Source organism: Microbacterium sp. gxy059 (genome assembly GCF_050958665.1).
GTDB lineage: Bacteria > Actinomycetota > Actinomycetes > Actinomycetales > Microbacteriaceae > Microbacterium.
Genome location: NZ_JAMXWT010000020.1, coordinates 1 through 57,097 on the forward strand (window position 1 = coordinate 1; position 57,097 = coordinate 57,097).

A 57,097-nucleotide genomic window follows, 5' to 3' on the forward strand; every position below is an offset into this window, starting at 1 on the left:
CCGCACGGCCCCGGGGCTCCTTCAGATCGTCGGCCACCCCAGAGGTCCCGCGATCGCGTTGTACGCCTGGTACACGCCCAGGACCACGAACAGCACCGCCGTCAGCCCCAGCGCGGCGTTCGTGTACCAGCGGTTGCGGTACGCGCGCGGCACGCGGTCCGTGTTCAGCAGCGGCAGCAGCGTCACCGCGAGGAACGGCATGAACAGGGCGCCGAGGAACCCGTACAGCAGCACGAGGAAGATCGGCTGGTCGAGGATGAGCAGCAGCATCGGCGGGAACGTGAGCCACAGCAGGTAGGTCTTGCACCACTTCCCGCCCGCTCGCGCGTCGGGATGCGCGGATCCCTTCCCCGTCACGTTCCCCATGAAGTCGGCGAACATGAGGGAGACCCCGTTCCACACGCCGAGCACCGACGAGAGCCCCGCGGCCCAGAAGCCGACGAGGAACCACACCCCGATGAAGTCGCCGTATCGGTCGCGCAGGACCACGTCGAGGTCGAGGAGGCCCTGATCGCCCGACGAGAGCGCGACGCCCGCGGCGCGCACGACCTCCGCTCCGACGATGAGCATCGCGATGACGAACACGCCGGTGACGACGTAGGCCATGGTGTTGTCGATCCGCATGACCCGCAGGAAGGCCGGCTTGTCCCATCCCTTCTCCCTCAGCCAGTATCCGTAGGCGGCGAGCGTGATGGTGCCTCCGACGCCGCCCGCGAGCGCGAGCGTCGTGAACCAGCCGCCTTCCGGCACGAGCGGGACGAGGCCCGCCAGCGTGTCGAGGAGGTTCGGCGCGGCGATGACGGCGAGCAGGACGATCGTGACGAACATCAGGCCCACGAGCACCGCGGTGATCTTCTCGAACACCGCGTAGCGGTTGAACCAGACCAGCAGGAATCCGAGGATGCCGGTGACGACGCCCCAGAACCAGACCCGGCCGAGCAGGGGGTTTCCGTCGAAGAGCGCGGCGAGCGGCAGCGCGGTCGAGCTCATTGCGGACGCCGCGTACACGAACCCCCAGATGACGATGTAGGGCCCGAAGTACCAGGCGGGCCAGCGCCCGAGCGTGCGCCATCCCTCGAAGATCGTCCTGCCGGTGACGACCGTGTACCGTCCGGCGCCCTCGACCAGGACGATCTTGAGGAGCACTCCCAGCACGACGGCCCAGAGCAGCATGTACCCGTAGTTCGACCCGGCGACGAGCGTCGCGACCATGTCGGCGGAGCCGACGCCGGTCGCGGCGACGACGAGACCCGGCCCGACGACCTTCCACTTCGGCGCGGCTTCTGCAGGTGCGGCCATGGACAACCTCCTTGTTGCGGCCTGACGACGGGATCCGGCCTCGTGGGCCGGATCCCCGTGACGAGGTCACACGCTAGCGCCTGCGTGTGACGAGGATGTGTCGGCGCGACCGGAGGGCGGCCGTTACGTCGCCGGAGGGGCGTCCCGCAGCGCGAACCTCACCCGGTCGCCCGGCCGCAGCTGCGCGGCGCGCGACAGGTCGTCTGCGACGACGACCGCGATGACCGGATACCCGCCCGTCACCGGGTGGTCGGGGCCGAACAGCACCGGCTCCCCCGACGGAGGCACCTGCAGGGATCCCCGGACGACGCCCTCGCTCGGCAGCTCGCCCTCCCGGCGGCGCAGCGGGCGGGCGGCCGGATCGTCGGCGTCGGGCAGGAGACGGGCGCCGACCCGGTCGGTCTGCGGCCCGACCACCCACGAGGCCGAGGTCAGCTGCGCCAGCTCCTCCGGTCCGAACCAGTCGTCCCGGGGCCCGGGCACGATCCGGAGGGGCGCCCGGACGGGCACCTCGGGCTCGGGCGCGGGAGCGCCGACCGCATCGAGGCGTCGGCCGTCGCCGGCGGGGAGCACGTCCCCCGTCCGGAGCGGGGCCGGCCCCACCCCGCCGAGCGTGTCGGTGCTGCGGCTGCCGAGGACCGGCGGCACGTCGATGCCTCCGCGCACCGCGAGCACGACCCGGAGGCCGTGCACGGGCGCGCCGATGCGGACCGTCTCCGCGTCGCGGAGGGCGAACGGAGCGCCGAACGGCTCGTCCCGCGTTCCTCCGTCCGCGATCTCCACCTCGACCGCGCACGGCGCGCCGCAGACCGCGACGACGCGATCTCCCCGCGCCCGGACGGCGAGCCCGCCGAGCAGGCTCTCGATCACCGCGGCGCCCGCGGGGTTGCCGACGAGGCTGTTCGCCTCGCGCGCCGCGCGGGGATCCGCGGCGCCCGAGGCGCTCGCGCCGAGATCGGCGAGCCCCGGCCGGCCCTGATCCTGCAGGAGCGCCTGCGGTCCGGTCTCGCGCACCTCGAGACCCGACGACGGGTCGAGCGGCGCGGCGAGGGGAGCCGGAGCGGCGGAGACGAGCTCGCGCACGGCGCGGAACCGCACGACGTCGCCGGGCCGCACGAGGGCGGGCTCCTCCCGCGCGACGTCCCACATGCGCGCGGACGTGCGCCCGATGATCCGCCACCCTCCCGGCGACGAGCGCGGGTAGACCGCCGAGAAGCCCCCAGCGAGCGCGACGGACCCCTCGGGAACGGAGGTGCGCGGCGCATCCCGCCTCGGCACGGCGAGGGTCGCGTCCCCCCCGGCGAGGTACATGAAGCCGGGGGCGAACCCGCCGAACGCGGCGTGCCACTCGCTCTCCGTGTGGGCGCGCACGACGCTGTCGGGCCCGAGCCCCGTGAGCCGCCCGACCTCGCCGAGGTCGTCGCCGTCGTAGACGACGTCGACGACGACCGAGCGGGGATCGGCCCCCGCCCCCCGCTCTCCGGGATCGAGGGACGCGAGCGCGGACCGCCCCCGAGCGGCGTGCCACGGAGTCGCGAAGGACACGAGGACCGTGCGGGCCGCGGCCACGACGTCCCTCTGGCCGGGCAGGGGCCGCGCGCGGAGCGCCGCGTGCAGGCGGCGGACCGCGTCGAGGGAGGGCTCCTCCGCGAGGAGCGCGCGGTCGCCGGCGGCGCGGACCGCCCTCACGCGAACGCCTCGATCCGCACGCCCCTCTCGACGAGCGCCCCGCGCACGGCTCCGGCCATCGCCACCGCGCCGGGGGTGTCGCCGTGCAGGCAGACGCTCTCCGCCCGGATCCGCAGCGGCGTGCCGTCGATCGCGTCGATGACGCCCTCGTCGCCGAACCGCGCCATGCGCCGCGCGACCTCGTCGACGTCGTGCAGCACGGCGCCCGGCTCGCGACGCGGCGCGAGGGTGCCGTCCGGCATGTACGCCCTGTCGGCGAACGCCTCGGCGACCGGGCGGATCCCGGCCCGCTCCGCGAGATCGAGGGCGAGGGATCCGGGGAGGGCCAGGAGCGCGAGGCCGGGATCGACGGCGCGGATCGCGTCGACGACGGCGCGCGCGTGCCCCTCGTGGCGGACGATGGCGCCGTACAGGGCGCCGTGGGGCTTGACGTAGCGCACCGCGCCGCCCGCGGCGCGCGCCAGCGCCGCGAGCGCGCCGATCTGGTAGACGATGTCGTCGGCGAGCTCGGCCGGCGCGCAGTCGAGGAAGCGCCGCCCGAACCCCGCGAGGTCCCGGTATCCGACGTGCGCGCCGATCGCGGCCCCCGCGGCCAGGGCGCTCCGACAGGTCGCCGCGATGCCGGAGGGGTCGCCGGCATGGAAGCCGCAGGCGATGTTCGCGCTCGAGACGTGGGCGAGCATCGCCTCGTCGGCGCCCATCGGCCACGGGCCGAACGACTCGCCGAGGTCGCTGTTCAGATCGATCGTCGCCACGCTCCCGACCCTATCGGCGCTCAGACGACGCGCGCCCCGTGCACCGGGCCGTGCACCCGCATCGCGCGGAGGCCCTCGTCGCGCAGCGCGCGCGAGAGCCGCTTCGCCTGCTCCGCGTCCGCCGCGAGGAACGCGACGGTGGGGCCGGAGCCCGACACGAGCCCGGCCACGGCGCCCCGCGCGATCCCGCGGTCGAGGAGCGCGCGCAGATCGGGGCGCAGGGACAGCGCCGCCTCCTGCAGGTCGTTGCGCAGCGTCTCCGCCAGCGCCTCCGGGTCGCCCGCGCGCAGCGCCTGCAGCACGGTCGCCTCGACCGCCGGCGCGGAGGCGCCCGCGCCCTCCTCCTCGCGGAGGCGATCGAGCTCGCGGTACACGTCCGGCGTGGACAGGCCGAACGGGCTCTCGACCAGCACCCAGTCGAACCGGCCGCGCGCGAGCGCCGGGTTGAGCCGATCGCCCCGTCCCGTGCCGATCGCCGTGCCTCCCATCAGCGCGAAGGGCACGTCGGCGCCGAGGCGCGCGCCGAGCTCCTGCAGCTCCCTCGCCGCGAGCCCCGTGCCCCAGAGCGCGTCGCACGCGACGAGAGCCGCGGCGGCGTCGGCGGATCCTCCGCCCATGCCGCCCGCGACGGGGACCGCCTTGCGCACGTCGAGGTGGGCGCCGAGGCGCGTTCCCGTCTCCTCGGCGAGCAGCCGCGCGGCGCGCAGGGCCAGGTTGCTCTCGTCCTCGGGGACGCCGGCGATGTCGACGTCGCCCGTGACGGAGATCGTGAGCTCGTCGGACGCGGTCGCGACGACGTCCTCGTAGAGCGACACCGCCTGGAACGCCGTCGCGAGCTCGTGGTAGCCGTCGTCGTGCCGCCCTCCGACCGCGAGGAACACGTTGATCTTCCCCGGCGCGCGCACCCGCACGCCGCCGAAGTCCTGGATCAGCGTCACCCGCGGTCTCCGAGCGTCACGACGCGAACGCCGAGGCTGTGCCGCCGGGGAGGCGCTCGGAGAGGGCGTCGATCGCCGCGAGCTCCTCGTCGGAGAACGCGGGCCCCTCGACGGCGGCGAGGTTCTCGTCGATCTGCTCGGGACGGGAGGCGCCGATGAGGGCCGAGGCGACCACCGGATCGCGCAGCACCCACGCGAGGGCGAGCTGCGCGAGCGTCTGGCCGCGCTCCCCTGCCACCTGGTCGAGGCCGCGGAGCACCGCGAGCGCCTCGTCGGTCAGGCTCCCGGCCGGCAGGGAGCGGCGCTGCTGCGCGCGCTCGGCCGTCCCGTCGCCGAGGTACTTCGCCGTGAGCAGCCCCTGCGCGAGCGGCGTGAACGCGATGGCGCCGAGCCCCTCGCCGCGCAGCACGTCGGTCAGCCCGTCCTCGATCCACCGGTCGAGGATCGAGTAGCGCGGCTGGTGGATCACGAGCGGGGTGCCGAGCGATCGGGCGATCGCCGTCGCCTCCGCCGTGCGGGTCGCCGAGTACGACGAGATGCCGACGTAGAGGGCCTTGCCCTGCCGCACGAGCGTGTCGAGGGCGCCGATCGTCTCCTCGAGGGGCGTGACGGGATCCTCGCGGTGCGAGTAGAAGAGGTCGACGTAGTCGAGGCCCATCCGCCCGAGCGACTGCTCGGCGCTGGCCAGCACGTACTTGCGCGAGCCCCACTCGCCGTGCGGTCCCGGCCACATGTCGTAGCCGGCCTTCGACGAGATGATGAGCTCGTCGCGGTACGGGGCGAGATCCTCCGCGAAGATCCGTCCGAAGTTCTTCTCGGCCGAGCCGTACGGCGGGCCGTAGTTGTTCGCGAGGTCGAAGTGGGTGATGCCCCGGTCGAACGCGTGCCGCAGGAGCGCCCGCTGATCGTCCAGCGGGATGTTGTCTCCGAAGTTCCACCACAGCCCGAGCGACACGGGCGGCAGGAACAGCCCGCTGGAGCCGACCCGACGGTATCCCCTGGCATCGTATCGGTCGGCCGCCGCCTGGTACGGGCGGTGCAGATCGCGGATCTCGGTGGCGGTGCGGAAGCGGGCGTCGTCGGTCACGACGCCAGACTATCCGCCCGCGCCGGCCGGGGGGGCCGCTCAGACCTTCGCGTCCTGCCGCGGGATGACGACCTGCTTGACGATGAGCAGGATCGACGCCGTCACGGGGATCGCGACGAGCGCGCCGAGCAGCCCGAGCAGCGTGCCGCCGACGAGCGCGCCGATGACGACGAGCGTGCCGGGGACCGAGATCGTGCGGTTCATGATGCGCGGCGTCAGCAGATATGCCTCGAGCTGCATGTAGACGAGGTAGATCACGGCGAAGAGGATCGCCGAGACGGGGCTCGTGAACAGCGCGAGCGCCGTTCCGATCGCCCAGAACAGCACGGATCCGATGAGCGGGATGAGCGTGATGCAGAAGGCCGTGACCGCCATGAGCTGCGGGAACGGCAGCCCGAGGGCGAGGTGCACGACGAACACGACCACGGCGTTGATGAAGGCCAGGACGACCATGCCGCCGAGGTACCCGCCCACCGAGGCCGTGATCTGCTCCGTGATGTCGGTGATCGTCGCCCGGCTGCGGGCCGGGGCGAGGCGCGTGAGGGCGGTCTTGGTCGTCGGCAGCGAGGCGAGGAAGTACAGGCTCAGCACGATCACGATCACCAGGCCCGAGATGCCCGTCGCGATCGTCGACCCCACCTGGAGCATGCCCCCGCCGATCGCGGCGATGTTCTGCGGGTTCGCGAGGAAGGCCTGAGCGTCCTCCAGGATGTGGCCCACCTGGTCGCCGAACGACTCCTCGAGCCACGCGAACAGGTCGGAGCGCTGGAAGTCCTCCACGAGGCGGGGGATGTCGCGCACGAACTGGGAGATCTGCTCCACGACGGTCGGGATGATGAGCAGCAGCACGCCGGCGAGCGCGACGAGGAAGCCGACGCACACGATGACGATGCCCCACGCCCGCGAGAGGCCCCGCCTGCCGAGCCAGCGCACGACCGGGTCGAGCCCGAGCGCGATGAACAGCGCGAAGGCCACGTACACGAGCACCGTGGAGAGGTTCGTGATCGCGATGCCGAGGGCGATCGCGACGAGGCCGCCGAGGGTGAGGAGGAACCCCGCCCGGAACGGCTGCCGGAGGAGCGCCCCGACCGGGCGCGCTCGCTCGCCGGGGGCGTCGGCGGCAGGGGGTGCGGAGGGCGTCGTGTTCGCCATGCTCACACCCTAGGCCGAGGGGTCGGCGCCGGGGGACGCCGCGACCCGCGCGATGCGGAGGAAGTCGTCGATCGTCAGCTGCTCGCCGCGCACGGTCGGCGCGACGCCCGCGGCCTCGAGGACGGCGCTCGCCGCGGTCGCGGATCCCCCGAGCGCGCTCGAGAGGGCCTGGCGCAGCATCTTGCGGCGCTGCTGGAAGGCGAGGTCCACGAGGCGGAAGGTGCGCACGCGCTCCTCCTCCGTGCCGAGCGCGTGCGGGGAGCGCGAGAAGCCGACGAGCACGCTGTCGACGCCGGGGACCGGCCAGAACACCTGCCGGGAGACGGTGCCCGCGAGGCGCCAGGATCCGTACCAGGCGGCCTTCGCGCTCGGCGCGCCGTAGATCTTGCTGCCCGGCGCCGCGGCGAGGCGCTCCCCCACCTCGGCCTGCACCATGACGACCCCGCGGTCGAGCGAGGGGAACGTCTGCATGAAGTGCAGCAGCACGGGCACCGAGACGTTGTAGGGCAGGTTCGCGACGAGCACCCGGGGGGCTCCGGGGAGCTCCTCGATCGTCATCGCGTCGTGCTCGACGACCTCGAGGGCGCCGTCCGGCACGCCGCGCTCCGCGGCCGTCCGCGCGAGGCGCGACGCGAGCCGCGGGTCGATCTCGACCGCGGTGACGCGCGCGCCCGTCTCGAGGATCGCGAGGGTCAGCGATCCGAGGCCGGGCCCGATCTCGACGACGCTCTCGCCGTCCTCGACGCGCGCGGCGCTGACGATCTTGCGGACGGTGTTCGCGTCGACGACGAAGTTCTGGCCGAGCCTCTTCGTCGGCGTCACGTCGAGCTCGGCGGCGAGCCGGCGGATGTCGGCGGCGCCGAGCAGCTGGACGGTCATCGGTGTGTCATCCCCTCGTGGAGCGGTGCGATCATGCGCCGAAGTCGCCGTACACCTCGCGCGTGCTGCGGGCGATCGTCGCGCACAGCTCGTCGAGGTCGGCGCCGAGCTCGCGCGCGATGAAGCGCACGGTGAGGGGCACGAGATAGGGCGCGTTCGGCCGTCCGCGCAGCGGGGTCGGGGTGAGGAAGGGCGCGTCGGTCTCGACGAGGATCCTCTCGACCGGCGTCACCGCGAGCGCGTCGCGGAGGTTCTGGGCGCTCCGGAAGGTCACGTTGCCCGCGAACGACAGCCAGCACCCCTTCTCGGTCGCCTCGCGCGCCATCTCGGCGTCGCCGGAGAAGCAGTGGAAGACCGTGCGCTCGGGCGCTCCTGCGCGATCGAGCGCGCCGAGCACCTCCCTGTGCGCGTCGCGGTCGTGGATCTGCATGGCGACGCCGTGCTTCTTCGCGAGCGCGATGTGGGCCTCGAACGAGGCGATCTGGGCGGGCCTGCCCTCCTCTCCCGTGCGGAAGAAGTCGAGCCCCGTCTCGCCGATCGCGCGCACGCGCGGATGCGCGGCGAGCTCGTCGACGACGGCGATCGCCTCGTCGAGCTGGCCGCGCTCCGCGTAGATCGGCGCGTCGTTCGGGTGGATCGCGACGGCCGCGAGCACGCGTGGATCCGCCTCCGCCGCCTCGACGGCCCACCGCGACGACGGGATGTCGCCCGACGACTGCACGACGCCCGCGATGCCCACGGCCTCCGCGCGGTCGAGCTGCTCCGCGAGCGAGAGCGTCTCCTCGCCGTCGGCGATGTCGAGGTGGCAGTGGTTGTCGTAGACGGGCACCTGGAGCGGCTCGGGAGCCGGCGGGTAGGAGAGGTTCTTCCTGCCGTCCTTCGAGCGCTCGGTCACGTATGTCTTCGGCTGCGCGCCGCCCTCGCCCGTCATCTCCGCTCCGGTCACTCGTCCTCGATGCGGGGGAACAGGGGGGCGAGCTTGGACGCCGTCGCGCCGGCCGGGAGCTGGCCCCAGCGCCCCGCGTCGCGCACGTCCTGCGCCGTCAGCGCGCCGAGCGCCTCCTCCGCGCCGAGCGCCGTCCAGAGCTTCCGGGTGGACTCGGGCATCACGGGCGAGAGCAGCACGGCGAGCGCCCGCAGCCCCTCGAGGCACGTGTACAGCACGGTCGCGAGACGCTCGCGCTGCGCGTCGTCCTTGGCGAGCACCCATGGCTCGCTCTCGGTGATGTATCCGTTGAGCGCGTCGACGATCGTCCAGATCGCGTGGATCGCCTCGTCGGTGCGGAACCGCTCGATGGCCGCGTCGGCGTTCGCGGCCGCGTCGGCGACGATCCTCTGCACGGCGAGGTCGGCGTCCGCGTACTCGCCCGGCTCCGGAGCGGATCCGTCGAAGTACTTCGCGGTCATCGCGATCGAGCGCGACGCGAGGTTGCCGAACCCGTTCGCGAGCTCCGCGTGATAGCGGGCGAGCATGTCCTCCCACGAGAACGAGCCGTCCTGCCCGAAGGCGATCGCCGAGAGGAAGTAGAAGCGGTACGCGTCGCTGCCGAAGGTCTTCACGAGGGTCTCGGGCGCGATGCCCGTGGCCTTCGACTTCGACATCTTCTCGCCGCCCACGAGCAGCCAGCCGTGCGCGAACACGCCGCGCGGCACCTCGAGGCCCGCCGCCATGAGCATGGCCGGCCAGATCACGGCGTGGAAGCGCAGGATGTCCTTGCCGACCACGTGGTGGCCCGGCCAGCGGCGCTCGAAGCTCGCCTCGTCGGATCCGTATCCGATCGCCGTCGCGTAGTTGAGCAGCGCGTCGACCCACACGTAGATGACGTGCGACGGATCCCACGGCACGGGGATTCCCCAGTCGAACGCCGACCGGGAGATCGAGAGGTCCTTGAGCCCCTGCTGCACGAAGGCGACGACCTCGTTGCGCGCCGACTCGGGCTGCACGAAGTCGGGGCGCTCGCGGTAGAGCTCCAGGAGCTGGTCGGCGAACGCGCTGAGGCGGAAGAAGTAGTTCTTCTCGTGCAGCAGCTCGAGGGGCTTCGAGTGGATCGCGCAGACCTTGAGCCCCTCGAAGGCGCCCGTGCCGTCGACGATCTCGCTCTCGGGCTTGAACTCCTCGCAGCCCACGCAGTAGAGCGCCTCGTACTCGCCGGCGTAGATGTGGCCGCGCTCGTAGATGGCCTGGATGAACGCCTGGACGCCCTTCTCGTGGCGCTCCTGCGTCGTGCGGATGAAGTCGTCGTTGGCGACGTCGAGGGTCTTCAGCAGCGGGAACCACGCCTCGCCGACGAGCCGGTCGACCCACTCCTGCGGGCTCACGCCGTTCGCGGCCGCCGCGCGCATCATCTTCTGGCCGTGCTCGTCGGTGCCCGTCAGCATCCAGGTGTCGTCGCCGGCCTGGCGGTGCCAGCGCGCGAGCGTGTCAACCGCCACCGTCGTGTACCCGTGGCCGATGTGGGGCACATCGCTCGGGTAGTAGATGGGCGTGGTGATGAAGAACGAACCGCCGGAAGTCACCCGACAAGTCTAGAGGCCCCTCCCCCGCGGATCGCACAGGAAGAGGGGCGCCTCACCGCAGGAAGTCCTTCAGGATCGGCCCGGCGTCCTCGGCGCCCGAGGTCGCGTCCTCGACGAAGACGGCGACGGCGAGATCCCCCTGGGTCGCGATCATCCAGCCGTGCCGCGCGAGGCGTCCGTCGTCGTCCGCCTCGCCGTGTTCCGCCGTGCCGGTCTTCGCGCCGACGGCGGGGTCGACATCATCGAGGAAGGTCGCGGACCCGTCCGTCACGACCGCCCGCATGAGCCCGCGCAGGGTCTCCGCCTCGTCCGCGGTCAGCGGCTCGGCGGGTTCGGCTCCCGATCCCTCTCCGGCGACGAGCACCGGGGTGACGGTCTTCCCCGCGGCGACGGATGCGGCGGCCGTCGCCATCGCGAGCGGGCTGGCGAGCACGCGCCCCTGTCCGATCATGTCGGCGGCGAGCTCGGTCTCGCTCTCCGGCTCGGGGATCGACCCCGTGAAGACGGGCAGACCCGCCTCCGCGTCGAGGCCGATGCCGAGCGCCGCGGCCGCGCTCTCGAGAGCGGATCCGTCGATCGCGTCGCGCTCGCCGATGAGCGCGGTGTTGCACGAGTGCGCGACCGCCTCGCGCAGCGTGATCTCGCCCGTGAAGGCGTCTGGATACTCGTCGTGATTGCGGAACGCGTATCCGTCGACCTCGATGCGGTCCGCGCACGTCACGGCGTCGTCCGGCGTCGCCCCCGCCCGCAGCAGCGCGAGCGCCGTGGCGATCTTGAACGTCGATCCCGGAGGGTACTGCCCCGTCGCGGCGGCGTTCGCGATGTCGCCGTCCGGACCGTCCGCGAGCGCGAGGATCTCGCCCGTGGACGGGCGGATCGCGACGAGCGCGGTCGTGCCCGGCTGATCGGCGAGCACCGCGTCGGCGCGCTTCTGCAGGCCGACGTCGAGAGAGGTGCGGAGCGGCTCCCCCTCCTCCGCGTCCCACTCGACGAGCGCGCGGCGGTCCTCGTCGACGCACGGCTCGTCCTCCTCGCACGCGACGGCCTCGACGGCGATCGCGGGCGCCCCGCGCAGCTGCGCGTCGTAGGCGGCCTGCAGGCCGCCGAGGCCCACCCGGTCGCCCTCGCGCACGGCCCCCTCCGAGCCCTCGATGATCTCCGCGGTCGCCTCGCCCACGGATCCGAGGATCCCCCGCGCGAAGGCGCGCGTGGGGGCGAGCAGCATCGTGTCCTCGATCGCGTTCGCGCCGGGGATGTCCGAGAAGTCGTCCGGCACGCGGTCCGCCGCGTCCTCGGGGCGCAGGACGATCGCCTCGACGAAGGCGAGCTCGCCCATCTGCTCCGCGCGGGCGACGAACTCGTCGGCGTCCACGCCGACGGCCTCCGCGACGGCCCTGGCGCTCGAGGCCACCTCGTCGGCGGAGATCCAGCTCTTGTCGAGGCCGTACCTGGTCACCTCTCGCTCGGCGACGATCTCCTCGTCGTCGGCGCCGAGGATCGGCGCGCGGTCGGCGAACGACCGCCGCACCTCGATCGTCTCGCCCTCCGCGAGCCCGTCGGCGACGAGGGAGGGATACCCCTCGACCTCCCACGCGTCGTCCTCCCGCACGAGGGTCGCCGTCTGCGCGTAGGTCCAGGCGCGGCCCTCGATCTCCCAGGCGAACGCGAGCGGCACCTCCGCGCGGTCGCCGTCGCGGGTCGCCTCGCCGGCCGTCACCTCGAGCGGATAGTCGGCGAGCGGCGCGACGAGCTCGTCGTCTGCCCCCGGGATCGCGGAGAGGTCGTGAGCGGACAGCGCCTCCGTCAGCTCCCCGATCGCCTCGTCGAGGCCGTCGTCGGCGGTGCAGGCCGTCAGCCCCAGGAGGGGGACGACGAGGAGGAGGGCGAGAGCGCGGCGGGGAGACGAGGTCACCCTCCGCATTCTGCCCGTTCGGCTCGCCGGCCCGCTAACGCCAGAGCGAGAGCCGCGTCTGCAGCTCCTGGAGGACGATGTCCGCCGGCAGCAGCGCGGCCGACACCCGCTCGAACACCGGACGCAGCTCAGCGTAGATCTGCGCGTCGTGCTCCTGCGGGGTGATCGTGTCGCGCACCGGCACGAGGTCTGCCGCCACGTCGATCGACTCGATGAGCCCGAGCGCCTCCATGCCGAGCAGCGCGGCGCCGAAGCCGGATCCCTCCTGCCCCTCCGGCATGCCGATGGGGTGCGAGAAGGCGTCGGCGAGCGTCTGGCGCCAGATGGGGTGCTTCATGACGCCGCCCGTCGCCCGGATCTCCTCGATGTCGATGCCGGCTGACCGCATGGAGCGCAGCACGAGGGTGAGCTGCAGCGCCACGCCCTCGACGGCGGCGCGCACGAGGTGGGCGCGGGTGTGCGCGCGGGTGAGACCGACGTACGCGCCGCGCTCCCCGCCGCTCCACCGGGGCGCGCGCTCGCCGAGGAGGTACGGCAGCATGAGCAGCCCCCCGGATCCCGCGGGCACCGTCACCGCCTCGTCGAGCAGCTGGGCGGTCGACAGCCCGGCCTCCCCGGCCGTGACCTCGGCGCGCACCCAGTCGAGCACGACGCCGCCGTTGTTGATCGCGCCGCCGATCACCCAGCGGTCCTCGGTGAGGGCGTAGCAGAACACGCCGCCGTGCTCGTCGACCGACGGCCGGTCGACGCTCACGCGCAGCGCGCCGCTCGTGCCGACCGAGCAGGCCGCGACGCCGTGCTGCACGGCGCCGACGCCGAGGTTCGCGAGCGGGCCGTCGCCCGCGCCCGCGACGACGGGCGTCGCGGCGTCGAGCCCCGTCGCCTCGGCCGTCTCCGCCGTGAGGCCCGGCAGCACGTCGCGCGTGCGGACGAGCCGGGGCAGGCGCCCCTCATCGATCCCGGCGATCTCGAGCGCCTCCGGATCCCACTCCAGCCGGTGGATGTCCATGAGGCCCGACGCGGACGCGAGGGAGTGATCGACGACGAGCTCGCCGCACATGCGCAGCAGCACCCAGTCCTTGATGCCGGCCCACCTCGCGGCGCGCGCGTGCAGCTCCGGCTCCTGCTCGCGGAACCACACGAGCTTCGCGAGCGGCGACATCGGGTGCACGGGCGTGCCCGTGCGGCGGTGCAGCGCGAGCCCCGATCCCGAGGCGCGCACCCGGCCCGCCTGCTCGGTCGCCCGCGTGTCCGCCCAGGTGACGACGCGGGTCAGCGGGCGGCCGTCCTCGTCGAGCGCCATGAGGCTGTGCAGCGCCGACGAGAACGACAGCCCGGCGATCCGGTCCGCGCCGCACGCCTCGACGACCTCGCGGACGCCCCGGAGGACGGCGTCGAGGATGAGCTCCGGATCCTGCTCGGCGTGCCCCTGGAGGGGCTCCTCGAGCGGATAGCCGTGCGAGGCCGACGCGGCGAGCGCGCCGTCCGCCCGGTAGGCGACGACTTTCGTCGCCGTGGTGCCCATGTCGATGCCGATGACGATGTCGCGAGCGCTCATCTCTTCCCCCAGGGGTCGTCGGGTGCCGTGGTCGGTGCGGTGCGGGTCAGAAGATCGCGTAGATCACGAGGACGAGGGCGAATCCGACGACCGACTCGATCGCCTGCTGCACCGTCCACGTCTTCAGCGTGGTCTTCACGTCCATGTTCATGAGCCGGCCGACGAGCCAGAAGCCCGAGTCGTTGACGTGGCTCGCGAACACGGAGCCCGCCGCCGCCGCGAGCGTGATGGCCGCGACCTGCACCATGCTGAAGTCGCCCGCCGTCACCGCGGGGGCGATGAGGCCGGCGGTCGTGACGAGGGCGACCGTGGCCGACCCCTGCGCGACGCGGAGGATCACGGCGATCACGTACGCGGCGAAGATGACGGGGAGGCCCAGGTCGGCGAGCGAGCCCGAGAGCGCGTCGCCGATGCCGGACTCGCGCAGCACGCCGCCGAACATGCCGCCCGCGCCGGTGATGAGGATGACCGAGGCCACCGGGCCGAGCGTGCCCTCCACCAGCTTCTCGAGCGCCGAGCCGTTCTCGCCGCGGAAGCGGCCGAGCACGAGCAGGGCGACGAGCACCGTGATGAGCAGGGCGACGGGCGCGGTCCCGATGAGCGTGAGCGACTGGACCCACAGCTCGTCGGCGTCGACGACCCCGATCGAGCGCAGCGCGTCGAGGCCCGTGTTGAGGAAGATCAGCAGCAGCGGCAGCGCGAGGATCCACGCGACCGTGCTCGTCTTCGGCGGGTTCTGGGGAAGGTCGTCGTCCTTGCCGCCGAACAGCGACGGGACGATCATCGGGTAGCGAGAGTTGACGAACTTCGCCCACAGGTAGCCGGAGACGTACCAGGTCGGGAACGCGATGACGATGCCGACGAGCAGCACGATCCCGAGGTTCGCCTCGAAGAACTCGCTGGCCGCGACGGGCCCGGGGTGGGGCGGCAGGAACACGTGCATGACCGAGAAGGCCGCGGCTCCCGAGTACCCGTAGAGGAGCAGGTTCTTGCCGCCGATGCGCCGTGCGACCGCGAAGATGATGGGCAGCATCACGATGAGGCCGGCGTCGAAGAAGATCGGGAAGCCGAGCAGCAGCGAGGTGAGGCCGAGGGCGAAGGCGGCGCGCTTCTCGCCGAACACCCGCACCATCGAGTCGGCGACCGCCTTCGCGCCGCCGGACGACTCGATGAGCCGGCCGAGGATCGCGCCGAGTCCGATGAGGAGCGCGACGTTGCCGAGCGTGCCGCCGAACCCGCCGACGAGCACGCCGACGATGTCGCCCGCGGGGATGCCGGTCGCGATCGCGGTCAGGAGCGAGACGAGGATCAGGGTGAGGAACGCGTGCAGCCTCACCTTGATCACGAGGAACAGGATCAGGACGACCGCTCCGGCGGCGATCCCCAGCAGGGGCCCCGCTCCGAGTGTCTGAGTCCACTCTTCAGCCATGGTTTTTCTCCGTTGAAATCTGAGGCGTCATCCGCAGGTCAGCCGTCGACCCGCCTCAAAGGTATTACTTATTGACACGATAAGGTATCACTATTCGACGTCGAAGGGGGACCGATGGCAACGGGGCTGCACGAGGACATCGTCGATGCGCTCGGCGGCGCCATCGCCGCGGGCAGGATCCCTCCGGGCTCGGTTCTCACCCTGGCGCAGCTCGAGGCCGAGCACCAGGCCTCCCGCACCGTCGTCCGCGAGGCCGTGCGCGTGCTCGAGAGCATCGGCCTCGTCTCCTCCCGCCGCCGGGTCGGCATCACCGTGCAGCCCCGGGAGCGCTGGGACGCCTTCTCGCCGCAGCTGCTCGCCTGGAACCTCCAGGGCCCGTTCCGCCAGCAGCAGCTGGAGGCGCTCATGGAGCTGCGCGTCGCCGTCGAGCCCATGGCCGCGCGCCTCGCGGCCCAGCGCGCGAGCGCCGCCGAGCGCGCCGAGCTCACCCGCCTCGCCGAGGTGCTCGTCGGCCTCGGCCGGCGCGGGCTCGGGACCTCGGAGGAGTTCCTCGACGCCGATGTCGCGTTCCACGCGCTCCTCCTGCGCGCGAGCGGCAACCCTCAGATCGTCGCCCTGCAGACGCCGGTCGGCGCGCTGCTGCGCGGGCGCAGCCGGCTCGGCCTCCACCCCGTCGTCCCCGCGCCCGGCACCCTCGAGGATCACACCCGGGTGGCCGCCGCGATCCGCGCGGGCGACGCCGAGGAGGCCGAGATGCTCTCCCGCACGCACATGCGCGGCGTCTGGCACGAGGTGCAGGGCGACGGCAGCCTCTCGAGCCCCGCCGACAGCGCCTGAGGTCAGCCCTTCGCGGCGAGCGCGGCCTGGTACAGCTCGCGCGACGGATGCCCCGTCGCCTCGGCCACCTCGCGCGCCGCGTCCTTGGTGCGCACGCCGGACGCGACGAGCTCGCCAACCTGACGCACGGCGTCGGCGAGCGGGACGGCGCCGCCCTCGGAGCCGGCCACCACGATCGCGAGCTCGCCGCGCACTCCGTCCTCCGCCCAGGCCGCGAGCTCGTCGAGCGTCCCGCGGCGCACCTCCTCGTGCAGCTTCGTGAGCTCCCGCGCGACGGCGGCCCGGCGGGTTCCGCCGAAGGCGCCCGCCATGTCGACGAGCGTCTGGGCGACGCGGCTCGGCGCGTCGAAGAACACGAGCGTGCGCGGATCCGCCGCGAGCGCGGCGAGCGAGCGCCGGCGCTCCCCTGGCTTCCGCGGGACGAACCCCTCGAACGAGAAGCGGTCGGTCGGCAGGCCCGAGACCGCGAGCGCGGTGAGGACGGCGCTCGGGCCCGGGATCGCGGTGACCTCGACGCCCGCACGAGCGGCCTCCGCGACGAGCCCGTAGCCGGGGTCGCTCACCGTCGGCATGCCGGCGTCGCTCAGGACGAGGACGTCCTCGTCGCGCGCGATCCCGACGATCTCGGCGGCGCGCTGCTTCTCGTTGTGGTCGTGCAGCGCGATCAGGCGCGGCCTGTTGTCGATGCCCAGCGCGGCGAGCAGGCGCAGCGTCGTGCGGGTGTCCTCGGCCGCGACCGTCGTCGCCTGGCCGAGGGCCTCCACGAGGCGCGCCGAGGCGTCGCCGAGGTTTCCGATCGGGGTGGCCGCGAGGATGATCATGTCTCAACCGTAGGGTGAGGGACTATGAGCTCCCGCCCCGCCGCGACCATCCGCCGTGCGCGGGTCGCGCGCTGGGCGGTCCCCGTCGGTCTGACGCTCGTCGCCCTCGCCCTGCGCCTCGCCGGCCTCTCCCGGCCGCACGAGCTGCTCTTCGACGAGACCTACTACGTCAAGGACGCCTGGTCGGTGCTGACGCTCGGGTACGAGGGCTCCTGGCCCGACGACGGCGACGCGGCGTTCGAGGCCGGCGACGTGGGGGCCCTCTCGCCGGAGGGCTCCTTCGTCGCGCATCCGCCGTTCGGCAAGTGGCTCATCGCGCTCGGCCTCGCCGCGCTCGGACCGGAGACGGCGTGGGGATGGCGCATCTCGACGGCGCTCATCGGCGCGGCCCTCGTCCCGCTGCTGTACGCCGTCGCGCGCCGGATCACCGGATCCGTCGCCTTCGCGGGGCTCGCCGGCGGACTGCTCGCGCTCGACGGCCTCGGCATCTCGATGAGCCGCATCGCGCTGCTCGACACGCCCCTGTCGTTCCTCGTCCTGCTCGCCCTCTGGTTCGCGCTGCTCGACCGGCCGGGCACGACGGCGCGGATCGCCTCGGGCGCCCAGCGGGATCGCGTCGCCGGGCCGGTCGTGTGGCGGCGCCCCTGGATCGTCGCCGCGGGGCTGACGCTCGGCTGCGCCGCGAGCGTGAAGTGGTCGGCGCTCTACGCCCTCGCGGTGCTGGGCGTCGCGCTCGTCGTCGCCGACGCGCTCGATCGGAGGCGCGCGGGCGTGCGCGCGTGGGCCCCCTCGGCGATCGGCCGGCAGGGCCCCGCGACCTTCGCGCTCCTCGTGCCGCCGGCCTTCCTCGCCTACCTCGCGACCTGGACGGGCTGGCTCGCGACCTCGGGCGGATACGGGAGGGACGGATCCGCGAACCCCCTCCTCGCGCTCTGGGACTACCAGCGGGCGGTCTACCGGTTCCACGTCGGGGTCCAGTCGCCGCACACCTATCAGAGCCCGGCGTGGGAGTGGCCGCTGCTGGTGCATCCCACGCTCATGTCGCGTTCGGAGCAGCCGTCGTGCGCGCTCGGCGAGAGCTGCGTGAGCGTCGTCGCGGCGCTGCCGAATCCGCTCGTCTGGTGGCTGTCGATGATCGCCGTCGTCTGGCTCGTCGTGCGACTCCTCCGCCAGGCTGTCCGCAGGACGCGCCTCGACGGGCGCGCCGCCTTCGTCCTGCTCGGCGTCGCCGCGACGTTCGCCCCCTGGCTGCTCTACCCGAGCCGGACGACGTTCTTCTTCTACGCGGTCGCGATGCTGCCCTACGCGATCCTCGCGCTCGTCGTCGTGCTGCAGCACCTGTGGCGGGCGCGCGAGCCGGTGCTGCTGCCGGATCCCTCCCCCGCCGAGGTCGAATGGGCGGCGAGGGAGGCGAAGGACCGCACCGCCGCGTGGCGGCAGACGGTCGTCGTCGTCACGGTGCTCGCGTTCGCGGTGGGGCTCTTCTTCCTCCCGTTCGCGACGGGATCCCCGCTGCCGTTCCTCCTGTACCGCGCGCACCTCTGGCTGCCCACCTGGTACCTGTAGACGCCGAGAGCGGCGGGCGCCGCAGGGCGCCCGCCGCTCTCGGTCGTCGGATCAGTTGAACTCGAGCGGGTGCGACCCCACGCGCCCCGACCCGTCGCCCGGGTCGATCGCGTCGATGGCCGCGACCTCGGCGTCCGTCAGCTCGAAGCCGAAGACGTCGAGGTTCTGCTGCATGCGCTCGCGGCGCACCGACTTCGGGAAGACCACGAAGCCGCGCTGCAGGTGCCAGCGGATGACGACCTGCGCGGGCGAGACGCCGTGCGCCTCGGCGGCCTGGGCGACCGCGGGGTTCTCGAACAGCGGGTACTTGCCCTGGCCGAGCGGACCCCACGACTCGATCTTCGTGCCGTGCTCGGCGGCCCAGGCGAGCACGTCGGCCTGCTGGTAGGCGGGGTGCAGCTCGATCTGGTCGACGGCGGGCACGACGCCCGTGTCCTTCACGATGCGGTCGAGGTGCTCCGGCAGGTGGTTCGAGACGCCGATCGAGCGCGACAGCCCGGCGTCGCGGATCTCGATGAGCTTCTGCCAGGCGTGCGAGTAGGTGTCGTGCGCGGGCGTCGGCCAGTGCGTGAGGTAGAGGTCGACGTACTCGAGCCCGAGCTTGTCGAGGCTCTCGCGGATCGCGTCGTGGGGCTCCTCGCCCGCCTGGCGGTCGTTCCACAGCTTGGTGGTGACGAACAGCTCGTCGCGCGCGATGCCGCTCTTCGCGATCGCGGCGCCGACGCCCTCCTCGTTCTTGTAGATCGCGGCGGTGTCGATGTGGCGGTAGCCGACCTCGAGCGCCTCCGAGACGGCCTTCTCGGCCTCGTCGGCGGGCACGAGGAACACGCCGAAGCCGAGCTGCGGGATGTCGTATCCGGAGTTGAGGGTCAGGGTGGGAACGGTCATGCCGTCAGCCTAGCCACGCCGCGCGCCCCCGGCTCCGATCGCGTCATCGGATGACGAGGGCGGCTCGGGGCGCGAGACGACCGTCACGAGCACGACCGAGATCATCATCAGCAGGAACCACGAGACGAGCTTCGACAGCGACACGGGATGCCAGCCGTCCTCCTGGCTCGGGTAGATCCACGCGCCGGCCGCCGTGCCGATGTTCTCGGCGATCCAGAGGAAGAACGCGACGCCCGTGAACGCGACGAGGATCGGCATCCGCCGCACCGCGCGATCGGCGTGGTTGCGGAAGCTCATCGTGCACCGGGCGTACAGCAGGACGACGGCGGCGACGAGGATCCACCGCGCGTCCGGCAGGAAGTGGTGCGAGAAGAAGTTGACGTAGACCGCCGCGGCGAGCGCGACCGTCGCCCCGAGCGGCGGGTACCTCTCGAAGCGCAGCTCGAACAGCCGGAAGACCCGCATCATGTAGGAGCCGACGGCCGCGTACATGAACCCCGTGTAGAGGGGAACGCCGCCGATCCGCAGCAGCCCGTCGCCCTCGTACGCCCACGAGCCGACGTCGGTCTTGAACACCTCCATCGCGGTGCCGACGACGTGGAACAGGAGGATCGCTCCCGCCTCGCGCAGCGACTCGAGCCGGAAGAGCAGCATCGCCGCCTGGATCCCGACGGCCGCGATCACGAGCGCATCGCTGCGGGCGATCGCGGCGTCGTCCGGATACCAGAGGCGCGCGGCCACGAGCGCGGCCAGCATGAGGGCGCCGAACACGCACGCCCACGCCTGCTTCAGGACGAAGACGACGAACTCGATCGCGGCGCGGCGGGGACCGGAGGCGTCCGACAGCCGCGCGAGGCGCGCATGGGCCCACGCGTCGATGCGGCGCTCGAGCGGAGTGAGCGCGCGGCGGGACGAGGGCATGCGCCGATCGTACGAGCCCGCGGTGGCGGTAAGCTGGAGGGCTATGTCTTCCGCCTCCCCCGTCATCTCCTATCCCGCCGAGCTGCCCGTCAGCGCCGCGCGGGACGAGATCGCCTCCGCGATCCGCGACCACCAGGTGGTCATCGTGGCCGGCGCGACCGGGTCGGGCAAGACCACCCAGCTGCCGAAGATCGCGCTCGAGCTCGGCCGCTCCTCGATCGCCCACACGCAGCCGCGTCGCCTCGCGGCCCGGACGATCGCCGAGCGCGTCGCGGAGGAGATGCAGGTCGAGCTCGGCGGGCTCGTCGGATACAAGGTGCGCTTCACCGACGAGGTGTCGGACGAGACGCGCGTCGCGCTCATGACCGACGGGATCCTCCTCAACGAGATCCACCGCGACCGGCTCCTGCGCCGCTACGACACGATCATCGTCGACGAGGCCCACGAGCGCTCCCTCAACGTCGACTTCCTGCTGGGGTACCTCCGGCGCCTCATGCCCGAGCGGCCCGACCTGAAGATCGTCATCACCTCGGCGACGATCGACCCGGAGTCGTTCGCGGCCCACTTCTCCGAGCCGAACGGCGATCCCGCGCCGATCGTCGAGGTGTCCGGCCGCACGTACCCGGTCGAGATCCGCTACCGCCCCCTCGTCGCCGACGCCGCCGACGGCGAGGAGGCCGACCCTGACGTCGACGAGCACCCCTACGCGGTCGACGACGAGGTCTCGGCGATCGTCCAGGCGCTGAAGGAGCTCGACCGCGAGGCGCCGGGAGACGTGCTCGTGTTCCTGCCGGGCGAGGCGGAGATCCGCGACGCCGCCGACGCGGTGCGCGGAGCCTTCTCGAACCCCGCCGCCCCCGTCGAGGTGCTGCCCCTCTACGGGCGCCTCAGCGCCGCCGAGCAGCACCGCGTGTTCGAGCGCTCCCGCGTCGCCGGCCTGCGTCGCCGGATCGTGCTCGCGACGAACGTCGCCGAGACGTCGCTCACGGTGCCGGGCATCAAGTACGTCGTCGACGCCGGCACCGCGCGCATCTCGCGCTTCTCGAACCGCGCGAAGGTGCAGCGCCTGCCCATCGAGCCCGTCTCGCAGGCCTCCGCGCAGCAGCGCTCCGGCCGCGCCGGACGCACGAGCTCCGGCATCGCGATCCGCCTGTTCTCGCACGACGACTTCGTGCGGCGCCCCGAGTACACCGATCCCGAGATCCTCCGCACCTCGCTCGCCTCGGTGATGCTGCAGATGCTGTCGCTCGGCTTCGGAGACGTCGCGGCGTTCCCGTTCCTCACCCCTCCCGACTCCCGCGGCGTGAAGGCCGCGCTCGACCTGCTCGTCGAGCTCGGCGCCGTCTCGCTCGGCCGCTCGGGCGGGGATCCGCGGCTCACCCGCACGGGTCGCGAGATCGCCCGCCTGCCGATCGACCCCCGCTTCGCGCGGATGCTCGTGGAGGCGGCGCGCACGGGGACGACAGACGACGTGCTCGCGATCGTCGCCGGCCTGTCGATCCAGGACGTCCGCGAGCGCCCGGAGGAGCAGCGCGAGCAGGCCGATCAGGCGCACGCGCGGTTCGTCGACCCGACGAGCGACTTCCTCACGCTGCTGAACCTCTGGAACCACCTGCGGGAGAGGCAGCGGGAGCTGGGGTCGAGCGCCTTCCGCCGCCTCGTCCGCTCCGAGTTCCTCAACTACGTGCGCGTGCGCGAGTGGTTCGACGTGCACCGCCAGCTGCGCTCGCTCACCCGCGATCTGGGCCGCGGAGGAGGCCGCCGACGCGGCGAGGAGGCGCGGAGCGCGCCCGCGGGCGAGACGAGCGACGCCATCCATCGCGCCCTCCTCTCCGGTCTCCTGTCGCAGATCGGCGTGCTCGACGAGCGCGAGGCGAAGAAGGGCGACCGCGGGCGCGGCGCGCGCGGGGCGACCTATCGCGGCGCACGGGGCGTGTCGTTCCAGGTCTTCCCCGGATCCGGGCTGAGGAAGCAGAAGCCGCGCGCCGTGATGGCGGCCGAGCTCGTCGAGACGTCGCGCCTGTTCGCCCGCACGGTCGCCGCGATCGATCCGTCCTGGGCCGAGCAGCTGGCCGGCGACCTCGTGCGCCGGCAGATCTCCGAGCCCCGCTGGTCGAAGGACGCGGGCGCCGCCGTGGCCTCCGAGAAGGTCACGCTGTTCGGCGTCGAGATCGTCTCCGCGCGCCGCGTGCAGTTCGCTCGGATCGACCGCGCCGCCGCCCGCGAGATGTTCGTGCGCCACGCCCTCGTGGAGGGCGAGTGGGATCCGTCGCGCCTGTCGAAGCCCGTCACCCGGTTCCTCAGGCAGAACGCCGATCTGCGCCGCCGCCTCGAGAAGCTCGAGGAGCGGGAGCGCCGACGCGACATCCTCGTGGGAGACGAGGCCGTCTTCGCGTTCTACGACGCGCGCGTGCCCGCCGACGTGTTCGACGTGCGCAGCTTCGAGGCGTGGTGGCGCGACGCCCTCTCGTCCGAGCCCGATCGCCTCACGATGCGCGAGGCCGACCTCGTCGGCGGCGAGGCGACGGCCGACGCGCGCGACTTCCCGACGCGGTGGACGCAGGGCGACCAGACGCTGCACCTCGCCTATCGGTTCGAGCCGGGCGCGCCCGACGACGGCGTGACCGTCGTCGTGCCGCTGGAGCTGCTCGCCTCCCTCGACCCGGCGGGCTTCGACTGGCAGGTGCCCGGCATGCGCGACGAGCTCATCACGGCGCTGCTCAAGGCGCTGCCGAAGGCGATCCGACGGCACGTCGTGCCCGCGGCCGACTGGGCCGAGAAGCTCTCCGCCGAGCTCGCGGGCTCGGGGCCGGAGGACCACGCGGGGCGCCCGGATCAGCCGCTCGCCGCCGCCCTCGCGCGCCTCGTGCAGCGCCAGGCGCACCAGCCCGTCTCCCCCGCCGACTTCGACATGGAGCGCGTGCCTGCGCACCTCAGGATGTCGTTCCGCGCCGTCGATCACCGCGGTCGCGCCGTCGCCTCCGGGCGGGACCTCGCCGCGCTGCAGGAGCGGCTGTCGGATCGCGCCCGCGCGCAGGTGGCGCGGCAGATCGACCGCTCCCGCTCCGCGGAGCCGCAGGGCCCGGATCGCGTTGCAGCCCAGGCCGCCCGCCCGCGGCTCGAGCAGCAGGGCCTCGTCGACTGGTCGTTCGGCGATCTGCCCGAGGCGATCGACACCCGCGTCGCGGGCGGTGTCGTGCGCGGCTATCCCGCGCTCGTCGACGAGGGATCCTCCGTCGCCGTCCGCGTCGAGACGACCGCCGAGCAGGCCGCGCGGGAGACCCGGGCGGGCCTCAGGAGGCTCCTTCTCCTCACCGTCCCCTCCCCCGTCTCCTACATCCAGGAGCACCTCACGGCGCAGGAGAAGCTCGCCCTCGCGGCGTCCCCCTACCCATCGCCGAAGGCCGTCATCGAGGACTGCCGCGCGGCCGTCGCCGACCAGGCGATCGCCGACGCGGCCCCTGTCCGCGACCGCGCCGCGTTCGACGCGCTGCGGGAGCGGGTGCGCGCCGTGTCGGTCGACGGCGTGTTCGACGCGGTCTCGCTCACCGCGAAGATCCTCGCCGCCGCGCGCTCCGTCGAACGCGCGCTGAAGGCGGCCAACTCGATCGCGCTGCTCGGACCGCTGGGCGACGCCCGCCAGCAGCTCGACGGGCTCGTGCATCCCGGGTTCGTGCTCGCGACCGGGCTCGACCGGCTCCGGCACCTGCCGCGCTATCTGGAGGGGATCCGCCTCCGCCTCGAGGCGCTCCCCGACAACCCGGGGCGCGACCGCGCCTGGATGACCGAGTTCGAGCGCGCCGCGACGGCGTTCTCCGACGCCGGCGGACGCATCCCCCTGCCCCTCGACGCGCCCGCGCCCCTCGTCCGCGCGCGCTGGCTGCTCGAGGAGCTGCGCGTGGGACTGTTCGCCCAGCGTCTCGGCACCGCCGAGACGGTCTCCGTGCAGCGCGTCGCGAAGGCCCTCGCGGGATGAGCCGCGCCGGGCGGCGGGATCCCAGACGCGCGTCGCTACGCTCGTGACGATGTCCGCCTCCCCTCCGCCTCCCGCGCGCCGCGCGCCCCGCCTCGACATCCAGGGGCTGCGGATGGTCGCGGTGCTCGTCGTCATCGCGGATCACGTGATCGGCTGGCCGCACGGCGGCTTCGTGGGCGTCGACGTGTTCTTCGTGCTCTCCGGCTTCCTCATCACCGGGCTGCTGCTGCGCGAGGTGGAGAAGACCGGCCGCATCTCGTTCTCGCGCTTCTACGAGCGCCGCGCGAAGCGGATCCTGCCCGCGGCGATCACGGTCCTGTTCTTCTCCGCTGTGTTCTCCGCGGCGCTGCTCGGCGGCGGCGAGGCCAGGCGGGTGGCGGGCGACGTCGTGTTCAGCGCGCTCTTCGTCGGCAACTGGCGGTTCGCCCACCAGGGCGTCGACTACTTCCAGCAGGGCACGCCGCCCTCGCCCGTGCAGCACTTCTGGTCGCTCGGGGTCGAGGAGCAGTTCTACCTCGTCTGGCCCTGGGTGATGCTGCTCATCGTCGTCCTCGCCGCGCGCTGGACGAGCTGGGCCTTCCCGCGCGTGCGCCGGGCCGCCGCGATCGCCATCGTCGCGATCATCGTCTGCTCCTTCGCCTGGGCGCTCGTCGAGACCCGCCAGAACCCCGAGTTCGCGTACTTCTCGACCCTCTCCCGCGCCTGGGAGCTCGGCCTCGGCGCCCTCCTCGCCTTCCTGCCGCGCGTCGCCCTCGCCCGCCCGCTCCGGCGCCTCCTCGCGTGGGGCGGGCTCGCGGGCATCGCGGTCTCGGTCCTCGCGATCTCCGCGGAGTCCCCCCTCTGGCCGGCGCCCCTCGCCCTCCTGCCCGTCGTGAGCACCTGCCTCGTCGTGCTCGCCGGCACGGGCGACGACCTGGACGGATACCGCGCGCCGTGGATCCTGACCAACCGCGTCTCGACGTGGATCGGCGACGTCTCCTACAGCCTCTATCTCTGGCACTTCCCCGTCGCGATCCTGCTGCTCGCCGTCCTGCCCCAGGGGTCGAAGCGCTACATCGCCGCGGCGCTCCTCCTGACCCTCGTGCTCTCGGCCGCCAGCTACCGCTGGATCGAGGATCCCGCGCGGCACGCCGCGTGGTTCCGCCGGAGGGAGGGCCGGATCGTCGGTCCGAGCCGCGCCTGGATCCCGACGACCGCCGCCATCGCGCTCATCGCCGTGGCGGGCGGCGCGGCGTACGCCGGGGCGAGCGCGACCCGCGCTCCCGTCGCGGACGTCCCCGACGTGCGCGTCGTCGAGCCGGACGCGGAGCCGGACGCCGACATCTCCCCGGACGAGTGCTGGGGCGCCGCCTGGTCGGCCCACCGCGAGGCGTGCGCGGGCGTCGTGCCCGACGCTCTCGCTCCCGCCGCCGAGGAGACGCCGGACGACACCGCCGGAGCCTTCGACTGCTACACCCTCGCCGACGAGCCGATGCGCGAGTGCCGCGAGGGCGACGAGAGCGAGGACGCCCTCCGGGTCGCGCTCGTCGGCGACAGCCACGCGGCGTCCCTGCTGCCCGCACTGCGCCCCCAGCTCGCGTCGCTCGGCTGGTCGCTCGACGTCTTCACGGGCCGCGGCTGCCGCCTCATCGACCAGGCCGGCGCCCGCACCGACTGCGACGTCGCGCGCCCCGACATCACCACGCGCCTGGAGTCGGGAGACTACGACCTCGTCATCGCGACCGCCACGCGCGCCGACGACGCCGATCCGGCGCGGTCGGTCGGGCCGATCCAGCGGATCCGGGAGGCGGGCACCGAGGTCGTCGTCATCGCCGACAACCCCCTCGCGAGCGAGGAGGCGGTCGCCTGCGCGACGCGCGTCGGCGTCGCCCCCGACGACCCCTGCGCGACCCCGTGGGAGACCGCGCGCGGGCACGGCGACGCCGTCGCCGAGGCGGCGGAGGAGGTCGGCGCCCCGGTCGTCGACCTCACCGACCTCTACTGTGCGGACGGCTCGTGCCCGGCGATCATCGGCGGCGTGCGGGTGTACCGCGACGCCGCGGGGCACCTCACGGCGACGTGGGCGCGCACCCTCAGTCCCTTCCTCGTCGAGGGGATCCTCGACGCGGCTCCCGCCCGCTGACCCGCCCGCGCTTGCCGCCCGCGCGCCCCGGCGCGAGGATGGGACACGCGGGGCCGTCGCCCCGCGTCAGGTATCTTGATGTCGAGAGATCCCCGGCTCGCTCGGGGCTTCCGCCCGGCACATCCCCGACCTCTGGAGCGCAGGCACGCATGTCCAAGATCATCTACACGCACACCGACGAGGCGCCGCTGCTGGCGACCTACTCGCTGCTGCCCCTCATCGAGGCGTACGCGAAGAAGGCCGGCGTCGAGTTCGAGACCCGCGACATCTCGCTCGCGGGCCGCATCCTCGCGCAGTTCCCCGAGCGCCTCGCGGACGACCAGCGCGTCGGCGACGCCCTCGCCGAGCTCGGCGAGCTCGCGAACGACCCCTCCGCGAACATCATCAAGCTGCCGAACATCTCGGCGTCGATCCCCCAGCTCAAGGCCGCCATCGCCGAGCTGCGCCAGAAGGGCTTCGACGTGCCCGACCTGCCCGAGGATCCGCAGACCGACGAGGAGCGGGAGATCGCGGCCCGCTACGACCGCGTCAAGGGCTCGGCCGTGAACCCCGTGCTGCGTCAGGGCAACAGCGACCGCCGCGCGCCCGGCGCCGTGAAGGCGTACGCGAAGGCGCACCCGCACCGCATGGGCGACTGGAGCGCGGAGTCGAAGACCCGCGTCGCGACGATGGGCGAGAACGACTTCTTCTCGAACGAGAAGTCCTTCGTCTCCCCCGCCGACGACACGCTGCGCATCGAGCTCGTCACCGCCGACGGCGACGTGCGCGTGCTGAAGGAGTCGCTCCCCGTCCTCGCGGGCGAGGTCGTCGACGCGACCTTCATGAGCGCGAAGGCGCTCGACGCGTTCCTCGCCGACGCCGTGCGCCAGGCCAAGGCCGAGGGCGTCCTCTTCTCCGCCCACCTCAAGGCCACGATGATGAAGGTCAGCGACCCGATCATCTTCGGCCACGTCGTGCGCGCGTTCTTCGCGCCGGCGTTCGAGAAGCACGGCGCCGAGCTCCGGGCCGCCGGCCTCTCGGCGAACGACGGCCTCGGCGCCATCTACGCGGGCCTCGACCAGCTCGAGAACGGCACGGAGATCCGCGCGGCCTTCGACGCCTGCATCGCCGACGGACCCGCCCTCGCGATGGTCAACAGCGACAAGGGCATCACGGGCCTGCACGTGCCGAGCGACATCATCATCGACGCCTCGATGCCCGCGATGATCCGCATCGGCGGGCACATGTGGGGTCCGGACGGCGAGGAGGCCGACGCCCTCGCCGTCATCCCCGACTCGTCGTACGCCGGCGTCTACCAGGCGACGATCGACGACTGCAGGGCCAACGGCAAGCTCGACCCCGCGACGATGGGCACCGTCCCGAACGTCGGCCTGATGGCGCAGAAGGCCGAGGAGTACGGCTCGCACGACAAGACCTTCGAGCTCGCGGAGAGCGGCACGGTCCGCGTCGTGAACGGCGCCGGCGATGTCGTCCTCGAGCACGCCGTGGAGCAGGGCGACATCTGGCGCGCCTGCCAGACGAAGGACGCGCCGATCCGCGACTGGGTGAAGCTCGCCGTCACCCGCGCGCGCCTGTCGGACACGCCCGCCGTGTTCTGGCTCGACGAGAAGCGCGCGCACGACGCGAACCTCATCGCGAAGGTGAACGAGTACCTCGCCGAGCACGACACGACCGGCCTCGACATCCGGATCATGGCTCCGGCCGACGCGACGCGCTTCTCGCTCGAGCGCATCCGCCGCGGCGAGGACACGATCTCGGTGACGGGCAACGTGCTGCGCGACTACAACACCGACCTGTTCCCCATCCTCGAGGTGGGCACGTCGGCGAAGATGCTCTCGATCGTGCCGCTGATGGCGGGCGGCGGCCTCTTCGAGACGGGCGCGGGCGGCTCCGCCCCGAAGCACGTCCAGCAGCTCGTCGAGGAGGACTACCTGCGCTGGGACTCGCTGGGCGAGTTCTTCGCGCTGGCCGCCTCGTTCGAGCACCTCGCGCAGACGACCGACAACGCGAAGGCGAAGGTCCTCGCGACGACGCTCGACGCGGCCACCGCCGCCTTCCTCGAGAACGACCGCTCGCCCGGCCGCAAGCTCGGCACGATCGACAACCGCGGCTCGCACTTCTACCTCGGCCTCTACTGGGCCCAGGAGCTCGCCGCGCAGTCGGACGACGCCGAGCTCGCCGCGGCGTTCCGCCCGCTCGCCGACCGCCTCGCGGCCGACGAGGAGAAGATCGTCGCCGAGCTGGTGTCGGTGCAGGGGAAGCCGGCAGACATCGGCGGCTACTACCGCCCCGACGACGCGAAGACGACGGCGGTCATGCGCCCCTCCGCGACGCTCAACGCGGCGCTCGACGCGTTCTGACCCGCAGGCGCCCGAGAGGGCCCGACCCCGTTCCGCGGGGCCGGGCCCTCTCGGCGTCTCGGCGAGTCGCCGCTCCCCGCCGCGGGCTCTAGGCTCGACCCATGAGCCTTCGATGGGGGATCCTGGCCACGGGCGGCATCGCGCACGCCTTCGCGAGCGACCTGCGGACGGCGGGAAGGGACGTCCGCGCCGTGGGGTCGCGCTCCGCAGCGTCCGCCCGGCGCTTCGCGGACGAGTTCGGCATCCCCCGCGCACACGGATCCTACGAGGAGCTCGTCGCCGACCCCGAGGTCGACATCGTCTACGTCGCGACCCCGCATCCCCTGCACGCGGCGAACGCGGCGCTCGCGCTGGAGGCGGGCAAGCACGTCCTCGTCGAGAAGGCCTTCACCGTCAGCCAGGAAGAGGCCCTGCGCCTGCAGAGCCTCGCCGCCGAGCGGGGCCTCCTCGTCATGGAGGCGATGTGGACCCGCTATCTGCCGCACATGCGGCGCATCCGCGAGATCGTGCGCTCCGGCGCGATCGGCGAGGTGCGCACGGTGTGGGCCGACCACACGCAGTCCCTCCCGACGGATCCCGCGCACCGCATCAACGCGCTCGAGCTCGGCGGCGGCGCGCTGCTCGACCTCGCGATCTACCCCGTGTCGTTCGCCTGGGACGTCCTCGGCCCCGCCGAGACGGTGCGGGCCGTCGCCCGCATGGGATCCACGGGCGCCGACACCGAGGTCGCGACGCTCATGACACACGCCTCCGGCGCGCTCTCCTCCACCGTGTCCTCCTCGCGCGGCGCGGGACCCGACACCGCGCACATCGTGGGCACGACGGGGCGCATCGACATCGACCGCGTCTGGTACGCCCCGACCACGTTCACGGTCACGGCGACCGACGGCGCGGTCGTCGAGCGCGGAGGGGGCGACGTCCCCGGCCGCGGCATGCAGTTCCAGGCGCTCGCCGCCGAGCGCGAGGTCGCCTCCGGCCGCCTGGACCCCGAGGAGCTGCCGATCGCCGAGTCCGTCGCGATCATGGGCGCGCTCGACGAGGTGCGCCGGCAGATCGGCCTCGCCTACCCGGGCGAATGACATCCCGCGGCGCGTAGGCTCGCAGAGCACCAGAAGAAGGAGACCGATGGAGCACGACGACGGCCGCGTGGCCGTGTACCTGGATTTCGACAACATCGTGATGAGCTGGTACGACCGCGTGCACGGCCGGAACTCGTACAGCCGCGACCGCTCCCGCATCGCGGAGGATCCCACGGATCCGGAGATCGCGGAGCGGCTCGCCGCGGCGACGGTCGACGTCGGCGCGATCCTCGACTTCGCGGCGAGCTACGGCACGCTCGTGCTCACGCGCGCCTACGCCGACTGGTCCTCGCCCGTGAACGCCATTTACCGGCGGCAGCTCGTGGCGCGCGCCGTCGACCTCGTGCAGCTGTTCCCCGCCGCGGCCTACGCCAAGAACGGCGCGGACATCCGCCTGGCCGTCGACGCGGTCGAGGACATGTTCCGGCTGTCCGACCTCACGCACATCGCGATCGTCGCGGGCGACAGCGACTACGTCCCCCTCGCGCAGCGCTGCCGCCGCCTCGGGCGCCTCGTCATCGGCGTGGGCGTCGCGGGGTCGACCGCCAAGTCGCTCGCCGCCGCGTGCGACGAGTTCGAGCCGTACGACACGCTGCCCGGCGTCCCCGAGATCCCCCGAGAGAAGCGTGAGGGCGCCCGCACGCCGGCCGCGAAGCAGGAGCCGAGGAAGAGCGCGAAGAAGGCCGATCCGCCGGCCGAGCCCGCCCCGTCCCCCGCTCCCGTCGCCGACGACGAGACCCCGACGTTCGAGGACACCCCGCCCGAGGACCTGCACGCGGTCGCGACCCGGCTCCTCGAGCGCGCGCTGCGCGTCGGACAGAGCAAGGGCGACGAACAGGGCTGGCTCTACACGTCGGCCGTGAAGCAGCACATCCGCCGCATGGATCCGTCGTTCAGCGAGAAGGCGCTCGGCTACCGCTCCTTCAACGACTTCCTCGCCTCCCGATCCGACCTCGCCGAGCTGGAGGCGTCGGGACACGAGCGCCTCGTGCGCCTGAAGCAGTAGCGCCAGGGGGTCAGCGGACCCCGTAACGTGGATCCCATGGCCAAGGCAGTGCGTTTCCCTGAGATCGGCGGACCCGAGGTGCTCCGCGTCGACGAGATCCCCGACCCGGTCGCGGGCCCCGGAGAGATCACCGTCCGCGTGGAGGCCGCGGGCGTCAACCCGCTCGACCGCAAGCTGCGCTCCGGCGTGCGCCCGCTCGATCCGGACAGGGCCCCGCACCGCACGGGCGCGGACGGCGCCGGCACGGTGACGGGCGTGGGCGACGGCGTCGACGGGTTCCGCGTGGGCGATCCGGTCGCGTTCGCCGACGCCGCTGGCGCCTACGCGACCGATGTCGCGGTCTCCGCCGCCAGCGCCTTCCTCCGCCCGGAGGGGGTCTCGGCGGCGCAGGGCGCGGCTCTCGGGATCCCCGCGGGCACCGCCTACCAGGCGCTGCGCTCGCTCGGCGTCGGAGACGGCGACACGCTGCTCGTGCACGGCGGCTCGGGCGCCGTCGGGCAGTTCGCGGTGCAGTTCGCCGTGCTCTTCGGGGCGCGGGTGATCGCGACCACGAGCGACGCGCGCGCGGAGCGCGTGCGCGACCTGGGCGGCGAGCCGGTCCGGTACGGAGAGGGACTCGTCGGGCGCGTGCGCGACGCGGCGCCGGACGGGGTGACCGCGATCCTCGACTGCGTCGGCACCGACGAGGCGCTCTCCGCCTCGCTCGAGCTGCTCGACGACGGGTCGCGGATCGCGACGATCGTCATGGGAGCCCGCGCCGCCGAGCTCGGCATCCGCGCGTTCTCCGGCGGATCCCCCGAGCCGCTGACCGCCCAGCAGCTGGCCTGGCGGCGCGAGGCGCTGCCCGTGTCGCTCGCCCTCATCGCGGCGGGGTATCTCGACGTGGAGATCGGCGAGGCGTTCCCCCTCGAGCGGGCGGGCGACGCGCAGACCGCCAACGAGCGCGGCGCGCACGGCAAGCTCCTCATCGTGCCCTGAGCCGGCGCCTCCGGATCCGCGGTGCGGTGCGCGTCCGCGCCGCACCGCGGTAGCGTTCTTGGTCGTGACCCTTCCCGATCTCGGGCCCCTCGCCTGGGCCGCGCTCGTCGTCGGCGCGCTCACCGTCGGGATCTCGAAGACGGCGCTGCCCGGCGCCAACACCCTCGGCATCGCCCTGTTCGCGGCCGTCCTCCCGGCGAAGGAGTCGACCGGCGCGATGCTCATGCTGCTCGTCGTCGGCGACGCCCTCGCGCTGCTGCTCTATCGGCGCCACGCGGACTGGCGCGTCCTCGCCCGGCTCGCGCCCTCGGTCGTCGCCGGCCTCCTCGTCGGGGTCGTGTTCCTGGCCCTCGCGGACGACGCGGGGGTGCGTCGCGTCATCGGCGCGATCCTCCTCGCCCTCGTCGCCCTCACCCTCTGGAACCGGAGACGCGCGAGCGCCAGGGGTTCGACGACGCGGGGCTCGCACATCGCGGCCGCCTCGTACGGCTCGCTCGGCGGCTTCACGACGATGGTCGCGAACGCGGGCGGTCCGGTGATGTCGATGTACTTCCTCGCATCGCGCTTCTCCCGTCAGGCGTTCCTCGGCACGGCCGCCTGGTTCTTCGCCGTGCTGAATCTCGCGAAGCTGCCCTTCTCGATCGGCCTCGGCCTCATCGACCTCTCGACGCTCGCCCTCGACCTGCTGCTCCTCGTGCCCGTCCTGGCGGGAGGCGCGATCGGGTGGTTCGCTCTGCGGCGGATGAGCCAGCGCGTCTTCGACGTCCTCGTCACCCTGCTGACGATCGCCGGGGCCGTGTACCTGCTGCTCTGACCGTGCGGATCAGCGCGCGTCGCGCGGGGGCGCGGCGTCCTTCGCCGCGCGGAGGATCAGCACGAACCCGATGACCGCTGGAAGCGCCAGGGCGAGGGCGATCCCCCAGTGCGGATAGGCGCCCGTGACGGATCCGACCGCGACCGCGAAGACGAGCACCTGCGTGACGATGCCTCCCGACCGCCCCCACTGCCGTCCCGCGGCCACCCCGTACGCGAAGGCGCCGACCGCGGCGGCCGCCATGAGCGTCATGACGACGAGCGCGATGGCGCTGGCGATCGACGTGGTCTTCGCCGTGATCAGCTCGACCACCTGCCAGATCGCGAGCGCCGCGAGGCCGAGCGCCTCGATCGAGAGGAGGGTCGCGGCCGCGCGCGCCGATCCCGGAGAGCGATCCGCCATTCCTGCTCCTCCTCCGCCCTGCCCGGGCACGCCGCATCGGGCGAAACCTGAAGGATTCGAGAGAACCCTTGCCAGAGGGCATCACCTGTATGACAATTGTTAACGGTGTGTTTCCCACAGCGTGGTGGGGCGTCGGGTCTCACGACCCCGTCGCACATCCAGCGTAGTCGAACCTCTCGACCTCGCTGCACGTTCTGCAGACCCCACCTCGCAAGGAGCTACCCCCGCATGGACTGGCGCGATAAGGCCGCTTGCCTGACCGTCGACCCCGAGCTGTTCTTCCCGGTGGGCAACACCGGTCCGGCCGTCGACCAGATCGAGAAGGCGAAGCAGGTGTGCGCGCAGTGCACCGTGACGGAGGTCTGCCTCCAGTACGCCCTCGAGACCGGCCAGGACTCGGGCGTGTGGGGCGGCCTCAGCGAGGACGAGCGACGGGCGCTGAAGCGCCGCGCCGCCCGCGCGCGACGCGCGAGCTGACCTCCCGCACGATCGCGAAGAGCCCCGCCGAGGCGGGGCTCTTCGCGTGCGGGCGCGTCAGCCGCGGCCCTTCCGCGTGCCGCGGAGGGGGAAGTCGATCCGCACCTCGGTGCCGCCGTCGAACGGCGAGCCCTGATCCGCGATCGAGGTCCACTCGATGGTGCCGCTCAGCTCGCCCTGGATGAGCGTGCGCACGATCTGCGTGCCGAGGCCGCTGCCCACCTGCCCTTCGGGGAGCCCCCCGCCGTTGTCGCGGACCCGCACCGACATGGCCTGATCCGAGCGCTCGGCGACGATCTCGACCTCGCCCTCGCGGCCCGCGAGGCCGTGCTCGACGGAGTTCGTGACGATCTCGGTGAGCGCGAGCGCGAGCGGCGTCGCGAACTCGCTCGGCAGCGTGCCGAACTCGCCGCGCTTGCGCGTGTGCGCGACGGTGTTCTGCGCCGCGGCGACCTCCGCGACGAGCCGGAGCACCCGGGTGAAGACCTCGTCGAAGTCGACGTTCTGCGCGAGCCCCTCCGAGAGGGTGTCGTGGACGACGGCGATCGCGGCGACGCGCTGCATCGCCTGGAGCAGCGCCTCCCTCGCCTCGTCGCTGTTCGTGCGCCGCGCCTGGATCCTGAGGAGGGAGGCGACGGTCTGCAGGTTGTTCTTGACGCGGTGGTGGATCTCGCGGATCGTCGCGTCCTTGGTGATGAGCTCCTGCTCCTGGTTGCGCAGCTCGCTGACGTCGCGGCACAGCACGATCGCCCCGATGCGCACGCCGTGATCGCGCAGCGGGATGACCCGCAGCGAGAGCGTGACCCCGCGGGCCTGCACGTCGCTGCGCCAGGAGGCGCTCCCCGCCAGCAGCACGGGCAGCGACGCCTCGTCGGCCGAGGCGTTGCGCTCGGCGGGCAGCACGGCGTTCGCGACGTCGCCGAGGGACTCGCCCTCGAGCTCCTCGTCGAACCCGATGCGGTTGAACGCGCTGAGCCCGTTGGGGCTGGCGAAGGTGACGACGCCGTCGACGTCGAGCCGGATCAGCCCGTCGGCGGCGCGCGGCGCGCCGCGCCGCGGGCCGGTCGGCGCCGAGGAGTCGGGGAAGTCGCCCGTCGCGATCATCCCGAAGATCGCCTCGGCGCACTCGTCGAAGGTGAGCTGCTGGCGCGAGGGCGCGCGCACGTCGCCGAGGTTCGTGTGCCGGGTGAGCACGCCGATGACGCGGGCGCCGTCGGCGGCGCGGCGCACGATCGGCACCGCCTTCACCCTGGTCGGCGTCTCCTCGAACCACTCGGGGCTGGACGAGTCGACGATCCTCTTGCTCGTGAACGCCTCGCGCACCTGGCTCTGCCACTGGGGCCGCACCTTCTCGCCGACGATGTCGCGGTAGAAGAGCGTCGCGGCGCCGCTCGGGCGCACGTGGGCGACGGCCTGGAACGAGTCGTCGGCCGTCATCCCCCAGATGACGATGTCCGCCGACGCGAGGTCGGCGAGCAGCTGGCCGTCGGCGTGGACGCGGTGGAGCCATTCGATGTCCGTCTCGCCCACCTGGCCCTGGGCGGTGAGCAGATCGCTGAGGGTCGACACGCTCTACAGCGTAGCGGCGAGCCGAGCGACCGCGTGCGCGAGCCCCGCCCGCCGCCGCTGAGGCCGGACGGGGGCGGCCGCCAGGTGCGCCCGGTCGACGGCCCGGACGTCGTGCGGGAGGAGGAAGGGGTCGTCGACGTCCGCGAGCTGGGCGAGGGCGCGACGGACCTGTCCCCCGGCGTCGAGGCCGAACGGCCCCTGCCGCATGCGGTTCACGACGACCCGCACCTCCGCTCCCGGGGCGCGCTCGCGCAGCTCGGCCCAGCCCCGCACGAACCGCGCGATGCCGACCGGATCGGCCGAGGCGACCGCGAGCACGCGATCCGCGCTCTCGAGCGCCGCGAGCCCGCCGGCGTTGCGCCGCGGCCCGTCGAGATCGCTGACGATCTCCTCGTCCGCCTCGAGCGGCGCCGCGATGTCGACGATCGTCTCGTCGATCCAGCCGCGCGTCGCCTCCAGGACGCGGCGCACGCGGTCGTGGGCGAGTTCTGGCCACCGCGCGGGCCTGTTGATGCCCGTGAGCACCTCGACGACGCGGTCGCCGAGGTCGACGGGCGTGCTGAGCCGGGTCAGCTCGGGCCCGTCGAGGAGCCCGTAGTCGGCCTGTCGGCAGGCCGCGGGAAAGCCAGGCGCCTCGTCGGGCAGGCCGAGCATCTGGGCGATCGCCGGCGCGTGGCTGTCCGCGTCGACGACGGCGACGCGCGCTGAGGCGGCGAGCTCGGACGCGAGGGCGAGCGCGAGCGTGCTGCGGCCCGGGGCGCCGTGCGGCCCCCAGACGACGGTCACGCGCCCGTCCGGTGCGGCGTCGCGGGGAGCCGCCAGCGTGCGCGAGCGCGCCGACGCGGCGATCTCGGAGCCCGACGCGTCGAGCGCGAGCGGCTCGGGGACGCCGAAGGACTGCGCGGCGCGCCGGTCGGAGAGGCGCTCGCCGAGGGCGACGATGCGCACGGCCCCCCTGTCGCACATCGCGACGACCTCGGAGGAGAGCGCCGACCGGCTGGCCCGCAGCACGAGCGCGTCAGCGTCGCGGAGCGCCTCGTGGATCCGCGCGGAGCGGTCTCCCGCCGCGTCGCGCACCTCCTGCGGCTCGACGTGCGCGACGACCTCGAGCCCCTCGTCGGCGAGCTCCTCGGCGAGGGCGTCGCCACGCGCGCCGCCGACGGCGAGGACGATCCTCATCGCGCCCCGCCCTCCGCGGCCACGGGCACGACCGACAGCGCCGATCCGCTCGACGCGTGCCGCAGCACCTCCGCCACGCGGTCCCTGTCGACGACGAGCTCGACGCGGGAGCCGCGGGCGGCCATCATGCCGTCGGACGAGAGCACCTCGGCCACGACGGCGCCAGGCACGATGACCTGCGGCTCGTCGAAGACGCCCGGCGAGACGGCCGGCGCGGCCCACAGCTCGACGAGCGCCCCCGCGTCGACGTCTCCCGGGATCTCGAGCGCGCTCTCGACGACGACGCGCGCGCGGTCGATCGCCTCAGGAGTCGTCGTCGCGGAGACGGGGACGAGCTCGCCCGCCGGGATCGTGCGCGCGGCGACGAGCCCCTCCTCGAGCGCCTCGGGCGAGACGTAGTCGTCCGAGGCCTCCGCGAGACGGGCGTCGAGCGCCGTCACGTGCCGCGCCGTGATCGTCTGACCCGGCACGATCGCCTGCTGGGCGACGAGTACCGGCTGGGTGACGCGCGCCGTCTGGACGACCCACCACACGCCCGCGACGGAGACGCAGACGAGGAGGAGTCCGATGACGAAGCGGAGGTCGATCCGCGGGGCGCGGAGCGTGCGGGAGAGGGCCATGCGGCGATCGTGGCAGACATCGGGGATCCCCCGCGGAAGTTATCCACAGCGCTCCCGCGCCGAAGACGCGGAGACGCCTGCGGAGACCTACAATCTCCGTATGCCGGACGCGGATCGCCTTCTCACGCCTGCGCAGGTCGCAGAGCTGCTGAGCATCGCGCCCGAAGAGGTCCTCGCGCTCATCCGCGCGGGCGAGCTGCGCGGCGTGCGCGTCGGCGCGCCCGCGCGCTGGCGCGTCGAGGAGCGCAGCGTCGCCGACTACCTCGACGACCAGAGGGAGCTCAGCCGGCGACACGCCCTGTGGCGCCAGTCGAACGTGGCGAGCATGCCCGAGCTGTGGGGAACCGATCCCGAGCGCTGAGCGACCGCGGGGGCCCGGTCGCCGATAGCCTGGCCCGATGACGACGATCGACGTGCAGGGCGTGCTCCAGGAGGTGCACGAGGCGGTCTCCCCGCTCATCGGATCGGGCAGCGTCGCGGAGTACATCCCCCGCCTCGCCGCCGTGAGCCCCGAGCACTTCGGCATGGCGGTGACGACGATCGACGGGGAGCGCTTCTCGGTCGGGGACGCCGCGACAGAGTTCTCGATCCAGAGCATCTCGAAGGTCTTCGCCCTCGCGCTCGTCATCTCGGCCGACGGCGACGAGATCTGGCGGCGGGTGGGGAGGGAGCCCTCCGGCGCGGCCTTCGACTCGCTCGCGCAGCTCGAGCGCACACGGGGCATCCCGCGCAATCCGTTCGTGAACGCCGGCGCGCTCGTCGTCACGGACCAGCTGCTGTCCCTCTCGGACGGCGGCTCCCCCGTCCTCGATCTCCTCCGCGCGGAGTCGGGCAACGACGACCTCGCGGTCGACGCCCTCACCGCGGCGTCCGAGCTCGCGCACGGCGATCGGAGCCATGCGACGGCGTTCCTCCTGCGCAGCTTCGGCAACCTCGCGGGCGACGTCGACAGCGTGATCGACGCCTACGTGCAGCAGTGCTCGATCGCCATCAGCTGCGGCGATCTCGCCACGGCTGGCCTCTTCCTCGCGCGCGACGGCATCCGCGCCGACGGCACGCGGCTGCTCACCGACAGCCAGGCGAAGCGCGTCAACGCCGTGATGCTCACGTCGGGCTTCTACGATGCGGCCGGCGAGTTCGCCTACCGCGTGGGGCTCCCGGGGAAGTCGGGGGTCGGAGGCGGGATCCTCGCGATCGTCCCCGACGTGGGGGCGATCTGCGTCTGGGGCCCCGGCCTCGACGCGTCCGGCAACTCGCTCATCGGCGTGGCCGCGCTCGACGAGCTGACCACCCGCACCGGGTGGTCGATCTTCTGACCCGCCGCTAGACGAGCGAGCGCTCGTCGAGCGGATCGAGCGCGAGGCGCGCGATCTCCGCCACGGGCAGGATGCGGATTCCGACGATCTCCCGCGGGCGCGGCGCCCCGTCGGCGTCGTGCAGCGCGAGATCGAGGTGATCGGCGCCGGCGCGGGCGATCGTGCCCGTCAGCGTCGTCCCCGCGCGGAGCGCCGCGCGCACGCGCACGCGACGCCGCGCCAGCGCCCGCAGCGCGATGCCGAACGTCATGCGGCGCCGGAGCGGGTCGAGGCCGTCCGGCGCGAGGCTCGCGCGCGCCTGCGCGGCGTCGACCGCGACGCCGCGGATCGCGTCGACGGGCACGACGTCGATCCGTCCCGACGCGCTCCGCAGGGCGCACCAGTCGGCGCCGACCGCGCGGACGACGCCGTGCGCGGTGGCGCCGTCGCACGTCGAGATGCCGATGTCGCCGGCTCCCCTGAGGGCGCCGAGGCGGTCGACGAGCGCGAGACGCGCGACGCGCACCCGCTCGGTCTCCCCGGCCAGCTCGTCGTGCTCCGCCTCGCGGTGCCGGGCGAACTGGTCCTCGAGATCCGCGAAGAGCGGCTCCCACCGATCCGTATGCATGCGGCGAGCGTAGCGGGGCCCGACCGCCCGAGCGGATCTCCCCACAGGCCTCTATGCCTGCGGCGCTCATCGTCGACACATGGTGAACTCACAGCATACGGAAAACTCTCTGATGCTCACCGATGAGGAACCGACGATACGCATGAGTTCTGCAACGACGCGGCTGCGCGCCGATGACGTACACGAGATGTTCGCCCCGCAGCGCACGAGCGCGAGCCGCCTCCCCCGCCCCGAGCCCCTCATCGGCACGCTCGCGGGCGGCGTGATCGAGGTCATCGCGGGCGTGCGCGACGTCGACCAGCTCGCCCGCTGGCTCGGCGAGGAGCCCTATCGGGCCCTGGTCCTCCGCGCGAACCTCGCCCACCGCGCGCGCAGCGCGAGGGGCCGCCCCGCGAGGCAGCCCTCCTACCGGGTGCACACGCTCCACCACCAGAGCCCCGCCGACGGGATCGTCGAGGCCGTGGCGGTGGTCGCGACGCCGGCGCGCACCCGAGCTGTCGCGATGCGCCTCGAGGGCTACGACCGACGGTGGCGCGCGACCTCCCTCGCGGTCCTGTGACCGGCCCTCACTGACGGTACGACGCGAGGAAGTTGCCGAGGCGCTCGACGGCCTCTCGCAGCACCCGAGCCTCGGGGAGGGTCACCACGCGCAGGTGGTCGGTGGTCGGCCAGTTGAAGCCCGTGCCCTCCACCATGAGGATGTGCTCGGAGACGAGCAGGTCGTAGATGAGCCTCTGGTCGTCGTGGATCTCGTGCACCTCGGGGTCGAGGCGCGGGAACGCGTAGAGGGCGCCCTGGGGCTTCACGCAGGAGACCCCGGGGATCTCGTTGAGCCCCTCCCAGGCGATGTCGCGCTGCTCGTGCAGCCGGCCGTCGGGCGCGATGAGCGCGTCGATCGACTGGACGCCCGTCAGTGCGGCGAGCACCGCGTGCTGCGCGGGCACGTTCGGGCACAGGCGCGTCGAGGCGAGCAGCTGGATCCCCTCCAGGAACCCGTCGGCGTGGTCCTTCGGCCCCGTGATCACGAGCCACCCCGACCGGTACCCGGCCACGCGGTACGTCTTCGAGAGGCCGTTGAAGGTGAGGCAGAGCAGGTCGGGGGCGATCGTCGCCGTCGGGATGTGCTCGGCGTCGTCGAACAGGATCCGGTCGTAGATCTCGTCGCTCAGCAGCAGCAGCGAGTTCTCGCGGGCGATCTGCGCGATGCCCTCGAGCACCTCGCGGGTGTACACCGCGCCCGTGGGGTTGTTCGGGTTGATGACGACGATCGCCTTGGTCTTCGGCGTGATCTTCGCGCGGATGTCCTCCAGATCGGGCTGCCAGCCGTTCTGCTCGTCGCAGAGGTAGTGCACGGGGGTCCCGTCGGCGAGGCTCGTCATCGCCGTCCACAGCGGGTAGTCGGGCGCGGGGATCAGCACCTCGTCGCCCTCGTCGAGCAGCGCCTGCATCGTCATCGTGATGAGCTCGGAGACGCCGTTGCCGAGGAAGACGTCGTCGACGTCGAAGGGCGGGAAGTCCGGGGTGTTCTCGTATCGGCTGACGATCGCGCGCCGCGCCTCGACGATGCCGCGGCTGTCGCTGTAGCCGTGCGCCGTCGGCACGGCCCTCAGCATGTCGTGCACGATCTGCTGAGGCGCCTCGAAGCCGAAGATCGCCGGGTTGCCCGTGTTCAGCTTGAGGATCGAGTGCCCCTCCGCCTCGAGCTTCTGCGCCTCCGCCAGTGCCGCGCCCCGGATCTCGTAGAGCACGTTGCGGAGCTTGGACGACTGGTCGAGGGGTCGCAGAACGGTCATCTCCACAGGATATGCCCGCCCGCCTCCGGCGCGGAACGCCGGGAGGGGCGCCGCGGGATCCCCCCCCGCGGCGCCCCTGCCGGCACCTCTCGTCAGCGCTTCTTCTTGGCCTTGCGGCGCGCCTCGCGGTTGCCAGCGGGCGTCGCCGGCTTGTCGGCGCGCTGACGTCCGTCGGAGCCGCTGACCCGCGCCTCGCCGTCCTCGTCGGGCGCCGAGAAGGCGAGCTGGCGCTGGTCGGGCTTCTGCTCCGACAGGCCCTTCGCCTCGATCTCCTGCGCGCCGCCCTCCGCGCCCTGCTGCACGCGGACCTCGAGGTTGAAGAGGAATCCGACGGTCTCCTCGCGGATCTGGGCCATCATCGTCTCGTACATCTGGTGGCCCTCGCGCTGGTACTCGATGAGCGGATCGCGCTGAGCCATGGCCCGCAGGCCGATGCCGTCCTTGAGGTAGTCCATCTCGTAGAGGTGGTCGCGCCAGTGACGGTCGAGCACCTGCAGCACGACGCGGCGCTCGAGCTCGCGCATCGGCTGCTCGCCCAGCTCCTCCTCGCGCGTCTCGTAGGCGATGCGCGCGTCGCTGAGGATCTCGCGCGTGAGCGTCTTCTGGTCGATGCCGCCCTTGCGGCCTCCCCCGGCCTCCGCGACGACCTCCTCGATCGTCACGCCCACGGGGTACAGCGCCTTCAGCTGGGTCCAGAGCGCGTCGAAGTCCCAGCTCTCGTTGTGACCCGTCGCGGTGTGCTCGGCGATGACCTGCGTGAGGGCGTCCTCGAGGAAGCGCTGCACGCGCCCCTGGATGTCGTCGCCCTCGAGGATCACGCGGCGGTCGGAGTAGATCGCGAGACGCTGGCGGTTGAGGACGTCGTCGTACTTGAGGACGTTCTTGCGCGACTCGGCGTTGCGGCTCTCGATCGCGGCCTGCGCGTTCTTGATGAGGCCCGAGATCGCGCGGCCCGTGATGACCTGCGAGTCGTCGAAGTCGGTGCGCGCGAGCATCGCGTCGGCGAGGGGCGAGCGGAAGCGGCGCATGAGCTCGTCCTCGAGCGAGAGGTAGAAGCGGCTCTCGCCGGGGTCGCCCTGGCGGCCCGCGCGGCCGCGCAGCTGGTTGTCGATGCGGCGGGACTCGTGCCGCTCCGTGCCGAGCACGTAGAGGCCGCCGACGGCGCGCACCTTGTCGCCCTCCTCCTCGACGCGCGCCTTGACCGCCTCGAACACCTCGTCCCAGGCCGCCTCGTAGTCCTCCGGCGTCTCCTCGGGGTCGAGCCCGCGGGCCTTCATCTCCTGCACCGCGAGGAACTCGGCGTTGCCGCCGAGCATGATGTCGGTTCCGCGGCCGGCCATGTTCGTGGCGACCGTCACGGCCCCGAGGCGGCCGGCGAGCGCGACGACGTCGGCCTCGCGCGCATGGTTCTTCGCGTTGAGCACCTCGTGCGCGATGCCGCGCTGGGACAGCAGCTTCGACAGCAGCTCGCTCTTCTCGACGCTGACGGTGCCGACGAGCACCGGCTGGCCGGTCTCGTGCCGCTCGGCGATGTCGTCGACGACCTGCGCGAACTTGCCCTTCTCCGTGCGGTAGATGAGGTCCTGCTGATCCTGGCGGATCATCGGGCGGTTCGTCGGGATCGGGAACACGCCGAGCTGGTAGGTCGACATGAACTCGGCGGCCTCGGTCTCGGCCGTTCCCGTCATGCCCGCGAGCTTGTCGTAGAGGCGGAAGTAGTTCTGCAGCGTGACGGTCGCGAGCGTCTGGTTCTCGGCCTTGACCTGCACGCCCTCCTTCGCCTCGATCGCCTGGTGCATGCCCTCGCTGTAGCGGCGCCCGGAGAGGATGCGGCCCGTGTGCTCGTCGACGATCTGCACCTCGCCGTCGATGACGACGTAGTCCTGGTCGCGGTGGTAGAGGGCCGAGGCCTTGATGGAGTTGTTGAGGAACGAGATGAGGGGCGTGTTGGCCGACTCGTACAGGTTCTCGACGCCGAGGTAGTCCTCGACCTTCTCGATGCCGGGCTCGAGCACGCCCACGGTGCGCTTCTTGACGTCGACCTCGTAGTCGACGCCCTCCTCGAGGGTGCGCGCGATCTTCGCGAACTCGGCGAACCACCTGTTCGCCTCGCCGGCCGACGGGCCCGAGATGATGAGCGGCGTGCGCGCCTCGTCGATGAGGATCGAGTCGACCTCGTCGACGATGGCGTAGAAGTGCTCGCGCTGCACGAGGTCCTCCTTGCGGGAGGCCATGTTGTCGCGCAGGTAGTCGAAGCCGAACTCGTTGTTCGTGCCGTAGGTGATGTCGGCCGCGTACTGCTCGCGGCGCTTCGCGGGGGTCTGGCCGGACACGATGACGCCGGTGGTCATGCCGAGGGCGCGGAACACGCGGCCCATCAGCTCGGCCTGGTAGCTCGCGAGGAAGTCGTTGACCGTGATGACGTGCACGCCGCGGCCCGCGATCGCGTTCAGGTACGCGGGGAGCGTGGCGACGAGCGTCTTTCCCTCACCGGTCTTCATCTCGGCGATGTTGCCGAGGTGCAGGGCGGCGCCGCCCATCACCTGGACGTCGTACGGGCGCATGCCGAGGGTGCGCTTCGCGGCCTCGCGCACGGCGGCGAAGGCCTCGGGCATGAGGTCGTCGAGCGACTCGCCCTTCTCGTGCCGGGAGCGCAGCTCCTCGGTCTCGCCCCGCAGCTCCTCGTCGCTCAGCTGCGCGTAGTCCTCCTCCAGAGCGCCGACCGCGTCGACGACCCTCTGCAGGCGTCGCCGCAGGCGACCCTCGCCCGCGCGGAGCAGCTTCTCGAACGGATTCACCACGTGTCACTCCTCGATCGACCAGGCGCGCGTGAACCGCGTGCGCCGTCGCCCGCGCCGAGGCGCCGGGCATACCCGCCCATGCTAATCGCCTCGACGGCGGGGTCGCGAGGCGCGGGGCCCGCGCTGAAGAAATCCACACCGGACTCCACGGCGCGCTCAGCCGTCCGATCCGCCGTCATCGGGCGGGAGCGCCCAGACCGACAGCGCCTCCGTGCGGCCGTCGTATTCGAGGCGCAGCACCGTGCCCGCGGGGAACTCCGTCGTCGCGACGCCCATCCAGAAGTCGTCCGCGCCGGGGTCGTCGGGGTCGACGACGAGGAGGTCGTGGGAGGCGGGGAGGCGCGACGAGCCGCAGCCGCCGGCGAGCACCGACGGCTCCTCGTCGTCGCCCGAGAGGACGGCGGGCTGGAAGCAGACGATCCCGCCCTGGTCGTCGTCGGCGCGGGAGCCCCCGGCGGGGAACACCTCGACGGAGAGCCCCGTGACGGGGAGGTCGTAGAGCGTCCCGTCCGGCATGCCGCCCCCGGTCGCCTCGGTCCGCTCCGCGAGCGGCGTGGACGCGCGGCCTCCCTCGACGACCACGACCAGCTCGGCCTCGCCGACGGGTCCGGCGGCGCCCGCCCACCCCGCGAGGAACCCTCCCGCCCACCCCGCGGATCCCGCGGTGAGCGCCACGATCCCCGTCGCCAGCGCCGATCCGACGACGATCGCGGCGGAGACCCGGCGGGGCCGCGCCCGGGACGCGGAGCCTTCCTCCGGCGGAGCGTCCGCCCGCGCCGAGGGGGCGGACTCGGCGACGGCGGCGGGTGATTCGTCCTCCCCCTGCGCGTCCGGGACAGGGACGGAGGGCGCAGGCCTGGCCGCCTGCTCGAGGAGGCGGAGCCGGGCGAGCGCCGCGGGATCAGAGGCGATGTCGGCATCGGGCCCGTAGGCCCTGCGCCGGAGCGCGTCGAGCTCGCGCCGAGCGGCGGCCCGGGACGGATCGGACATAGGGCGACGATAGCGGGCCCGCGCGACGGATCCCGCCCGTTCCAGCCCGCGTAGGATCAGCGCATGGCGTTCTGGGGCAAGAGGAAGCGCGAGGAGCAGACCGCGCAGCAGCAGTCGGAGGACCAGGCCCTCGCGGCGCGCGCGCAGCGGGCGCTCGTGCAGACCGACGAGCGGATCCGCACGACGAGGGACGAGCTGGCGTTCGCCTCCGCGGAGCTGGGCCCGAAGGCGACCCAGGATCTGCGGGAGGGGCTCGACGCCGTCACCTCCCACATGGGCGAGGCGTTCCAGCTGCACCAGCTCAACCACGACGACATCCCCGACACCGCGGAGGAGCTGCGCACGCGCAACGCCCGCATCGCGCAGCTCTGCGAATGGGCCGAGCAGGTGCTCGACGAGCGCACCGAGGCGCTCCGGGAACGGATCGAGCGGATCCGCGAGGCGCCCCGCGTCCTGGCCGGGGTGCGCGACGAGGCCGCGCGCCTCCGGGAGCGCGTCCCGCAGGCCGAGGAGACCGTCGAGCGCCTCGCGCGCATGTACGCCCCCGAGGCGATGCGGCGCGTGGCCGGCGGCCCCGCGGAGGCGGTCCAGCTTCTCGACTTCGCCGAGCACTCGGCCGGCGTCGCCGAGCGGCGCCGCGACGCCGGCCGCCGCGACGAGGCGATGCTCGCGCTCGAGACCGCGACGGAGGCCGTGCGGCGCGCGGGGCGCGTGCTCGACGGCATCGACGACTTCGAGCTCGAGGCGATGCGCGCCCAGGCGACCCTCGGCGATGTCGTCGCGGACTCCCGCGACGACATCGCGGCGGCGCGGCGCGGCGCCGGAGGCGCGGAGGTCGCCTCCGCGATCGCGGATCTCGAGAAGGCGCTGGCGGCCCTGCCCGCCCCCGGAACCCTCGGCGACCCCTTCGCGGATCTCGCGGCGCTCGGCGAGGCGAACGCGGCGCTCGGCCGCGCGGTCGAGAAGGCCCGTCAGCGGGCGGAGCGCCCCGTCCCTCCCCTCGCGCACGTGCGGCACGACGTCGACACGGCCGACAGGGCGATCGCGATCACCCGCAGCCTCGTCGACGGGCATCGCGGGTGGATCGGCGCGGATGCGCGCACCCGGCTCGCCGAGGCCGAGCGCACGCGGCTCGACATCGATCCGCTGATCGCGTCGGAGGACACCAGGCACCAGGCGCAGCAGCTCGCGCGGCGCACGGCGCAGCTCGCGAACGAGGCGCTCCGCCTCGCCCAGCGCGACATCGACCAGTCCCGGCCGCAGCAGGACGACGACTGGGGCGGCTGGGGCGGAGGCCCGCGCGGCGGGATGGGCGGAGGGATGGGAGGCGGCGGCCTCCTCGGCCCCCTCGTCGGCGGAGCGATCCTCGGCGGGCTCATCGGCGACATCTTCGATTGACGGCTCCCGCCCCGGGGCGCCGTAGAATCGGACGGATGCCCGATTCCTCCGCTTCCGCCTGGAGCGCGTGGCGCTCCGCCCGCCTCGCCCAGCTCGTCGCCCCGACGGGGAACCTCGCCCTCGTCGAGACCCGCTGGCTGCCCGCCGGCGAGACGCCCGACCCGGATCGTGCCCGCCGGGAGGCTCCCGAGACGGTCGTCGTCACGACCCTCGAGCGCGAGAGCCTCGAGACGGGCGAGACCGAGCACGGGCTGCGCTTCTGGGACGCAGGCTCCGACGCGATCCGCCGCTTCGACACCGTCGACGCCTACCCGTTCGACCCCGAGTGGGTCGTCTCGGCCCGCTACGAGCCCGCCCCCGACGGCCACACCGTCGCGTTCGAGCACATCCGCGACAACGGCGGCACCCGCGACAAGGCGGTCCCCGGCACGATCCGCGCGACGATCGGCGGCGAGCAGTACGCGCTGAGCGCCTTCGACGACGACGGCCGCCTGCTGCTCGTCTTCGGCGACGCGACGAACCGCGAGGAGACCTACGGCGCGGGACGCTTCCTGTTCGTCGACCGCGCGGAAGGCGAGGCCGAGGTCGTCCTCGACTTCAACCGCGCCTTCGTGCCGCCCTGCGGCTTCAGCGACCAGTTCAACTGCCCCATGCCCCCTCCCCAGAATCGCCTGCGCGTCGCCGTGACCGCCGGCGAGAAGAAGCCCCGCTTCCGCGACTGACGTCTTCGTCCCGCACCGTCCGAGAGAGATCCCATGCGCCGCACCGCCCTCGCCGCCGCCCTTCCGCTCGTCGCCGTCCTGGCCCTCACCGCCTGCGGTCCCACGGGCGGCGAGACGCCCGCCTCCGGCCCGGACGCCGCGGCCGAGGCCGACCCCGACGCCACCATCAACATCGGCTCGATGTACGAGCCGCAGAACCTCGACAACACCTCCGGCGGCGGCCAGGGCGTGACGGAGGCGCTCACGGGCAACGTGTACGAGGGGCTGTTCCGCCTCGCCGACTCGGGCGAGGTCGAGCCGCTGCTGGCCGCGGACCACGAGGTGAGCGAGGACGGCCTCGTCTACACGCTCTCGCTGCAGGAGGGCGTCTCCTTCCACAGCGGCGACCCGCTCACGGCCGACGACGTCGTGTTCTCGATCGAGAAGGTCATCGCCGACGACTCGCAGTCCGCGCGCAAGAGCCAGCTCGAGGTGATCGACTCCGTCCGCGCCGTCGACGACCAGACCGTCGAGATGGTCCTCTCCGAGCCGTCGATCTCGTTCGTCTACAACCTGACGTACGTGTGGATCGTCAACAGCTCGTTCGACGGCGACCGCAAGAGCGCCGCCGACGGCACCGGCCCTTACGCGCTCGGCCAGTGGACGCGCGGCTCGGCGCTCAGCCTCGAGCGCAGCGACGACTACTGGGGCGAGGCGCCCGCGAACGCCGGCGTCGTGTTCCACTACTTCACCGACGCCACGGCGCTGAACAACGCCCTCCTCACGGGCGCAGTCGACGTCGTCACGAGCCAGCAGTCCCCCGACGGCCTCGCCCAGTTCGAGCTGACGGACGATTTCGTCATCAGCGACGGCGACTCCACGACCAAGCTGCTGCTCGCCTTCGACGACCGCGAAGCGCCGTTCGACGACGTGCGGGTGCGCCAGGCGATCTCGTACGCGATCGACGACGAGAAGCTGCTCGACTCCGTGTGGGGCGACTACGGCACCCTCATCGGCTCGATGGTGCCCCCGACCGACCCGTGGTACGAGGACCTCACGGACCTCGACCCCTACGACCCCGAGCGCGCGCGCGAGCTGCTCGAGGAGGCGGGTCTCGCGAACGGCTTCTCTTTCACGCTCGACACCCCGAACTACGACCCGCACCCGACCGCGGCGACCTTCATCCAGTCGCAGCTCGCCGAGGTCGGCATCGCCGTCGAGATCAACACGATCACCCCGGACGAGTGGTACACGAAGGTGTATCAGAACCGCGAGTTCGACGCGACGCTGCAGGAGCACGTCAACGACCGCGACCTCGTCTGGTACGGCGACCCCGACTTCTACTGGGGATACGACAACGCCGACGTGCAGGAGTGGGTGGCGCAGTCGGAGCTCGTCTCCAGCGAGGCCGAGCAGACCGAGCTGCTGAAGCTCGTCGCGCGCACCACGGCGGAGGAGGCCGCGAGCGAGTGGCTCTACCTCTACCCGCAGATCGTCGTCGCCCGCGCCGAGCTCGACGGCTACCCCCTCAACGGCCTGAACTCGCAGTTCTTCGCCTACGACATCACGAAGGCCGGGGCGCAGGCCGAGTGACCCGCTATCTCCTGCGCCGGGGGATCTTCCTCGCCGTCTCGCTCGCGCTCGCGAGCGTCGTGCTGTTCGTGCTGCTGCGCGTCCTGCCCGGCGATCCCGCGAACGCGCTGACGGCGGTCGGCGCGACGCCGGAGCAGGTGGCGGCCGCCCGCGCCCAGGTGGGGTCGGACCGGCCGCTCCCCGAGCAGTTCGCCGCGTGGGTCGCATCGCTCGCGACGGGGGATCTCGGCACGTCGTTCGTCAGCGGCCTGTCCGTATCCGACGAGGTCGGCCAGCGGCTCGGGGTGACCCTCCCCCTCGCTCTCGCGGCCTTCGTCATCGCGATCGCCCTCGCCGTGCCGCTCGGCTACGTCGCGGCCACGCGGGCCCGCACCTGGTACGGGTCGCTCCTGAACGCGGTCGCCCAGCTCGGCATCGCCGTGCCGGTCTTCTGGCTCGGGATGGTCCTCGTCGTCGTCTTCTCCCTCCGCCTGCGCCTCCTTCCGCCCGGCGGGTTCCCGATCGGCGGCTGGCAGGATCCCCTCGCGGCGTCCCTGGCGCTCGTCCTGCCGGTCGCGACCGTCGCGATCGTGATGAGCGCCTCCCTCATCCGCTACGTGCGGGCGGCCGTCCTCGACGTGGTCGGGAGCGACTTCGTGCGCACGGCGCGGGCGATGGGCGCCTCGCGAGGCGAGGCCATGCGCCGCCACGGGCTGCGCAGCGCCGCGGTCCCCGTCGTCGCGGTGCTCGGCATGGAGCTCGCCTCGACGCTGCTCGGCGCGGTCGTCGTCGAGCAGGTCTTCTCTCTCCCCGGGCTGGGCTCGATGCTCGTGACGGGCATCGCGCAGCACGACTATCCCGTGATCCAGGGGGTGCTGCTCGTCTCGACGCTGCTCGTCCTCCTGATCGGCTTCGCCGCCGACATCGCCCAGCGGATCATCGACCCGCGCCTGCGCGACCGACTCTCGGGAGCGTCCTCGTGACCCGCCGCGCGGTCACGCTCTGGGTCGGCGTCGCGCTGACCGGGATCATCGTCGCCCTCGCCCTCGTCTCGCTCGCCTGGACGCCGTTCCCCGTCCAGGACACGTCCGGCGGCCGCCTCGTCCCGCCAGGAGAGGGCGGCTATCTGCTCGGCACCGACCGGCTGGGGCGCGACCTCGCGACGCAGCTCATGATCGGCGCGCGGATCGCCGTGCTGTCCGGCCTGGGCGCCGTCGCGATCGCGGCGGTCGTCGGCGTCGTCGCGGGGATCGTCGCCGCGTTCGCCGAGGGATGGCTCGACGACGCGCTCGCCGCCCTGCTCGACATCCTCATCGCGTTCCCCACCCTGCTGCTCGCGATGCTCATCGTGGCCGCGCAGCCGGCGACCCTGTGGACCGCGATCCTCGCGATCGGCCTCGCCCAGAGCGCGATCGTCGCGCGCCTCACGCGGATCCTGGCGCGCCGGGTGCTCGGATCCGACTTCGTGACGGCGGCCCGCACCTCGGGGACCCGCGCTCTCGGCATCGTCTTCGGCCACGTGCTGCCGAACATCTGGACGACGCTCGTCGTCAGCCTCGCCCTGCAGTTCGGCCTCGCGGTGCTCGCCGAGGCGAGCCTGTCGTACCTCGGGCTCGGCGCCCCTCCGCCCAACGCCTCCTGGGGCCGCCTGCTGCAGGAGGCCCAGCAGACGGTGCTCGTCGCTCCCGCGGGAGCCATCGCCCCCGGTCTGCTGATCATCGTCCTCGTCGTCGGCGTCAACCTCGTCGCCGACGGCCTGCGCGAGCGGCTGGAGCCGTCGTCGCGCCGCCGCGACCCGATCGAGGAGGAGCGATGACCGATCCCCTGCTCCGGATCGACGGACTCGCGGTGACCGCCGGCGGCCGGCGCCTCGTCGACGGCCTCGACCTCGAGATGGGCCCCGGCGCGCGCGTCGGCCTCATCGGCGAGTCCGGCTCGGGCAAGTCGCTCACGACGCTCGCGATCCTCGGCCTCCTCCCCGAGGGGCTCCGCGCGACGGGGTCGATCTCGCTCGACGGACGGGAGGTCGTCGGCGCCTCCGAGCGCGACCTCGTCCGCCTGCGGGGGCGCGCCGCCGCGCCGGTCTTCCAGGACCCGCGCACGGCGCTCGATCCCCTCATGCGCGTCGGACGGCAGATCTCGGAGCCGCTGCGCCGCCGCGGCCTCTCGGGTGTGGCCCGGCGCGAGGCGATGAGGTCCCTGCTCGACCAGGTGGCGCTCGGCTCCGACCGGCGCATCGAGAGGGCGTTCCCCCACGAGCTGTCCGGCGGGCAGCGTCAGCGCATCGCGCTCGCGATGGCGCTCGCGAACGACCCGCTGCTGCTCATCGCCGACGAGCCGACGACGGCGCTCGACGTGTCCGTGCAGGCCGAGATGCTGGACCTCGTCGACCGCGTCGCCGCAGACCGGGGCACCGCCGTGCTCTTCGTGAGCCACGACCTGGCGGTCGTCCGGCGCATCGTCCGCGACGCGGTCGTCCTGCATCGCGGCCGGGCGGTCGAGCGCGGCCCCGTCGAGCGTCTCCTCGCGGCGCCCGACGACCCGTACACGGCGTCGCTCGTCTCCAGCGCGCGGCGCCTCGAGCGCGCCTTCGACGAGAGGAAGCGGCGATGAGCCCCCTGATCGAGCTCGACGACGTGACGCTCCGCTACGGCCGGAGGGACGCCCCCGCGCTCGACGGCGTCTCGCTGGCGGTCGAGCGCGGCCGCCCCCTCGCCGTCGTCGGCGAGTCCGGCGCTGGCAAGTCGACGATCCTCCGCCTCCTGCTGGGCCTCGAGGCTCCGACCTCGGGCGAGGTGCGCGCGGAGGGGCGTCCGCTGGTCCTGCGCGACCGACGGCTCATGCGCGGCTTCCGTCGCCGGGTGCAGTGCGTCTTCCAGGATCCCTACGCCTCGCTCGACCCGAGCAGGCGGATCGGCGCGATCGTCGCGGAGCCCCTGCGCTCCCTCGGCCTCGCCCGGGGTGCGGAGGCGGACGCGCGCGTGGCGGACGCGCTCGAGCGGGTCGGGATCCCGCGCGACGCGGCCGCCCGCTTCCCCCACGAGTTCTCGGGCGGGCAGCGTCAGCGCATCGCGATCGCGCGCGCCGTGGTGTGCCGTCCCGACGTCCTGCTCGCCGACGAGCCGGTCAGCGCCCTGGACGTGACCACGCGCGTCGCGATCGTCGGCCTCCTCGCCGAGCTCGCGCGGGACGAGGGGATGACGCTCGTCATGGTCTCGCACGACCTCGCCGTCGTCGCGGAGCTGTGCGACGAGACGGTCGTCCTCGACCGCGGCCGGATCGTGGAGCGGGGCGCGACGAGCGATGTGCTCGGCGCGCCCCGCGACCCGGTCGCCCGGCGCCTCGTGGAGGCGGTTCCGCGACTCGACGGCTGATCGTCAGCTCGCGAGCTCCTCCTGCGCGGGAGGGGCCTGGGTCTCGAGCGAGATGACGCCGTAGTCCCAGCCGCGTCGGCGGTACACGACGCTCGGGCGATCCGAGCGGGCGTCGACGAAGAGGAAGAAGTCGTGGCCCACGAGCTCCATGCGGTCGACGGCCTCCTCGACCGTCATCCACTCGGGGTCGAAGGTCTTGGTGCGGATGACGACCGGCGTGTAGTCGTCCTCCTGCTCCTCCTGCACCGGGACCGCGCCCGTCGCGACGGCCTCGAGCGTCGCGGCGTCCACGGGCGTGATGTCGATGCCGGCGAGACCCGCACCCTTCTCGTGGTGCGCGGCGCGCGGACGCTGGCGGTCGGTGACGCGGCGGTCCTTCGCACGGCGCAGCTGCTCCGTGAGCTTGTCCAGCGCGGTCTCGAGCGCCTGGAACTTGTCCTCCGCGCGCGCCTCTGCCCTGGCGACCCTGCCGCGGCCCCTGACGGTCAGCTCGACCTTGGTCTCCTCCACGCGACCTCGATGATGCGCCGACTGCGTGACCTTGACGTCGAACTCGTCCGCCCGCGGGGCGAGCGTCTCCACACGGGCGATCTTGTCCTCGACAACGGTTCGGAAGCGGTCGGTGATGCTCACGCCTACGCCGACGATGCTGATTTCCATCTCTGCCTCCCATTCCGGTCCGCCCGGAGTGAGCGAACCCTCGGTCGCTGTGTGATCCCCCACCGTATTGGTTCCCACCGACGGTGTCACGGATTTTCGGAGGCGAGTTCTCCGGGAGTGTCGCCGGCCGACGGGTCGGCGCGATCCTCCCGGCGCGGCGTGGCGGCGACCGCCGCGGCGCCGACCACCACGGCGCCCGCCGCGAGGAGCGCCCGCCGTGCCTCCTGCAGGGTCGCGCCCGTCGTGACCACGTCGTCGACGAGGACCACCCGGGCGCCGCGCGCCGCGGGATCCGCGACGAGCGAGCCGCGCACGTTGCGCCTCCTCTCCTCCCTGCCGAGCGCGCGCTGGTCCTCCGGCTGCCGCGCGTGCCGCAGGAGGCGCGCGGGGCGCACGCCCGCGCGACGTGCGAGCAGGTCGACGACGCGCAGCCCCCTGCGCCTCACGGAGGCGGCGCGGGCGGGCACGGGGACCGCGATGAGGCCCCGCTCCGCTCCCGCGGCCTCGGCCAGCGCGGCGCGGAGCAGCGCGGCGAGCGGCCGGGCGGCGTCCGTGCGGCCGCGTCTCTTCAGCGCCCGGATCGCGCGCGCCGTCTCGCCCGCGTAGGCCGCGCCGGCGACGACCTCGAGCGGGGGATGCGCGTCGACGACCCGCACGCGCCGCACGGCCGGGCGGATCCGCGCGGCGCATCGCGGGCACAGCGCGATGCCGGGAGCGTTGCACCCCGCGCACGCGACCGGCGCGAGAAGCGCGAGCGCGCGGGACACCGGCTCGCGGAGCGCGGGGAGGATCCTCATCCGGCCAGCCTGCCCGGCGCGCTCGAGCGCCCGATCGCGCCGCCCCTTCGCACGGGGACGAACCCGCGCGATCGCCTCGCGGGGAGACGGAGTGCCGTCAGCCCCCCGCGGGCGGAGCGCCCAGCTGGGTGGCGAGCAGCACGACGCCGTCACCCGCCTTCTGCCAGGACGCGGTCGTGCTGCGCCGCACGTAGAGCTCGCCGTCCGAGGTGAGCAGGCGCTCCGCGGAGCTGGGGTTGCCGTAGGTCACGGTGTCGACGTCGAGCGACACGGTGATGCGCTCGGACAGGCCGCCGATCGTCTGCTCGATGATCGAGGTGCTGCCGTCGGTGACGACCGCCGCGGCGACCGAGGTGTCCGACACCCAGGCGATCGAGCGCGCCGCACCGTCGAGCTGCGCGACGGGCTGCAGCGGACCGAGGCCGAGCGGGATGCCCTCCTCGTCGCGGGGGATGGACGCGACGAACAGGACGTCGCGCGATCCCGTGCGCCCGGCCACCGCGAGCCGCGCGCCGTCCCGCGAGACCGCGATGTCCGTCACCGACCGCAGCCGGGCGAGCCCGTCGATCGGCAGGGACGACCCGTCTGGCGCCCAGGCCCGCAGCGTGCCCGGGTCGGTCCCGTCCGCGGTCCACACGCATCCGAACGGGTCGAGGGCGGGCGCGATCGTGTCCCCCTCGTAGGTGATGGGATCGAACGTCGCGTCGTCGCGCACGCGCCACACCGTGCCGTCCTCGGTCTGCACCACGGCCTCGCCGCCGTCGCCCGCGATCTCGATCGACGTCGCCGGGTCGTCCGCATCCGCCGCGGGCGCGAACCGCTCGGCGAAGACCTCGCTGATGCCCGCGATGGGCTCCACGGCGCCGGCGGCGAAGAAGCCGAACTCCTCCTCCGTCATGACGACGGCGCGCGCGTCGGGCAGGGTGGGCGATGCCTGCGCGTCGGCCGCGCCGAGGGCGGTGCCGCCCGCCTCGAGACGCAGCTCGTCGGCGGCGTCCGACGCCTGCAGAGACGCCCACAGCTGGGTGCGCATGCGCTCCTGCTGCTCGTCCGGGGCGTCGCGCGCGTTCTCGGTGAGGTCGACGCGGGCCACCCGGTCGTCGAGCGTCTCGACCGCGCGCAGGCGCACGTCCTCGTCGAACGCCGAGACGGCTGCCCCCTCCAGCCAGGAGGAGGGCGAGCCGCCGATGAGCCCGCGCACGATCGTCTCGATCGGCTGCGACGTGCTCGGGAACCAGCGCACCTCCGGCACGAGGAAGCGCCACGTCGGGTCGAAGAACATCAGGGTGCGCGCCTCGTAGATGAGCGGGAAGTTCCCGCTGTGCACCACCACCCCGGGAGGGGCCTCCGTGATGCGCCACTGCCCGTCGTCGTCGCGCGCGAGCTCGAACGAGAGCACGACGGAGCCGCTCGGCGCGGTGCGGTACTCCCCCGTGTCGGACACCGTGCTCGTCGGCGCGATCGTCACGTCGACCGCGCCGGATCCCTCATCCTCCCCGAACGAGGTGAAGTCGCCGACGGCCCGGTCGTTGATGCTGTCGACCGTGACGCCCGCCTCGGGATCCCACCTCTCGGCGAAGTCGTCGCTGAGGAACTCCCGCGCGATCGCCCAGTTGTCGGCGGGGCTTTCGACCGCATCGAGGAAGCCCAGGACGATGTCCTCCGCCCGCGCGTCGTCGGCCGGCCCGTCTGGCGAGAACTGCCAGCGCGGCGCCGCCTCGGCCTCGCCGACCGGGCTGCCCTGCTGCGGGTAGCCGTCGACGGGGAGGCCGGCGCAGGCCGCGAGCGCCGTCGCGGCGGCGACGAATGCGGCGAGCGCGGCGGCGAGCCGGCGGATCGGACGGATCATGGGCGCTCCCCCTTCCGCTCGTGCGCGACGACGAGCGTCTCCGTGTCTGAGGGGTTCCCCGCCAGCTGTTCGCTCGCCGGCAGCTCGCCCGGCGGCACGACGGGGATGGGGGACGTCGACGCCTCGACGTCCGCCTCGCGCGGCAGCGTCAGCACGAAGTGCGTGCCCACCCCGAGATGCGACCACACCTCGAGGCGCCCGCCGTGCAGCGTCGCGTCGCCGAGGGCGATCGACAGGCCCAGGCCGGTGCCGCCCAGGGTGCGCTGCCGCGACGGGTCGCCCCTCCAGAAGCGGTCGAACACGCGCTCGGCGTCCTCCGGCCGCATGCCGAGGCCGTAGTCGCGCACGCCGACGGCGACGGCGCGCCCGTCGCTCGCGACCGTGACGTCGATCGGCTGCCCCTCGCCGTGCTCGATCGCGTTGCCCACGAGATTGCGCAGCACGCGGCGCACCCGACGCGGATCGACGTCGGCGACCACGTCGTCGGAGGCGGTCACGAAGCGCAGCTCCGTGCCGTTCTGCTCCGCCACCTGCGTCATGCTCGACACGACGTCGCCGACGATGTCGGCGACGCTCACGGACTCCCGCTCGAGCTGCACGGATCCGGCGTCGTACCGGCTGATCTCGAGGAGGTCGGCGAGCAGCTCCTCGAACCGCGCCACCTGGTCGTGCAGCAGCTCGGCGGAGCGGGCGGACACCGGGTCGAACGACGCGCGCTCGCTGAACAGCACGCCGGCGGCGAGCCGGATCGTCGTGAGCGGGGTGCGCAGCTCGTGGGAGACGTCGGAGACGAATCGCTGCTGCACGAGGGACAGCTCGGCGAGCTCGCGGATCTGGGACTCGATGCTGTCCGCCATCTGGTTGAACGAGCGGGCCAGCGTCGCGAGCTCGTCCTCTCCGGCGACGTCGAGCCGCGCGGACAGGTCGCCGGCGGCGAGCGTCGCGCTCGTGCGCGCCACGTCGATGATCGGGCCGGCCACGGCCCGCATGACGAGCCACAGCACGCCCGCGATGATGACGACGAGGGCGATGCCCGTGATCCACAGCGTGAGCTGGACGTAGGCGAGGGTCCGCGCGACGTCGTCGAGCGGATAGGCGAAGTAGATCTCGAAGAGACCGACGTTGGGCACCTGCAGCTGCTGGCCGATGACGATACCCGGCACGTCGTAGCCGCGCTCCGCGGGCAGGCTGATCGACTGCCACCACTGCGTCTCGGGGATGTCGCGGACGCGCTCGCGCAGGCCGGGCGAGACGTCGCTCTGCCCGAAGGCGTCGGTGAGGGTCGAGAAGGCGGGGGGCGCGTCGGGGGTCGTGCGCCCCTCGATGGGCGCGCCGGCGATGTAGGCGGTCGAGGCCTGCGTCTGCAGCACGTCGAGGAGCTCGCGCTGCAGCGCCCACACCGCGGCGCGATCGGTGGGTGCCGGGGCCTGGTCGACGCTGTCCTGCGCCGTCGCGATCGCCCGGTTCGCCTCGGCGAGGAGCTGGTCGCGGCGCCCGTCGAACAGGTCGGCCTGGATCGCGAGCGCGGCCCAGACGATCGCGACGATGATGGCGACGGTCGCGGACGCCGTCGTGATGAGGATGGTGCGGAAGCGCAGCGAACGGCGCCACAGCCGCGCGGCGTAGCGCCAGAGCAGGTGGGGTCGCCTCAGGACGGTGTGCAGACGCATCCGCTCCCCGTTCATGCGCTGCGTCAGGACGTCGCGCCCGCGCGGTAGCCCACGCCGCGCACCGTCATCACGATGCGCGGGTTGTCGGGGTCGAGCTCGATCTTGGAGCGCAGGCGCTGCACGTGCACGTTCACGAGCCGGGTGTCGGCCTTGTAGTGATAGCCCCAGACCTGCTCGAGGAGCTGCTCGCGGGTGAAGACCTGCTGCGGCTTCGAGGCGAGCGCCACCAGCAGCTCGAACTCGAGCGGCGTCAGCGCGATGAGATCGCCGCCGCGGCGCACCTCGTGCGCCTCGACGTCGATCGCGAGGTCGCCGACCCGCAGGGTCTGCGACGCGTCGAGCTGGGCGGGACGCAGGCGCGTGCGGATGCGCGCGACGAGCTCCTTCGGGTTGAAGGGCTTGACGATGTAGTCGTCGGCGCCGGCCTCGAGCCCCGCGACGACGTCGGTCGTGTCGCCCCTGGCCGTGAGCATGATCACCGGGACGCCCGACTCCTGCCGGATCTCCGAGCAGATCTCGATGCCGTCCTTGCCGGGCAGCATGAGGTCGAGCAGCACGAGGTCGGGCGCCTCCGCGCGCCACATGTCGACGGCGCTCGCCCCGTCCGAGCAGAACGAGATGTCGAACCCCTCCGTGCGCAGCACGATGCCGATCATCTCCGCCAGAGCGGTGTCGTCGTCGACGACGAGGATCCGACCAGTCATTGCGTTCCGTCTCTCCGTGCTCGCAGATCTCCACC

The 57,097-nt window shown here is 73.1% G+C and carries 48 protein-coding genes; 20 read left to right on the top strand and 28 right to left on the bottom strand.

Translation table 11 applies throughout. The annotated features are described in order from the left end of the window. Positions 1-21 precede the first annotated feature (21 nt). From NHL53_RS11445 to NHL53_RS11500, 12 genes are all read right to left on the bottom strand, one after another. Positions 22-1,299 (bottom strand): Nramp family divalent metal transporter, encoded by a 1,278-nt coding sequence (locus tag NHL53_RS11445; protein WP_433776994.1) that lies wholly within the window; start codon positions 1,297-1,299, stop codon positions 22-24. Between the two features lie 123 nt (positions 1,300-1,422). Further along, positions 1,423-2,988 carry a 5-oxoprolinase/urea amidolyase family protein gene (locus NHL53_RS11450; protein WP_433776995.1) on the bottom strand — a complete coding sequence of 522 codons (1,566 nt, stop codon included), beginning with the start codon at positions 2,986-2,988 and terminating at the stop codon, positions 1,423-1,425. Next, the gene (locus NHL53_RS11455; protein WP_433776996.1) at positions 2,985-3,743 is read right to left on the bottom strand and encodes a LamB/YcsF family protein; all 759 of its coding nucleotides are present in this window, start codon (positions 3,741-3,743) and stop codon (positions 2,985-2,987) included. Before NHL53_RS11455 ends, NHL53_RS11450 begins: the two co-directional genes overlap by 4 nt. A gap of 20 nt (positions 3,744-3,763) precedes the next feature. After that, positions 3,764-4,681: a 4-(cytidine 5'-diphospho)-2-C-methyl-D-erythritol kinase gene (locus NHL53_RS11460; protein WP_433776997.1), complete on the bottom strand. Its 918-nt coding sequence runs from the start codon at positions 4,679-4,681 to the stop codon at positions 3,764-3,766. Positions 4,682-4,697: 16 nt separating this feature from the next. After that, positions 4,698-5,768 carry an aldo/keto reductase gene (locus tag NHL53_RS11465; RefSeq protein ID WP_433776998.1) on the bottom strand — a complete coding sequence of 357 codons (1,071 nt, stop codon included), beginning with the start codon at positions 5,766-5,768 and terminating at the stop codon, positions 4,698-4,700. 39 nt (positions 5,769-5,807) lie between these two features. Beyond that, on the bottom strand, positions 5,808-6,920 hold the full coding sequence (locus NHL53_RS11470; protein ID WP_433776999.1) for an AI-2E family transporter: 1,113 nt from the start codon (positions 6,918-6,920) through the stop codon (positions 5,808-5,810). 9 nt (positions 6,921-6,929) lie between these two features. Further along, entirely contained in the window at positions 6,930-7,799 is an 870-nt protein-coding gene (gene rsmA / locus NHL53_RS11475) for a 16S rRNA (adenine(1518)-N(6)/adenine(1519)-N(6))-dimethyltransferase RsmA (protein ID WP_433777000.1), read from the bottom strand. Positions 7,800-7,830: 31 nt separating this feature from the next. After that, on the bottom strand, positions 7,831-8,730 hold the full coding sequence (locus tag NHL53_RS11480; RefSeq protein WP_433777048.1) for a TatD family hydrolase: 900 nt from the start codon (positions 8,728-8,730) through the stop codon (positions 7,831-7,833). An 11-nt stretch (positions 8,731-8,741) separates the two neighbouring features. Beyond that, a complete protein-coding gene (gene metG / locus NHL53_RS11485; RefSeq protein WP_433777001.1) occupies positions 8,742-10,316 on the bottom strand; it encodes a methionine--tRNA ligase in 1,575 nt (524 codons plus the stop codon). 52 nt (positions 10,317-10,368) lie between these two features. Next, positions 10,369-12,228 (bottom strand): penicillin-binding transpeptidase domain-containing protein, encoded by a 1,860-nt coding sequence (locus NHL53_RS11490; RefSeq protein ID WP_433777002.1) that lies wholly within the window; start codon positions 12,226-12,228, stop codon positions 10,369-10,371. 34 nt (positions 12,229-12,262) lie between these two features. Next, a complete protein-coding gene (locus NHL53_RS11495) occupies positions 12,263-13,786 on the bottom strand; it encodes a gluconokinase (RefSeq protein ID WP_433777003.1) in 1,524 nt (507 codons plus the stop codon). A 46-nt stretch (positions 13,787-13,832) separates the two neighbouring features. Beyond that, positions 13,833-15,215 (bottom strand): GntP family permease, encoded by a 1,383-nt coding sequence (locus NHL53_RS11500; RefSeq protein ID WP_433777004.1) that lies wholly within the window; start codon positions 15,213-15,215, stop codon positions 13,833-13,835. A 114-nt stretch (positions 15,216-15,329) separates the two neighbouring features. Between NHL53_RS11500 and NHL53_RS11505 the strand changes: the two genes are divergently transcribed. After that, entirely contained in the window at positions 15,330-16,052 is a 723-nt protein-coding gene (locus NHL53_RS11505; RefSeq protein ID WP_433777005.1) for a FadR/GntR family transcriptional regulator, read from the top strand. A 2-nt stretch (positions 16,053-16,054) separates the two neighbouring features. On the opposite strand, the gene rsmI is transcribed toward NHL53_RS11505, so the two are convergent. After that, entirely contained in the window at positions 16,055-16,873 is an 819-nt protein-coding gene (gene rsmI / locus NHL53_RS11510; protein ID WP_433777006.1) for a 16S rRNA (cytidine(1402)-2'-O)-methyltransferase, read from the bottom strand. Positions 16,874-16,897: 24 nt separating this feature from the next. Between rsmI and NHL53_RS11515 the strand changes: the two genes are divergently transcribed. Further along, positions 16,898-18,439 carry a dolichyl-phosphate-mannose--protein mannosyltransferase gene (locus NHL53_RS11515; RefSeq protein WP_433777007.1) on the top strand — a complete coding sequence of 514 codons (1,542 nt, stop codon included), beginning with the start codon at positions 16,898-16,900 and terminating at the stop codon, positions 18,437-18,439. 51 nt (positions 18,440-18,490) lie between these two features. On the opposite strand, the gene NHL53_RS11520 is transcribed toward NHL53_RS11515, so the two are convergent. Beyond that, entirely contained in the window at positions 18,491-19,327 is an 837-nt protein-coding gene (locus tag NHL53_RS11520; RefSeq protein WP_433777008.1) for an aldo/keto reductase, read from the bottom strand. 9 nt (positions 19,328-19,336) lie between these two features. Then, the gene (locus NHL53_RS11525) at positions 19,337-20,248 is read right to left on the bottom strand and encodes a DUF817 domain-containing protein (RefSeq protein ID WP_433777009.1); all 912 of its coding nucleotides are present in this window, start codon (positions 20,246-20,248) and stop codon (positions 19,337-19,339) included. Between NHL53_RS11525 and hrpA the strand changes: the two genes are divergently transcribed. From hrpA to NHL53_RS11560, 7 genes are all read left to right on the top strand, one after another. After that, on the top strand, positions 20,247-24,224 hold the full coding sequence (hrpA, locus tag NHL53_RS11530; protein ID WP_433777010.1) for an ATP-dependent RNA helicase HrpA: 3,978 nt from the start codon (positions 20,247-20,249) through the stop codon (positions 24,222-24,224). The genes NHL53_RS11525 and hrpA overlap by 2 nt on opposite strands. 49 nt (positions 24,225-24,273) lie before the next feature. After that, positions 24,274-26,346: an acyltransferase family protein gene (locus tag NHL53_RS11535; RefSeq protein ID WP_433777011.1), complete on the top strand. Its 2,073-nt coding sequence runs from the start codon at positions 24,274-24,276 to the stop codon at positions 26,344-26,346. 149 nt (positions 26,347-26,495) lie between these two features. Beyond that, the gene (locus NHL53_RS11540; protein WP_433777012.1) at positions 26,496-28,706 is read left to right on the top strand and encodes an NADP-dependent isocitrate dehydrogenase; all 2,211 of its coding nucleotides are present in this window, start codon (positions 26,496-26,498) and stop codon (positions 28,704-28,706) included. Between the two features lie 101 nt (positions 28,707-28,807). Next, entirely contained in the window at positions 28,808-29,785 is a 978-nt protein-coding gene (locus NHL53_RS11545) for a Gfo/Idh/MocA family protein (RefSeq protein ID WP_433777013.1), read from the top strand. Positions 29,786-29,831: 46 nt separating this feature from the next. After that, positions 29,832-30,791 carry an NYN domain-containing protein gene (locus tag NHL53_RS11550; RefSeq protein WP_433777014.1) on the top strand — a complete coding sequence of 320 codons (960 nt, stop codon included), beginning with the start codon at positions 29,832-29,834 and terminating at the stop codon, positions 30,789-30,791. A 36-nt stretch (positions 30,792-30,827) separates the two neighbouring features. Then, positions 30,828-31,769, top strand: a complete 942-nt coding sequence (locus NHL53_RS11555) for a quinone oxidoreductase family protein (protein WP_433777015.1) — start codon at positions 30,828-30,830, stop codon at positions 31,767-31,769. Between the two features lie 58 nt (positions 31,770-31,827). Beyond that, positions 31,828-32,583 carry a TSUP family transporter gene (locus NHL53_RS11560; protein ID WP_433777016.1) on the top strand — a complete coding sequence of 252 codons (756 nt, stop codon included), beginning with the start codon at positions 31,828-31,830 and terminating at the stop codon, positions 32,581-32,583. Between the two features lie 9 nt (positions 32,584-32,592). On the opposite strand, the gene NHL53_RS11565 is transcribed toward NHL53_RS11560, so the two are convergent. Beyond that, positions 32,593-32,985 carry a histidine kinase gene (locus tag NHL53_RS11565; protein ID WP_433777017.1) on the bottom strand — a complete coding sequence of 131 codons (393 nt, stop codon included), beginning with the start codon at positions 32,983-32,985 and terminating at the stop codon, positions 32,593-32,595. Between the two features lie 228 nt (positions 32,986-33,213). Between NHL53_RS11565 and NHL53_RS11570 the strand changes: the two genes are divergently transcribed. Then, positions 33,214-33,462: a WhiB family transcriptional regulator gene (locus tag NHL53_RS11570; RefSeq protein WP_433777018.1), complete on the top strand. Its 249-nt coding sequence runs from the start codon at positions 33,214-33,216 to the stop codon at positions 33,460-33,462. A 57-nt stretch (positions 33,463-33,519) separates the two neighbouring features. Here NHL53_RS11570 and NHL53_RS11575 read toward each other — a convergent pair whose 3' ends face one another. The 3 genes from NHL53_RS11575 to NHL53_RS11585 are packed head-to-tail and all read right to left on the bottom strand — an operon-like array spanning position 33,520 to position 36,830. Continuing rightward, on the bottom strand, positions 33,520-35,031 hold the full coding sequence (locus NHL53_RS11575; RefSeq protein ID WP_433777019.1) for a sensor histidine kinase: 1,512 nt from the start codon (positions 35,029-35,031) through the stop codon (positions 33,520-33,522). 3 nt (positions 35,032-35,034) lie between these two features. Beyond that, complete coding sequence (locus NHL53_RS11580; protein ID WP_433777020.1) at positions 35,035-36,210, bottom strand: AAA family ATPase; 1,176 nt, start codon at positions 36,208-36,210, stop codon at positions 35,035-35,037. Then, positions 36,207-36,830, bottom strand: a complete 624-nt coding sequence (locus NHL53_RS11585) for an SAF domain-containing protein (protein ID WP_433777021.1) — start codon at positions 36,828-36,830, stop codon at positions 36,207-36,209. Before NHL53_RS11585 ends, NHL53_RS11580 begins: the two co-directional genes overlap by 4 nt. Positions 36,831-36,930: 100 nt before the next feature. Here NHL53_RS11585 and NHL53_RS11590 point away from each other — a divergent pair, with 100 nt between their 5' ends. Both NHL53_RS11590 and NHL53_RS11595 read left to right on the top strand, forming a co-directional pair. Continuing rightward, positions 36,931-37,191 carry a helix-turn-helix domain-containing protein gene (locus NHL53_RS11590; protein WP_433777022.1) on the top strand — a complete coding sequence of 87 codons (261 nt, stop codon included), beginning with the start codon at positions 36,931-36,933 and terminating at the stop codon, positions 37,189-37,191. 37 nt (positions 37,192-37,228) lie between these two features. Further along, positions 37,229-38,146: a glutaminase gene (locus NHL53_RS11595; protein ID WP_433777023.1), complete on the top strand. Its 918-nt coding sequence runs from the start codon at positions 37,229-37,231 to the stop codon at positions 38,144-38,146. Between the two features lie 7 nt (positions 38,147-38,153). On the opposite strand, the gene NHL53_RS11600 is transcribed toward NHL53_RS11595, so the two are convergent. Further along, the gene (locus tag NHL53_RS11600; RefSeq protein WP_433777024.1) at positions 38,154-38,753 is read right to left on the bottom strand and encodes a hypothetical protein; all 600 of its coding nucleotides are present in this window, start codon (positions 38,751-38,753) and stop codon (positions 38,154-38,156) included. A gap of 142 nt (positions 38,754-38,895) precedes the next feature. On the opposite strand from NHL53_RS11600, the gene NHL53_RS11605 reads away from it, so the two are divergent. Continuing rightward, positions 38,896-39,312, top strand: coding sequence for an Rv3235 family protein (locus tag NHL53_RS11605; RefSeq protein ID WP_433777025.1), 417 nt, complete (start codon positions 38,896-38,898; stop codon positions 39,310-39,312). 7 nt (positions 39,313-39,319) lie between these two features. Here NHL53_RS11605 and NHL53_RS11610 read toward each other — a convergent pair whose 3' ends face one another. The 3 genes from NHL53_RS11610 to NHL53_RS11620 form a co-directional block, all read right to left on the bottom strand. Next, positions 39,320-40,546 carry a pyridoxal phosphate-dependent aminotransferase gene (locus NHL53_RS11610; RefSeq protein ID WP_433777026.1) on the bottom strand — a complete coding sequence of 409 codons (1,227 nt, stop codon included), beginning with the start codon at positions 40,544-40,546 and terminating at the stop codon, positions 39,320-39,322. A 92-nt stretch (positions 40,547-40,638) separates the two neighbouring features. Next, positions 40,639-43,347, bottom strand: coding sequence for a preprotein translocase subunit SecA (gene secA / locus NHL53_RS11615; protein ID WP_433777027.1), 2,709 nt, complete (start codon positions 43,345-43,347; stop codon positions 40,639-40,641). Positions 43,348-43,503: 156 nt separating this feature from the next. Further along, the gene (locus NHL53_RS11620) at positions 43,504-44,337 is read right to left on the bottom strand and encodes a hypothetical protein (RefSeq protein WP_433777028.1); all 834 of its coding nucleotides are present in this window, start codon (positions 44,335-44,337) and stop codon (positions 43,504-43,506) included. 63 nt (positions 44,338-44,400) lie between these two features. Between NHL53_RS11620 and NHL53_RS11625 the strand changes: the two genes are divergently transcribed. The 7 genes from NHL53_RS11625 to NHL53_RS11655 are packed head-to-tail and all read left to right on the top strand — an operon-like array spanning position 44,401 to position 51,382. After that, positions 44,401-45,735: a hypothetical protein gene (locus NHL53_RS11625; RefSeq protein WP_433777029.1), complete on the top strand. Its 1,335-nt coding sequence runs from the start codon at positions 44,401-44,403 to the stop codon at positions 45,733-45,735. Between the two features lie 35 nt (positions 45,736-45,770). Continuing rightward, positions 45,771-46,457 carry a DUF1684 domain-containing protein gene (locus NHL53_RS11630; RefSeq protein WP_433777030.1) on the top strand — a complete coding sequence of 229 codons (687 nt, stop codon included), beginning with the start codon at positions 45,771-45,773 and terminating at the stop codon, positions 46,455-46,457. Positions 46,458-46,490: 33 nt separating this feature from the next. Further along, on the top strand, positions 46,491-48,029 hold the full coding sequence (locus NHL53_RS11635; RefSeq protein ID WP_433777031.1) for an ABC transporter substrate-binding protein: 1,539 nt from the start codon (positions 46,491-46,493) through the stop codon (positions 48,027-48,029). Then, a complete protein-coding gene (locus NHL53_RS11640) occupies positions 48,026-48,991 on the top strand; it encodes an ABC transporter permease (protein WP_433777032.1) in 966 nt (321 codons plus the stop codon). The genes NHL53_RS11635 and NHL53_RS11640 overlap by 4 nt, the downstream gene beginning before the upstream one ends. Then, entirely contained in the window at positions 48,988-49,824 is an 837-nt protein-coding gene (locus NHL53_RS11645) for an ABC transporter permease (protein WP_433777033.1), read from the top strand. The genes NHL53_RS11640 and NHL53_RS11645 overlap by 4 nt, the downstream gene beginning before the upstream one ends. Further along, entirely contained in the window at positions 49,821-50,621 is an 801-nt protein-coding gene (locus tag NHL53_RS11650; protein WP_433777034.1) for an ATP-binding cassette domain-containing protein, read from the top strand. Before NHL53_RS11645 ends, NHL53_RS11650 begins: the two co-directional genes overlap by 4 nt. Continuing rightward, a complete protein-coding gene (locus NHL53_RS11655; RefSeq protein WP_433777035.1) occupies positions 50,618-51,382 on the top strand; it encodes an ABC transporter ATP-binding protein in 765 nt (254 codons plus the stop codon). Before NHL53_RS11650 ends, NHL53_RS11655 begins: the two co-directional genes overlap by 4 nt. A 3-nt stretch (positions 51,383-51,385) precedes the next feature. On the opposite strand, the gene hpf is transcribed toward NHL53_RS11655, so the two are convergent. The 5 genes from hpf to mtrA form a co-directional block, all read right to left on the bottom strand. Continuing rightward, on the bottom strand, positions 51,386-52,042 hold the full coding sequence (hpf, locus tag NHL53_RS11660; RefSeq protein ID WP_433777036.1) for a ribosome hibernation-promoting factor, HPF/YfiA family: 657 nt from the start codon (positions 52,040-52,042) through the stop codon (positions 51,386-51,388). Positions 52,043-52,128: 86 nt separating this feature from the next. Further along, the gene (locus tag NHL53_RS11665; protein ID WP_433777037.1) at positions 52,129-52,839 is read right to left on the bottom strand and encodes a ComF family protein; all 711 of its coding nucleotides are present in this window, start codon (positions 52,837-52,839) and stop codon (positions 52,129-52,131) included. Positions 52,840-52,936: 97 nt separating this feature from the next. Continuing rightward, a complete protein-coding gene (locus NHL53_RS11670) occupies positions 52,937-54,688 on the bottom strand; it encodes an LpqB family beta-propeller domain-containing protein (RefSeq protein ID WP_433777038.1) in 1,752 nt (583 codons plus the stop codon). After that, a complete protein-coding gene (gene mtrB / locus NHL53_RS11675; protein WP_433777039.1) occupies positions 54,685-56,358 on the bottom strand; it encodes an MtrAB system histidine kinase MtrB in 1,674 nt (557 codons plus the stop codon). Before mtrB ends, NHL53_RS11670 begins: the two co-directional genes overlap by 4 nt. A gap of 23 nt (positions 56,359-56,381) precedes the next feature. Continuing rightward, complete coding sequence (gene mtrA, locus NHL53_RS11680) at positions 56,382-57,062, bottom strand: MtrAB system response regulator MtrA (protein ID WP_433777040.1); 681 nt, start codon at positions 57,060-57,062, stop codon at positions 56,382-56,384. Positions 57,063-57,097: the final 35 nt, after the last annotated feature.

Excerpts from the sequence above, each read along its gene's own strand:
- mtrB (WP_433777039.1), bottom strand. The coding sequence starts at position 56,358 with ATGCGTCTGCACACCGTCCTGAGGCGACCCCACCTGCTCTGGCGCTAC.
- NHL53_RS11635 (WP_433777031.1), top strand. The coding sequence starts at position 46,491 with ATGCGCCGCACCGCCCTCGCCGCCGCCCTTCCGCTCGTCGCCGTCCTG.
- NHL53_RS11630 (WP_433777030.1), top strand. The coding sequence starts at position 45,771 with ATGCCCGATTCCTCCGCTTCCGCCTGGAGCGCGTGGCGCTCCGCCCGC.
- NHL53_RS11625 (WP_433777029.1), top strand. The coding sequence starts at position 44,401 with ATGGCGTTCTGGGGCAAGAGGAAGCGCGAGGAGCAGACCGCGCAGCAG.
- rsmA (WP_433777000.1), bottom strand. The coding sequence starts at position 7,799 with ATGACCGTCCAGCTGCTCGGCGCCGCCGACATCCGCCGGCTCGCCGCC.
- NHL53_RS11670 (WP_433777038.1), bottom strand. The coding sequence starts at position 54,688 with ATGATCCGTCCGATCCGCCGGCTCGCCGCCGCGCTCGCCGCATTCGTC.
- NHL53_RS11525 (WP_433777009.1), bottom strand. The coding sequence starts at position 20,248 with ATGCCCTCGTCCCGCCGCGCGCTCACTCCGCTCGAGCGCCGCATCGAC.
- NHL53_RS11610 (WP_433777026.1), bottom strand. The coding sequence starts at position 40,546 with ATGACCGTTCTGCGACCCCTCGACCAGTCGTCCAAGCTCCGCAACGTG.
- NHL53_RS11620 (WP_433777028.1), bottom strand. The coding sequence starts at position 44,337 with ATGTCCGATCCGTCCCGGGCCGCCGCTCGGCGCGAGCTCGACGCGCTC.
- NHL53_RS11590 (WP_433777022.1), top strand. The coding sequence starts at position 36,931 with ATGCCGGACGCGGATCGCCTTCTCACGCCTGCGCAGGTCGCAGAGCTG.
- rsmI (WP_433777006.1), bottom strand. The coding sequence starts at position 16,873 with ATGATCATCCTCGCGGCCACCCCGATCGGAAACCTCGGCGACGCCTCG.
- NHL53_RS11550 (WP_433777014.1), top strand. The coding sequence starts at position 29,832 with ATGGAGCACGACGACGGCCGCGTGGCCGTGTACCTGGATTTCGACAAC.
- NHL53_RS11555 (WP_433777015.1), top strand. The coding sequence starts at position 30,828 with ATGGCCAAGGCAGTGCGTTTCCCTGAGATCGGCGGACCCGAGGTGCTC.
- NHL53_RS11650 (WP_433777034.1), top strand. The coding sequence starts at position 49,821 with ATGACCGATCCCCTGCTCCGGATCGACGGACTCGCGGTGACCGCCGGC.
- NHL53_RS11595 (WP_433777023.1), top strand. The coding sequence starts at position 37,229 with ATGACGACGATCGACGTGCAGGGCGTGCTCCAGGAGGTGCACGAGGCG.
- NHL53_RS11520 (WP_433777008.1), bottom strand. The coding sequence starts at position 19,327 with ATGACCGTTCCCACCCTGACCCTCAACTCCGGATACGACATCCCGCAG.
- NHL53_RS11470 (WP_433776999.1), bottom strand. The coding sequence starts at position 6,920 with ATGGCGAACACGACGCCCTCCGCACCCCCTGCCGCCGACGCCCCCGGC.
- NHL53_RS11505 (WP_433777005.1), top strand. The coding sequence starts at position 15,330 with ATGGCAACGGGGCTGCACGAGGACATCGTCGATGCGCTCGGCGGCGCC.
- NHL53_RS11445 (WP_433776994.1), bottom strand. The coding sequence starts at position 1,299 with ATGGCCGCACCTGCAGAAGCCGCGCCGAAGTGGAAGGTCGTCGGGCCG.
- hrpA (WP_433777010.1), top strand. The coding sequence starts at position 20,247 with ATGCGCCGATCGTACGAGCCCGCGGTGGCGGTAAGCTGGAGGGCTATG.
- NHL53_RS11655 (WP_433777035.1), top strand. The coding sequence starts at position 50,618 with ATGAGCCCCCTGATCGAGCTCGACGACGTGACGCTCCGCTACGGCCGG.
- NHL53_RS11605 (WP_433777025.1), top strand. The coding sequence starts at position 38,896 with ATGAGTTCTGCAACGACGCGGCTGCGCGCCGATGACGTACACGAGATG.
- NHL53_RS11600 (WP_433777024.1), bottom strand. The coding sequence starts at position 38,753 with ATGCATACGGATCGGTGGGAGCCGCTCTTCGCGGATCTCGAGGACCAG.
- mtrA (WP_433777040.1), bottom strand. The coding sequence starts at position 57,062 with ATGACTGGTCGGATCCTCGTCGTCGACGACGACACCGCTCTGGCGGAG.
- NHL53_RS11540 (WP_433777012.1), top strand. The coding sequence starts at position 26,496 with ATGTCCAAGATCATCTACACGCACACCGACGAGGCGCCGCTGCTGGCG.
- NHL53_RS11515 (WP_433777007.1), top strand. The coding sequence starts at position 16,898 with ATGAGCTCCCGCCCCGCCGCGACCATCCGCCGTGCGCGGGTCGCGCGC.
- NHL53_RS11480 (WP_433777048.1), bottom strand. The coding sequence starts at position 8,730 with ATGACGGGCGAGGGCGGCGCGCAGCCGAAGACATACGTGACCGAGCGC.
- NHL53_RS11585 (WP_433777021.1), bottom strand. The coding sequence starts at position 36,830 with ATGGCCCTCTCCCGCACGCTCCGCGCCCCGCGGATCGACCTCCGCTTC.
- NHL53_RS11580 (WP_433777020.1), bottom strand. The coding sequence starts at position 36,210 with ATGAGGATCGTCCTCGCCGTCGGCGGCGCGCGTGGCGACGCCCTCGCC.
- NHL53_RS11665 (WP_433777037.1), bottom strand. The coding sequence starts at position 52,839 with ATGAGGATCCTCCCCGCGCTCCGCGAGCCGGTGTCCCGCGCGCTCGCG.
- NHL53_RS11565 (WP_433777017.1), bottom strand. The coding sequence starts at position 32,985 with ATGGCGGATCGCTCTCCGGGATCGGCGCGCGCGGCCGCGACCCTCCTC.
- NHL53_RS11495 (WP_433777003.1), bottom strand. The coding sequence starts at position 13,786 with ATGAGCGCTCGCGACATCGTCATCGGCATCGACATGGGCACCACGGCG.
- NHL53_RS11545 (WP_433777013.1), top strand. The coding sequence starts at position 28,808 with ATGAGCCTTCGATGGGGGATCCTGGCCACGGGCGGCATCGCGCACGCC.
- NHL53_RS11570 (WP_433777018.1), top strand. The coding sequence starts at position 33,214 with ATGGACTGGCGCGATAAGGCCGCTTGCCTGACCGTCGACCCCGAGCTG.
- NHL53_RS11500 (WP_433777004.1), bottom strand. The coding sequence starts at position 15,215 with ATGGCTGAAGAGTGGACTCAGACACTCGGAGCGGGGCCCCTGCTGGGG.
- hpf (WP_433777036.1), bottom strand. The coding sequence starts at position 52,042 with ATGGAAATCAGCATCGTCGGCGTAGGCGTGAGCATCACCGACCGCTTC.
- NHL53_RS11535 (WP_433777011.1), top strand. The coding sequence starts at position 24,274 with ATGTCCGCCTCCCCTCCGCCTCCCGCGCGCCGCGCGCCCCGCCTCGAC.